This is a genomic window from Aquibacillus saliphilus (assembly GCF_020404745.1).
In the GTDB taxonomy this organism is placed as follows: domain Bacteria; phylum Bacillota; class Bacilli; order Bacillales; family Amphibacillaceae; genus Aquibacillus; species Aquibacillus saliphilus.
Genome location: NZ_JAIZAP010000015.1, coordinates 57,672 through 115,342 on the forward strand (window position 1 = coordinate 57,672; position 57,671 = coordinate 115,342).

Here is a 57,671-nt window from a genome sequence, read left to right on the forward strand (position 1 = left end):
TTTAGCTGGTACCGTATGGATGACGCTTTGTATTTTGGCCTTAGAATGGTCTGAATGGCGCACCAAATATCCTATCCGTCCATTTCGCGCCATCCAGCGATTCTTTATTCGCAGGTTTCGTGATAATTAATGATTAATTCTTAAGCAATCAGTTTGGCGGAATAGCCTTCACGTAGGAGTCTCTTCAACAGAACCTGAATTTTTCGCACAAAAAAACACAAGCAGCATCAGCCACTCATGTTTTCTTGAAGAAATAATCCTATTTAACAAAAAGCTCTAATAGTTCTTTTGCACTGTGCACTTCTTCATCTGGTACAAAATCAGCATTGTTCGGTACATTTCTTCTACGATGATTCATCCAGATTGCCTGCCATCCTACTTGTTTTGCTCCAACAACATCCTTTTCAAAAGAGTCGCCGACATAAACCGTTTTTGTTCCATTTAATCCCAGTTTATCATCAATAAAATCAAAAACTTCTCTTTTAGGTTTAGCATGACCGATGCTGCCAGAAATGAAGATGTTTTCTTTAGGTATCCATTTAGCAAGATCTAATTGCCTAATTTTCTTAGACTGGTGATCCTCCTCGCCATTAGTGAGAATTGCCAATTGATTCCCGTCTTGATAAAGCTTATCAAGTAGTTGCTTCACGTCATCAAACAACGTTATATTTTGCTGTTCAAAAACGTATACTTCATGAAACTTAACTGCCTTCTCGATATCAATCGGAATGCCAAAGTCTTCACAAGCAGCAATTATTCTCCCTGTCTGCCATTCAAATTGCGAGATTTCACCAGCTTCACTTTTGTCAAACAAAATCTCACTATATTTCCTACTAGTTCTATACAATTGATCAAGTTCTTCATCTGTTAACTGTTCATTAAACAGTTTCTTAAATGTAAGATGGAAGGATTGTGCTTGATCATATAACGTGTCATCTACATCAAAAATTATCGTATCCAATCGAATCTCCCCCTAACCTAACATTAATCATATCACTTTTTAATACTTTAGAGCATTCACCAGATTAAAATCTTTAGTACTTTTCAAATACGATATAGTTGTCTAAATTTTTAAAAAATAATGTTTTTCTTGTATAATAAAAGAAGGGTGTTAATTTCAAAAACGCATTTCGAAAGGAGCAGAAGGAATGAATCAAACGAACAGTTATATTGATTCCGTATTTAATAACCAGGATGATTTGTTAGAGGAAGTCCTTTCATCCATAAAAGAAAATGGAATGCCAACTATATCGGTATCTCCTTCTTCTGGAAAACTACTTACTATGCTTGTATCTATTTCAGGAGCTAAAAACGTCCTAGAAATCGGAGCACTTGGAGGCTATAGTGGAATTTTTCTTGCTAGAGGGTTTGGTAGTAAAGGAAAACTAACTTCTCTTGAGTTAGAAGAAAAGTATGCAAAATTAGCAGATAGCAATTTAGCTAAAGCTGGATTTGGTAGTCAAGTTAACTATATAACTGGGCCTGCCATAGGAAGTCTAGAAAAACTAGTTAGTGATAAAAAGCGATTTGATTTTTTCTTTATCGATGCTGACAAAGATAATTATGAAAATTACCTCACCTACTGTATTCAATTAGCCGAACAGGGAGCCCTTATCGTTACGGATAACGTTCTTGCGGGTGGTAGTGTAGTAGATCAAGAGGTTAAAACGAAACGTTATACAGAAGTTATGAAAAAATTCAATGAGACTGTGGCTAATCACCCACAACTAGACTCACTGCTCATTCCAATTGGCGATGGAATGACATTCTCCATTGTAAAAAAATAAAATCACTTCCTAAAGTAGATTTACTAACTGTTTAGAAACGATAGACAAATTTCATTTGGCAAACCGAGGAGTGAATATAATCCATTTGTTGTGATCAACATACCAGTTAACATTCCCACTCTAGGCCATTGAGAAATAAAACCAAAAGAACTACCGGGAGATCCCGACAGCTCTTTTGGTTTTTAAATTTAATTCTGTGAACCTTCGTAACTTATTAAGTTTGTAAAAATACGATATCCTCCAGGTACAAGACCTTGGATTTGACGGTACCATACTAAGTTAGTATAAATATATGATCCTTCACCATAATCAGTGACTAGGATACCACCATCAAATGTATCACCATCTAGATCAGTCATATTTACTATGGTTTCATAGTTATCAGCCCAATCCATTGGATAATACAAAGCTCTATCTTGTATCCAACCATTCCAATCAGTATCTGTGATTTCGTTTGGTTGATTTAATAAGGTATGCTCTGATTGAAGAATTTCATATTCTGAATTTTCATCCGTTACTCTCCATTCAATGGATGGTTGCCCAAGTGTCAAATCAAATGGAGCAGTCGTTTCTGGATTCCAATTATCCCAAGGTTTATGGTATTGCACTACAGCATTACCACCTTGTTCAACATACTCTAATAGTCTATCGTTATTTTCAAGTAAATCTGAACGAGATAGGTAAGCACGAATTCCTACCACAATTGTATCGTACTTGGAAAGGTCTTCCGTCGCAAAATCTTGAATTTTTGTTATATTCATACCGACCTCAGCTAAATTATCTGCAACGAAATCAAATCCTGATTCAACATAACCAACATTCAGGTCTTGATCAAACTGTAGATTAAAAGCCATCCCTTCTATACTAGAACTATTTAAATAATAGAATGTACCAATATGGTCATAGGATATTTCTTGAACACTAGTTGACATCTCCTTACCATCAATGGTAGCAGTTGGCGTTAGCTCAAATGCCTCATTATCAACAAGTTCATCAGGCGGAGTTACAGAAAAGGATACATCTTTTTCGGTTTCTTCATCATCGAATGAAATTGTCTTACTCTCTATACTAGCCCAACCTTCTGGGGTTTGAAGCGAGACATCAGTGGTTAAAGAAGACTGGGTGTAATTTGTCACTGTTACATCAACAGTGATCTCTTCTCTTTCTTGAGCCGTATTGATTGCTAATGATTCAGGATTCGCCTTTAAACTAACTTGAGGGAGAACCGCTGTTGTTTCATTAGTAAAAAAATCAACAGATGCCTTTTGTTTTCCTACCTCATACGTTACTTCTGTGGAAAGTACATCTTCATCATAAGGATTATAATACTCAGCATCTTCTGCAACAGTTACTTGAAATTCAATAGTGGCATGATCACCAGGTTTTAGGCTCTCTTGATTAAAATCACCTTCAACCGACCAGCTGTTAGGAACATTTAACTCTACCACTACATCGTCAATGGTTTCGCTACCGTTATTTACAACATCTACAAGTACACTAGTTTGTCCGCCTTGAGCTAAAACTCGATTTTCAACACTTGTCTTAACATCTAATTTAGAAGCGACCTTACTTACTTGCTTTAATTGATCCTCTTTCACTTCTAATCGATGTAGCAAATCGTTTCGATCAAGATCATCAAGTTTCACATTTTCAGTTTTGTTCAATGTTTTTCTTAGTTGTTTAAGAGCCTCGTGCGACTCGGTTAATACATTTTCAGATGTTGGGTATGCCTCAATAACATCATCTAATTCGTTTTGGAGCTTCTTAAGATCATTTTTAACACTATTACCAGACTTAGTTAATGTGTTAGCATACTCATTAAAATCATAACTAAGACCTTCAAATATCGAATCTTCCTGTTCAGGAATGTCACCAACCGACGACTGGATTAACTCCAAGTGTTCAATTCTCGATCCAGGTTCAATGTCATTACCCATTCCTTGGCTCTTATGAAGATATCTTGATTCTTCTCCCAATTGTGGATAAGTCATTCCGTACACTTCATCAAATTCTCCAATTTCAATTCCAATCGTAGCATCTTCAGTTGAAGCAGCAGGCAAATACAGTTTCTTAATTTGCCATGGTTGTATCCCTTCTTCTAAATGTTCAGGGAATATTTCCGGATTTGCGGCATCGTCAAATGCACGTTTGCTAAGTTGATTGATTGCACGATGATGTCCATGTTGGCTCTCAACATCTCTGAAAGACGGCATTACGATATCTGGCTGATACTCACGAATTTTTTTAATCAAACGTTCATAGGTAACTTCTTCTCCCCAAATGTTAAGAGTATCATCTGGTGATTTTGAAAAACCAAAATCGTAGATAGGATCACTAGTAATTTCACTCAAGTGAAAGACTTTAACTCCTGTTATTTCGGATGCCTCAATCATTTCACGTGAACGAATAATACCAAGTCCATCCCCGAGTTCCCCACCAATTTCATTTTGGCCACCTTCACCACGGTTCGCTATTATACTGGCTGTATTAACACCAAGCCCTCTTGATAAATAGGACAATAGATGACTACGTTCATCATCTGGGTGTGCTCCAGTATTTAAAAAACTTGTTATAGTACTTAAAGGCTTTACAGCACTCCAAAGTTGTTGATCATACTCTGATGCACTTTCTGTTTCTTCCCCAAAAGTTACAGCCGGAATAAAAAGCGGTATTGCTAGAACGGATGCTAAAAGTAATTTAAATCCCTTTTCACCTTTTTTAAACATGAACATTTCTCCCTTTTTAAATTTTAAACTCTGTCCATATGAAAACATTGAGTCAAAATTATAAGATTCTCACCTCCAATGTGTTTCGGACTGATAATATAATGGGAATCTTTCTGTGCAATTCTAGGTTGGTTAGTAATATTACCTAATCAACTATACATGTCTAGCTGACCTAATTTCATTTTATTCACAATAATCTGAATTTACAATCGTCGAAATAATGGATTATACATCCTTAATACCTCAAATAAGCAATATAAATTCTGTATGCTAGCATTTACTATTAGTTTATTACATATAGTCTATTTTTAGTTAAAAGGTAACGCTTTCATAGAATATAATTAAAATCCAATTCCCCTTTCGCAATTTAATGTTGATAAAATAGGTACATGTTCTTATCCTTTACCAATTTTGGAGATAAATGTGTCCAAAAAACTGAAATAACAGTTAAAATGAATCATTGTCTGCACACCAATTTTTTAAGATGCGATAAATAGTTGCCACTTCGAATTCAATTAAAAATCTGCTAGTAACAAGTAGAATTCGATTTCGAGAAAAAAGTCCAGCTGTAAAGAATGCTACAACAATGGCTATAGTAAACGAATAATCAAACATATGACTAAAAACAAATAAAGCAGACGCGATTGGATTTTCCTTAGAAAATCTAATCGCATCTGCCAAATAAATCGATTATATGGTTAAACTTATGTGCGCTTGACTAAAATCCTTATCTACATGCCTGAGTTACGCTTTCAGATAATCTGTTTGAGGAATAGATTCTAGCTCGTTTTATTCCTCTTTTTAATCATTCCTCTAACTACGTCAGGATTTGGTCCACCAGTAATTTTTCTTCTTTCTACAAATAATTTTGGATCGGTAATCGCTTGCCAATCCTCATTTTCCAGCTTAACATCACCCAACCACTGATTGACTGTCGTTACCGGAATTTCATACAATTCTTTCGATTCTGCATCTGTTCTCTTTGCTATAATGCTAGCTTTCCCATGCGCTTTTCTGAAAGAAACACCATAATCACGTGCTAGTACATCTGCAAGTTCAGTTATTGTAATCATATTCTCTCTTGCTTGTTGATAAGCTCGGCCCTTATTAAAGTCCATTGTAAGAATAACAGCGTGCATTATTCGTAACACTCTTATCGCCTTTTTGTATCCCTCAAATAAGTGGGGTTGTAAATCATCTTCGGTATCATTTATATCTCCATAAGGCGTGTTATGAATCATATGAACAACTGCCATTCCCTCTGCAGCAGCACTACTTGCGATAGCACGTGAATGCTCTATCGAAACGGGATTTCTTTTTTGAGGCATGATACTGCTAATCTGAACATATGCATCTGATACCTTAATTAAACCGACCTCTTTTGATGCCATGCGTAAAAATTCTTGAAGCCATCTACCCATATTCGTCATTAGACTTATCAGAGATTGAGCTGCTTCTATTAAGTAATCACCCGCACCAATTGCATCATAAGAATTTTCAACTAACCCGTCAAATTCCAACAGTTCTACCATTCGTTCCCGGTTAATAGGAAAACCGGTAGTCGTAATTGCAGCCGCTCCCATTGGAGATTGATTGACTGTTCGATATGCTTGTTTCAATCTTTCAATATCTCGAGCTAAATTATCATAGATTGCGACAAGGTAATGGCCAAATGTTGTTGGTTGAGCTGGTTGTGTATGTGTATGAGCAGGCATAATTGATTCAACATGCTGTTCCGCTTGACAAAGGATTGCTTCATTTAATTGTTCTGCATTAGCTATTGCTTTCAAAATATATTCTCTAATGACAATTCGATACATCGCTTCTCCCATATCATTTCTACTTTTTGCGATATGCATCTTCCCTGCTAATTCAGCACCAATACGATCCCCAATTTTTGATTCTACTAGAAAGAAAAAGTCTTCGTATTCAGCAGAATAATGTAATTCACTTTTATCTAGACCCTCTACTTGACTAACGCCTTCTAGAATTTTAGTACCTTCTTCGTGAGTAAGAATCCCTTGTTCAGTCAGCATCGTAGTGTGCGCTCTATGAATTTTGAACATTGCCTCAAATAAATGCTCTTTTTGATCATCGAATACTGGTTTCAATAGTTCATCGACATATGTTTTTCCGGGAAACTCTACTCCCTCCAATGCTTGAAAATGTTCCTTCATTTCATCCATTTAATAGGACCACCTCTTTGTTAGTAATGTTTACTTACTAACATTCTACATGGAAGCATTTACATTTGTAAAGAAGCATTCAAAAGATTCAAAATAATAAAAAATGATAGCGTTGACATGTTTGAATTTTCATAGTACTATGAAAATTAATTAATAAGTAAAGTTAACTTACATACTAACGAAAATTAATTTCCAAACAGAAGTGGAGTGAAGAACCATTACTACCCGCCGTGAAATTCAAGTTGATTTCAATTCAATCAAACACTCAAACAGAAAAAGGGTATTGCATTATATAAAAAAAAACCATGGCCATTCCCGTTCCGACATTGCAAAAGCATTACAAATAAGTAAACCCACCATATCTAACATTGTCGATGAACTTTTAGAGCAAGGTTGGGTTCAAGAAAAAGAAAGTGAACGAGCAAGTTCATCTGGTGGAAGAAAACCATACCATGTATATTTTAATCAAGATGCCTACTATATCATTGGAATCGATATAGGCGGAACTTCGATTGAAATAGCAGTTATGAATTTATTTGGCACTATTATAGACAAAACGGACTTAGATACACAAAAGCATATAGATCATAATATCGTTACTGTAATTGCCGCTACTGTTAATGAATTACTAGAGAAAATAGACATTGATAGTAGCAAAATCTATGGCATCGGTGTAGGAGTTCCGGGGATTACTGACGTTGAAAATGGAATTGTTGTTGACGCACCAAGTCTCCGTTGGAAAAACAAGCCTCTAAAAATGGAACTTGAAAGTCTTCTCCCCTGCCCTGTTTATATTGATAATGATGTAAACGTTGCGGCGCTCGGAGAACAGTGGAAAGGTACAGGCGAATTAAATAGAAACTTTTTAATGATAACACTTGGTACAGGGATTGGATGCGGACTTATCATTAATGGAGAACTTTATAGGGGTTCCTCTTACGCTGCAGGTGAGATTGGCTATATGATCACCGATAAAGAGACCGCTGAAAAGAGCTATGATCAAACATTTACTGGTTATGGTTTTTTAGATAGCCATGTTGGTGGTCCATCTATAACGAAAAGAATGTTGAATCACTTAGGAGAGAGCAACAATAATACAACAGATTTTTCAGCTAAAAGAATTTTTCAAATGGCAAATGAAGGTGATGAAGATGCACTTGAAATAATAAATGAGTCCCTCTCCCATCTAGCCTTTGCACTTATTAATGTAATTTCTATTATTAACCCGGGATTGATTGTGCTAGGTGGTGGAATTTCCAAATCTATGAACGCTTATTTATCCAAGTTAACTACTATCATAGAAAAACATCTACCTATACAAACGGAAGTTGTCATTACAAATGTAGAAGATGTTTCTTTACTAGGAGCAGGTTACCTGCTACTAAAAGAACATGAATCTATACTGAAAGTTTAATATTTTATTAAAGTGACTTCGGTCCTTTAAAATAAAAGGTAGGGGGTTATTAAATGGTTAGAAAGTGGCAATTAGCTTTATTAGGAGTTTTGTTGTTGGTATTACTGGCTGCATGTTCCGGTGATGAGGAGAATGCAGGCAGCGAAACAGAAGGTAGTGAAGAATCTGGTGATGAAGCGGTAGAAACAGAAGAAGAAAATGAAATCACCTTAGAATACTGGCAATATTCTTTTGATTCTAAAGTTAAGTTAATGGATGATTTAATTGCAGAATTTGAGGAAGCAAACCCTGGTATTAAAGTAAAACAAACGAACTTTCCTTACGATCAGTATAATGAACAGGTTGCTACACAAGTACCAGCAGGAAAAGGTCCAGATGTAATTAACCTATTCTATGGTTGGGTTCCAACTTATGTAGATGCAGGTTATTTACAACCATTACCGCAGGACGCTTTTCCACATGAGCAAATAGAAGACGAGTTCTTCCCATTAGTAGAAGCAACAAAAATGGATGGTGAGTATTGGACCATTCCAACAGCTGTGAGAACGCTTGCTTTATTTTACAATAAAGATCTTTTTGAAGAAGCAGGACTCGATCCAAATTCTCCTCCAGAGACTTGGGAAGAATTAGAGGACTATGCAGTACAGTTAACCAAAACAGATGGTGATCGTTTAGAGCAGTCAGGAATGGCATGGGAACCTGCACAACAGGGACACCAATGGCTTAGAGATGGACTGACCATTCAAGCTGGTGGTCAAGTACTAGGTGAAGATCGCAAAGAAGTAGTTTGGGGAGATGACCCCGCAGGATTGGAAGCATTTAAATACTGGTTAAGTTTCCCGACAGATCTTGGAACTTCTGAACAAGGGTTTTTCACTGATGATGTTACAGCATTTATTACAGGAAAAGCTGCTATGAATGTTGACGGCTCATTTCGAATCGGATCACTTCAAAGTGATGCACCTGATTTGAATTACGCAGTTGCACCCCTTCCAGGAAAAGAAGCTAAATCAACAAACTCTTCTTTCTGGACAAATGGAATTACAGATGGTGTTGAAGGGGAAAAATTAGAAGCTGCAACCAAGTTCCTAGAGTTTTTAACAACTAAAGACGTTATGGAGCAATGGATAGAGGCTACTGGAGAATTACCAGCTAAAGAGGAAGTTGCTATGCAGGACAAATATGTAGATGACGAAATATATGGCCCGTTTATTGAGTCATTACCTTTTGCAAATGCACACTTCTTTATTGATGAAGCAAAAGAGCGTGAACTTGTTGTCGACGCAGCTAACCGAGTACTAATGGAAGGCGCAGAACCCGAGGATGCATTCAATCAGCTAGTAGAATCTACACAGGAACTATATGATGAATATTGGAGCGATAAATAAGATAGTTGTTTTGGGGGATCAAAAGAAATGTTGATCCCCCTAATTAAAGGAGGTGCATTATGGAACAACAAAATTATTCATTAAAACAAGACCCAGAATACACACCAAGACCAAATAAAAAGTCAATTATAAAAAAATTTCGTGGTAGTCAAAAATTACAAAAATACTTATTTGTGTACAGTTGTCTATTGCTTCCTATTCTTTTTTACTTTGGGATTCGTATTATTCCAACTTTATTCACATTTAACGTAGGGTTTAGAGATTGGAACCTCTTATCTACTGGGGCCCAGCCTTTTGTAGGATTTGAAAACTACCTAACACTTTTTAAAGATGAAGTTTTTATAAAATCACTTCTGAATACGGGAGTCTATATCGTTTTGGGTGTAGTAGGCCAACTACTATTTGGGATAATTGTTGCACTACTTTTGCATAAAATTAACCGATTTGTAGGTCTATTTAGAGTTATTTACTTTATTCCATATGTAACTAGTATCGTAGCCATTAGTTGGGTATTTCAATGGATTCTAATGGGAAATGGCATTATCAATGACGTGCTTGTGAACTTAGGAATTCCACCCCAACCGTTTTTGAATTCTCCAGATCAAGCAATTTACGTAATAATCGCCGCTATGATTTGGCAAGCAATTGGTTTCCAGATGGTTTTATTTCTAGCAGGTTTAGAGAATATACCAGATATGCTTTATGAGGCTTCTGAAATAGATGGAGCAACACCTTGGCAAAAATTTTGGCATGTTACTTTTCCATTACTTAATCCAACGATTGTATTTTCTGCAGTAATTGGAACAATTACATTTATTCAGGTGTCTTTCACTCAAGTAATTAACATGAGTGTAGATGGATCTGGTGGACCTTTAAACTCAACACTTTCAGTTGTTGTGTATATCTATCAACTCGCATTCCAGCAGTTTGATATGGGACTTGCTTCAGCGGCTACAGTTATTCTATTTTTATTTATTATGGCTTTAACAATATTCCAAATGAAAGTTCTAACTAAGAAATTTGATTATTAGCAAAGGAGGCTGAAGAGAGATGAAAATTGGAAAAATATGGCCATACATACTCTTAATAATTGGGTCCGTTGTTATGATTTTCCCATTTGTTTGGATGCTATCTACTTCTTTTAAAGCTCCAATGGATATATTTAACCTGAGTATTTTCCCGGAATCACCAACCCTAGCTAATTATATTCAGATTATTGAAGAGAGTATGTTTATTAAATGGTTTTTAAATAGTATTATAATCGCTCTGATTACTACGATAAGTGTTTTATTCTTTGATACACTGGTTGGATATATTATAGCTAAGTTTTCATTTGTTGGTCGTACCGTTCTTTTTATACTGATATTAAGTACATTGATGGTGCCAACTGAAATGCTAATTATCCCATGGTATATGATGAGTTCTGATTTTGGCTGGGCAGATACATATTGGGGCGTTTTATTTCCAGGTCTTATGACTGGTTTTGGGGTATTTTTAATGAGACAGTTCATGGAAAAAATTCCAGAAGATTTGTTAAACGCAGCTCGAATTGATGGTATGAATGAGTATGCAATTTTCTTTAAAATAGCTGTCCCACAGGTTTGGCCAGCAATTTCAGCTTTAGGCATTTTCACATTCCTTAGTAACTGGAATGCGTTCTTGTGGCCACTAATTGTAATTGAATCAGCTAGTCTGAGAACACTTCCAGTTGGTTTATCGTTCTTCTCCTCAGGGGAAGCTGAATCAAAATGGCATTTAATTATGACAGGTGCAACGATCTCCGTCATACCTTTGATTTTAGTATTTATTCTTCTGCAACGACACATTATTAAAGGAATAACATTAACCGGAATGAAATAGCAAGATGTCTCAGAAAAAACATATCTCGAGTTTTTTTCTGAGACATCTTTTTTCGTAGGCGCACACATTAGCTGTCGAATTTCATTTGATTAAACTGCAGTCTATTGATAAGCGGTTCCCCAGAGGGATTGGCTATCCATGTTGGGATAGACCTCACCTAGTTAATTTGTTGGGTAAATAGGGAGGTCTATTTTTTATTGATGTTCAAAATAATCAGTGTGAGTAATCAATCAGTACTATTTTTATAGTCTTGGTTATTTAGGAACTGGACCCACAAATTCTCCAAATGCATACAACCAATAATATTTTTCTGAACGGTCTTGATTAAGAAACGGAATTGCAATTAAAATTTCATTAAGTGGTTCAGAAAATTCCACCTCTACCTCATTAACTCCGTTCCAATGATAGCCAATCTTCTTCAATTCCTTTTTCTTTTCTTTGAATTCATCACTACTCAATAGATTGGCAACGATTTTATTTTTTTCGGACCCGGTAATTTCACGAACCCCTTCCCCACAGCCACAATCATCACCTTCATGTGCACTAGCTACTGGCGAAAATAAAAATAGTGTACCGATGGTAGCTAATAATATAATTATTGAATTCTTTCTTAACATTATTTTCCCTCCTATTCACTTAAAATAACTTCTTTATATATATTTCGACGGTAACAGATATAATCCTTTATTAAATTACATTTTTGTAATTTTATTCCAGAATCTAGACCACTCTATCAGTCGGGAACTACGAATAGAATTAATATATTTTAATAATTATGAGTAATATCCAACCTCTACTTTAGCAAAACTAGTTATCCATATTTCGACTTGTAATAGGGTAATCAGTGAGTCTGAAAAGCGCTTTAGTTCCATTATATGTTTAACATCATTCTGCATGAGGAATGATATTGTTAAAACATTATGATACAATAGTATCTTTTAGTAGACCAATAAGTCTTTTGAATGGATAGGACGAGAAAGGAAGATGGAAATGGAAAATGAAAAAGAAACACTTACGCACAATGTAGAGGCAGGCGACAAAATTAATTTTAATGGTACTAATGGAAAAGTAGTCAAACTATTAGAAAACTCAATAATTGTTGAATATTTCAATAGTGAATTAGAAGATATAGATAGAACCGTTCTCACCCAAGATGAATACACAAAAAAATAAATTAGCAAAACAAAATCGAGTGTCAATTTAAACTGATACTCGATTTTGTTTATCCTAGTGTCGATATGTAACTTACTCCTCTATTGTATCGATTGAAAACCATTACGAATACAACTCTTTGACTCTTTTTTCTTCCTTTACAGGTGTTAGGATATACATATTCTGCACAGCCCTCACTTGTTTTACGGATGAATACTACCGCTTCGAAAGTTATTCAATTCGACTATTTATTAATTAGCGTACTTTCTTCCTCATAGCATTATTCATTTGTCCACTAATTTATGGTATAATTTAATAAAGATTAGAATAAGACTAAATAGACCACAGCTAGTAACTGTGGTCTATCGATAAGCGGTTCCCCAAGAGGGATCGGCTATCCGTTTTGCGAATAGACCTCTCCTAGTCACTTGTTGGGTAAATAGGGAGGTCTATTTTTTATTGATCAATGATAGGACCAATGCGAGTAATGCAATCAAGAAGGTGCCAAACCCAATTAACACCATAAAACTCTCATACATACCCATAGGCATCACCCCCTTTCGATGGGGTTTAGCCGACCTCTCCCTATAAGAACATTATCTTACTAGATTATATCATACATCCAATTAAATAAGAACAAACGTTCCTTTTAATGAAAAATACCAAGTACCGTGTCTGGACAATTCTCGATGAATGGTACCTGGTAGTAATAATTTAATTCTATATATTATGATCTTTACAATACGATTCAACGATTTCTTCAATTTGACTAGCTTCAGGGTATTTACCAGAAAATGTAAACTTCAATTCTTCTTTAAAGTCCCCCTGCTCATAAACATGAACCGCGCCATTTTGATTAATTACACTATATTCCGGTTCGAACCTGTATCCATTTCTATCAATTGCACCCAAGACCATCATCCTTTTTTCTTTTAGTAATTGCATCGCGCAGATTAATTATTCATCTTCTGCGCCTTTCTTACTTTTTAAAAAAGGTGATGAAATAATCGTTCTCTATCTTCGAAAAACTGCTTCATAATCGAATAATGCTGGGTATCTTCGAGTTTAGTCTCGTGCATTCCGTCATTTGTTAACTCAACTATTTTGGCATGTGGATATGCCATAAGGATTGGAGAATGAGTAGATATAATAAACTGAGAGCCTTGGTTTACTAGGTCATTGATTCTAGCCAACATGGATAATTGTCTCAAAGGTGATAGTGCTGCTTCGGGCTCATCCAGGATGTATAAACCATTTCCTTTGAAACGATCATTAAAGGCAGCAAAAAAAGATTCCCCATGTGATTGTTCATGAAGTGACTTCCCACCAAAGGAATCGATTATCTTACCTCCACCTGGCTCCTTATCCAAATCCTCAATATTAGTCGCAACATTATAAAAAGTTTCGGACCGAAAGAAAAAACTATCTTTTGCTCGGTGCACCCCTTTGACTAATGTTAAGTAATCGTCCAAATTGGAGTGAGAATCAAAATTCGAGAAATTAAAGTTTAGTGTGCCACCCTCAGGGTTAAACCCTAATGCCACGGCAATTCCCTCAAGCAACGTAGACTTCCCCATTCCATTTTCTCCTATAATATAGGTTACATTGGGGTGCAATGTCAGATCCCTAAACTGTCGAATGATAGCAAGAGATAATGGAAACGTATCATAGGAAAATATCCGATCCCTTTTTAGACAAACTTCCCTAATATATTGATTATCACGATTTAAAATCATTGATTTCCTCCTATATATTGGGATGGTACTGTCTACTACCACTTATCTCCCACAGCATTTTTTATATTTCTTTCCACTACCGCATGGGCATGGTTCATTTCTACCCACTTTTACGGTCTTATTAGGCTCGTCATGCTTATGCGAAGTTGCCTGCAAGGGGTTCAGATATTTTCTTTCCTGTTTAGCCAACTCATTTGGTGAATAGCCTTTAAGTCTCCATTGTCTCGTATTATTCATCAAATAAACGACACGGTCCATTAATGCTTGCGCCTGTTTTGAACCGCCAAGTTCAAATATATTACTTAAATTCTCTAAAATATGGTTAGGTTCGCTCCCATTTAAAATGTCAAATACACACTCTTCGACAATTTCATCTACGGCTTCCTTACTGATTTCAAAAGCTTGTGTAAGGTATTTAACCAACTGGAGGTAGCTTTTATTTTTTTCAATAAACTCAGGATCACCTGCTGCCAAGAGTTGCTGCTTGCTGAAAGGGTAAAAAGGTAGATCCTTTCTCCTTTCATGCTCCTCAATGACTGTTTCTGGATTTACTACAGCTTGATTGGAAAATCCATGCACATCAATTTGAAAGTGCTCCATATATTCATTCGAATTATGAATCACTCGGAAATACTCTCTTATATCTACTGCTTCTTTTGAGTATGCTTCAATCATATCTATTAACTGTGTGCTACTTAACGTACCATAATAGTATAACAGACCGTGTGATAGTTTTAGCCACTCGGAGTTCCTTTTTACAGTCGCTCTTACATTCAAATCATTTTTCATGGCTTTAATTGGAACAACAAGTTCATCAGGAACAGCTACTATTTTCTCACCCTGGTAGGTTCCAGTGTAAACCAGTCCAGTCATTCGAAAATAATCTATTTGGTCTAGACCCAATGAAGGGTTCATGATTTTCCCACCACTTTCGACTATTTTCAATAAAAATGTTAACCGTTCACTATCCCAAGTTTGATAAATAGCCCCTAAATGTTCAGGTATTTTTTCAAGTAGCACGCTAATTAAATCAGCTTTTTTCAAACCACTAACACCTTTTAAATCTAAATTTTTTCTAATAAGGTCTAATTCATATTTTGTGTACGTGCTCAACCTTTCTTCAAGCGAGATAGGGATCGTTATTTCACTCCATAACTTCTTATGCCGCTTCTCTGCTTGTTCTGTTATCCAGTCATTCCCGTTGTTAAGTTTTTCATTAATCATCTAATTCACCCTACTTTTTATCATTGGGATACGGGACCACATCAGTCCCTTGTCCCCCTATTTCAAGGAAACGCAAGAATATTTCAATATAAGTGAAATGCACTATAATTGTCGTCTATCCAAATTAAAGAAGTAACCGCCCATATTAATTCCATGGTAGAGGTTACTTCATTTTAATATAAACTTCACATGTAGACGGTCAGTAGTTAGGTACTGAGTTGTTCGCTTTACTTGGTTCCTTTTCCGATTATAAGTATAGATTTTAATTTTTTGCCTGTCAATAAAAGCAACAACGCTCAGCAATTGCATGCCCTTGGAATTCCATTATTTCATTTTTGCTCAAACCTCTTTGGATTCATTTTTAGTACAAAACAGTATCCATAACGATTACAACCGCCAAGCACCGCACCGTCTGATCCTATAATTCCTGTCTATTTTACCAATAAAAAAAAGGGTAACATGCATCCAAATCCAACTGTAGATAAGGCAGAACGAGAAAATTCCTAGCATGATAGAGATACTTGGTTCACCCGTAACCGATGGGCCTAAGACTGGAAAATCTAATAAATAGAGTAGGATCATCATTCCAAGCGCCAGACTAACTGCTCCTGTAATGGCAACGAGTAATCTTCTTTTTAATAACTTAAAACCAACACCCAGCCCCACACCTAAAAGTCCAGTAGTAAATAAAAAGACAACTACCTCCGTAGGCTGGATAATGACCAACAACAGAGTAGTTAATAGATAGGTAATAAACCCAATCCTAATTGATAATATCGTTGCTAGAACGATAGGACCAGTAGCTAGCATACTAAATAAATACCCTATTCCCGTAAACAAACCAGCTGCTTGAAAGAGAGCTGCTATCGCACCTAAAACACTACCAAGAACAAGCTTAATCGTGTTTGTATAGTGATCGGTTGTCACCCCATGCTCCGTGTGATAAAGTAAACCAACCATTCTCCCCAACATTCCAATCCCCCCTATGTCTATATTTAACACCGATCGAACAAAATTATGCCCAAAAGGTGCTTTTCTCGCTTCATTCGAGGTTATAGACACAAGATCAGAGCTGCTACAAACAACGATTTCTTCAGCAGACTTAAGAGTTGGTGATTGGATGGTGTGGCTTCCTGCTCCATCTCATGCACCACTCTCTGGAAAATCTATACTTCTTTAACCTGATATCCGTTTGCTTGTAAAGCTTTTTTAATCCATTCTCTTTCCATCGCAACTGGATCGAACTCAATAGAAAGAATATGGTCTTCTTGGTCAAAATCATGTTCCTCGATTCCAACAATGGTCCGAAGCGCATCATTTAGACTTCGCACACATGTATCGCAATCAGCATTGGTTATGTGGAGTTTTACAACTTCCGCGTCAGCAGCAACTTCTGGTTCTTTATCACCAAAAGCAAAACCCGTCACAATTAAAATGGTTAATACAATTAGTCCTCTCATTTTTTGTGCACCTCCATCAATAGTATGGTTATTATTTTCATTTTCAAAAAAACCATACATGAGATATGCTGTTCAGACCGATATGGTTTTTAAAAAACTACACGGGAAAATGCTGAAATTCCTTGCCAGTTTCCCCTTTCCCTAGTTGGTACTAATCATACAGTTCTAATCATATCCTTTTAAAAGATGACCATAAAAAGGAGTGTTTGTGATTTGAAAAAAGTTAAGGTGGGTTTACAGCCCATTGTAAGCAAAATAAATTTGCCCACTGTTTTGAAATCAACTATACTTCCAGGTGACTATACGGAAAGCTTAGTCATTGCAACCCAGGTTGGAGAGATTTATTACATAAGAAACGAAGAAATAAGGACTTTTTTAGATATTCGCTCACAAATCATAGAACTAGGGTCTAATGGTGGGTATGATGAGCGGGGTTTGTTAGGGCTAGCATTTCATCCGGATTTTTATTATAACGGGTTGTTTTATCTTCATTATTCAGCAGCTGACACACAAGGTCCAGGTGCTCTTTCTAATTCTTTCGAGCCTAACCCATGTGATCCAGGTACTTTAAACCTAAGCTGGAAAAATAGAGAAACTCAATATGATCATGTCAATACAGTAGAAGAATGGATGTTGCAATCAAATGGTCAACCTAGAAAGCGACGGACATTACTAAACGTAAGGAGGCCATTTTCGAATCATAATGGGGTGAATAGCTTGAACTTCTCACCTGAAACAGGAAAACTCGTTTTAACAACCGGAGATGGTGGATCAGGCTATGATCCGTTTAATTTAAGTCAGGATGATATGGAGATTGCTGGAAAAATAATTGAAATTGACGTAGTGATGCAAACATCTATCGATAATCCACCGATAGTCTCACGTTTTGATGAACTTCCCACACCTATCCAAGAAACTCTTACGGTAATGGCTAAAGGGGTTCGGAATATATCTGGCATTTCCTATCAACGATTTTATAATCAATATATAAAATATGCTGGAAATGTCGGACAGGATTTAGTAGAGTCTATTTTTTCATTCGTTGATTATACATCGATACCAGTCACTCAGCTTATTCAAGCCTCTTTAATGGGATCCGAACTTGACCAAGAAGGATTGGTTAACTTTGGCTGGCGGGCGTGGGAAGGTGCCTTTCTAACTTCGTTTATAAGTGACTGCTCTGACAATCAGTCATTGGACGAGAAAACAATTGCTTATTATAAAGAAGCAGTAAAAACTTCAGTAAAGCGAATTCAACCTTTAATTAGTTATTTTCATCAAGAGCCCCGCCCCGATAAGTTTGGCGGTACGGCACTTACAGGAGTCCAACCTTATATGGGGAATAAAATCCCGGATTTAACTGGAAGCGTTGTGTTTACCGATCTTGCTCGGAAGGGCGATTCTGAATCGCCGGCTAGAGGAGTTTTAGCTTATACTAGGGCAAGACTAGATGGTAAACTAAATGATTTTAGTGAGATTCACACTGATTATCCTTTTGGGTCTCAATCAGCTTATTATGTTAGTCTAGGAACAACTATTGATCAAACTAGACACTATTTAGGAGTTTATCGGTCTATGAAAGTTACGGATTATAACCTAGGAACTGTCTTTGAGATTGTTTAACGGGATATGGAAACAGGTCGGTTGTCCCATGCCTGTTTTTTCCATTATACATAAAAGAACCCTATAAAAGGGCCACTTTTTTAAGTGTCCATTCTATAGGGTACATTTTACAGATCATGGTAGTGGTTACTTCTTTTTAGAATGTAAACATCAAATGGTCTACCGTTCTTTATACGATTTGAAGCTGTAGGTACCATGTAGTCTTCACTACTAGGCACCTTTTTCTTATCAAATCACACACAGAAAGTAGGCACTAATAGAAATCTGTCCTCTTAACATTACCGGGACAAGGAACCTGCCCCTCTGTCCCATTTTAATAAACGTCTTTCCACTCATCGATATTGTCTGCGTCAAAACGGAATGGGTCGCCTAGCAATACTTCTGTTCCGTCTTCTGTTTCCGTCACTTCATAAGATCCAAGATCTCCCGCTTCGAATGTATCTCCTACTTCGCCAGTAATTTCTTCCGCAACTAGCATATTCGCAGTGTATCCTGCTAGATAACCTAATTCAATTGGATTCCAAAGGTACATCCAAGGACTTACTCCGTTCTCAATATACTCTGCCATTTCACTTGGTAACCCAAGCCCCGTGACTACTACTTCTCCTTGTAAACCTTTATCTGTAATTACCTTTGATGCAGCAGCAATCCCAACCGTTGTAGGTGCAATAATTCCTTTTAAATCAGGGTAAGATTGTAATAATGCTTCCGTTTCTGATACACTTTTATCTCTTAGGTCGTCACCATAGGCAACCTCAACTAACTCTATATTGTCGTAATCCGATTTTTCTAATTCCTTCTGCATCCATTCAATCCATAGATTTTGGTTTGATGCTTGTGATGTTGCACTTAAAACTGCAATTTGACCCTCATTATCAATCATTTCTGCAACTGCTTCAATTTGAATTCTACCAATTGCTTCTGGGTCTGCTTGGTTTACGTGAACCATTCTGCTATTGCCATTTACTGCTGAATCTGTGGAAAGAACTTTAATTCCCCTGTCTTTTGCTTTTGTTAAAACAGGCTCAAGACCATCATAATCATTACCAACAACCGTAATACTATCTACTTGTTGTGAAATTAGTTCTTCGATGATTTGAATTTGCCCCTCAACTGTTGGTTGTTCTGGCGCTCTGAGGATAGCTTCATCACCTGCTTCAGTTATCGCATCCTCAAATCCTTCCATTAATTTTTCACCGAATGGATTCCCTGTACTTTTGAAAATGATTGCATGTCTTTCACCTGCATCATCTCCACCACCGTCTGAATCACCGTTCCCTTCGTCCGATCCTGTTTCTTCCCCACCACACGCTACTAGAAGTGTAAGAAGTACGAGCATAAGAAAGCTTAATAAACTAAATTTTTTCATTCTGAATCCTCCCCTTTGTTATATATAATCAACAGCACAGAAAGCCCTTACAAACAATTAAATTCGTCTGACTCCCTATAAGCAGCTGTTATTACAGAAATAATTATGACGCTTTTTTTACCTTTTTCTTCGATTTTTTCTTCTGTAATTTACCTTTTACTCTTAGGTTTGTCACAGTAACGGATGCAATTAATAACACCCCGATGATAATTAACAACATTTGCGCTGGAATATTAATTAATCCTAACCCGTATTGTAGGTAGCCGATGACAAAAACGGCCAGGATTGCACCAAGCATCTTTCCTTTTCCTCCAGCAGTACTAATCCCACCTAAGGCAACCATTGCAATAACATCTAACTCATACATATTAGCAACATTCGGCCTGGTACTCCCCATCCTAGAAGTCAAAAATATTGCGGTAATCGCTGCCATTAAACCCGCTAATGTAAATACAATTAACTTAATTTTATCGACTTTAACGCCGGAAAATCTGCTAGCAGTAGGATTACTACCGATGGCATAGACCCTTCTGCCAAAGACTGTTTTTTGTAACAATAAAACAGCTCCAATCGCCATCACAACGAACAACACTAGGATAAAGGGTACGGAACCAATATATCCCCATCCAAAGAAAGAAAACCAAGTTGGAAATTCACCAGCTGATTGATCTTCAAGTATCATATAAGCAATGCCTCGATAGAGTATCATCGTAGAAAGTGTGACAATAACTGCTGATAGTTGGCGGTACTTTACCAGTAAAAATCCGTTAAAAAAACCACATAGTGCACCAACCAACAAACAGGCTCCAATTGCTAACACCATTGGTAATCCTGCATTATATAGACTTGCCATCACAACCGATGACAGGGCAACGGTTGATCCAACGGAAATATCAATTTCTCGCATGATCATAATCATCACCATAGGAAAGACAATAAATGCTTTATCCAAAAACGTCATCGTTGCATCTGAAATACTTAGATAGTTTAGAAAATACGGAGAAATAGAACTATTGATTAAAAATATGATGATAATCAATGCAACGAGCATCCATTCCCATTGTAGGAAAAATCGTTTCCAACTAAATTCCTGTGTATTGTTAATGGTTCTAGTACTCATTGTTAGATCACCCTCCTTAATCGGTTGTTCTTCTCAACCGTCTTTTTCACAATCGTATTAAATAGCACAGCTACAAGGATAATGGCACCTTCAATTCCCATTTGCCAAAAGGGAGATACATCAATTAATGGTAATCCATTGTCTAGTACCCCTAACAAAACGGCACCTAGTAATACCCCAGTTACTTTTCCAACTCCACCATTAATACTAACGCCTCCAAGGATACATGCTGCAATAACAGTAAGTTCGTATCCGCTAGCGGTATTTCCTTGGGCTGATGCAAATTTGGACACCCACAAAACACCCGCTAAGCCCGATAATCCACCCATCATCGTGTAGACGATCATGTAGATTTTATGGCTGTTTATCCCACTAATCTTAGCTGAATCGGGGTTACTACCTAATGCATAAATCTGTCTGCCGGTAATCGTGTTGTTAACAAAGTAATAGAAATATAGAAAGATGATAATCGCAATAATCACGAGTGTATTTATTCCAAGAAAGGAGCTAGTTGCGATATTTTTAAAAGAGGACGGCATTTGGTACGCACTTATCCATTCCCCTCCACCTACCCAAAAAGTCAATCCTCTAAAGGCATTCATTAAACCTAGCGATGCGATAATTGGAAGGATGCCTACCTTTGAAACTAAAAAACCTAAAACCACCCCACAAACAACACCAACCAGGATTCCTATTAAAATAGCTAGAAGTGGGTGCAGATCCGGATAAGCACTGACTGTTAATGCTGCGATCATTCCCGAGAGTGCCAGTGTTGCTCCAATGGATAAATCAATTCCTCTAGTAATCAGCACGAGCATCATTCCAAGCGCTAGGATACTTAAAATTGCTGTATTTTTAATTAAGTCTGTCAGATTTCCAAGCGTTAAGAAGGCTGGATTTAGGAACTGGATCACAATCGTTAATAACACGATAAATCCGAGCAATCCGAATTCCCTAAACTTAGAAATGGTTGCTAAATTCATTCGATTCTTTTCTGTCATCATCACACCTCTTCTCTTTAACCTACTTTAGAATTATTTACTTTCTTTGACATCGAAGCTTCAAGAATTGCCTCTTGGGTTGCATTTGATTTATCTAGAACTCTAGTAACTCTGCCTTCACACATAACGGCAATTCGGTCACTCAAACCAATTACCTCTGGCATCTCTGACGAAATCATAATGATGCCATATCCTGCCGCTGCGAGATCAACGATAATTTGGTAGATTGCTGACTTTGCACCAATATCTACACCCTTGGTAGGTTCATCAAAGATCAATACCTTCACATTAGTAGTTAGTAGCTTTGCAACAGCAACTTTCTGTTGATTTCCACCTGATAAAGAGCTAGCCGGATCAAATATACTTTTTGTTTTCACATCAACCTTCTCAGCTAATTCCTTCGCTATTTCTCTTTCCTTTTTTTCAGCTAGCCAGCCTTTTTTAGAAATACTAGTTAATGCTGATAACGAAATATTATGTGATATTTCCCACTGTAAAATTAAGCTTTGTGCTTGCCGATCCTCTGGTAAATATCCAATTCCTAACTGAATGGCATCTTCAGGTGTTTTGATTACTTGCTTCTTTCCTTCAAAATAAACAGTTCCTTCGTCATACGGTTCGATACCAAACAATGCTTGACATAATTCACTTCTTCCAGCACCAACTAGGCCTGTAATCCCTAAGATTTCGCCCCTTTTTAGGGAAAATGATATATCTTTAAATCTTCCAATTTGCCCCAAACTCTCTACACGAAGTACTTCTTCACCTAACTGATTCTGTTTTTCTGGAAAGAGCTGTTTAATTTCTCTTCCTACCATGGCAACGATTAATTGATCATGGGTAATCTTATCGACATCCCAACAGCCAATATACTGAGAGTCCCGCAAAACAGTCACCCTGTCCGCTAGGCGATACATATCTTCGAATCGATGCGAAATAAAAATAATCGCAACACCATCATCTCGTAACTGCTCTGTAATTTTATATAACTCTTCACTTTCCCTATGAGTTAGTGCAGCCGTTGGTTCATCCATAATTATAATCTTTGCATTAGAAGATAATGCTTTGGCTATTTCAACAATTTGTTGTTGAGCTACACTTAAAGAGCCCATTTCTGTTTTTGGATCCAAATCTGAACCAAGACTTTCTAACAAGGACTTTGCATCCGCATGCATCTGCTTCCAGTTAATTCTCCTTGTCCATTTACCTATTTTTTCATGTCCCATAAAAATATTTTCCGTAACACTTAAATCAGGATAGTTCGTCACGTGTTGATAAATTGCTGCGATTCCCATATACTGAGCTTCTTTTGGGTTATCAAATTCCACTTGCTCGCCATTCAAATATATTTCACCACTAGTTGGAGAATGCACTCCCGTGATTACCTTAATAAACGTCGACTTTCCTGCGCCATTTTCACCCATTAAGGCATGGATTTCTCCTGCTTTTAAATCAAAATGAACGTTATCTAGTGCTTTTACACCAGGAAACTCTTTTGTAATTCCTTCTAGCTTAAGAACATATTCAGACATGCTATTCACCCCTTCTGACGCGTACATATACGATAACCAAACGCAACCTTGATTACGCTTACATAAAATGATAATCGTTTTTAAAATTTTCGTATAGGAGACAATACTCAGTTTAGGGTGATAATTTTCTGATATATTTAATGAAACAAAAAAACTCCTTAAAAAAGGAGTCAGCTTTGTTCCATTATTAATTTATCTTTATATTGTGAAGGTGTTTCCCCATAGTACTTTTTAAACAACTTACTGAAGTACTTGGCATTGGTATATCCAACCATTTCTGAAACATCATAAATTTTTAAATCTTTGCTTGTTAAAAGATCCCTAGCCTTTTCTAGTCGAACTCTTGTTACAAAATCGAGAACAGTTTCCCCTGTTTGATTTTTAAAATATTCACAAAAGTAGGTCGGGTTCATATATACGTTATCAGCAATCTTTTGTATCGTTATATTTTTGTCAAGATGATTTACTATCCATTGTTTAGCAATATCAATCGGGTTATCCGTCATTTCTTTATTGTTAAGTTCAAGGATATTAAGAACTTTCTTCATCCATTCGTAAACTTTGTTTCTAAGTTCAAAAAGGTTAGCGGTTCTCGTTGTTAATCCTGACACCTCATTCATAAGAGACATTCCGTCGATTGCTTGGCTACGATTAATCATAAAGTTAATCACCTTAATACCAAACATGTGGATACTCTGTTCGATTTCCTTAGGTGATTCCAAAGATTCAATCATAGTCAATAAGCCTGCAATTTCGTGTTTTGTTTGTTTCTTTCTCTTATTATCTAAAGAGAAAACCACTCTTTCTATTTGATTTCCGATTTTTTTATTTACTGTGCCACTTTTATCCTCATTCCACTTTTTAACGGATTCGTCAGAAAAAACTTGATTTCCTCCATAAACTAAACGGAACTGGATATAAGTTAGTAGTTCCTCTTTGATGCTAGTTAACAAAGCGAGATCTTTAATTTTTCGACTAATGGCTACGGAACAAGTAAATGGAGTAAACTGTCTCATGTTCTTTTTTAGTTGATCTGCGAATTGAAAGCAATGATCGACAAATATCTCCCTATCCATTTCTTCGTCAGTATGGAATAGCACCCAAAAAGATAAATCTTCTCCAGGCCACCTCCAAGATTGCAGCGTTAGATCATTTTCCATCTCATCACAAATATTATCTATTGCAAAATTCCATATCCCCCAATCTTCTTTTTGGTAAGTCTTCAACTTATTCGATAGATTGTCCATGCTAAAGTAGAGTAATCGATACTGTCCACTTGGAAAATCCTTTGTCCACTCCAAGAGAGAAAGATCTATCTCTTGTTGCCAGGTTAGTTCGCTCAACTTTTGTAACTGCTTCACATAGCTTAACTGAGAAGCTTTTACTTCCATGTCCTTAATAAGTTTGAGGTCCTGCCACTGAGACACGATTTTCTTTTTTATTTCCATCAGTTGGTTCTTAAATTCTTCGCGATCAATTGGTTTGATTAGATAATCACTTGCACCCTCACGTATAGCTGTTTGTAAAAAGGTAAAGTCATCATAACCACTTATTACAACCGAATGAAAGTTTGTTACTTCTTTTAATTTATTTATTAACGTTAGACCGTCCATTCCAGGCATCTTTACATCAGTTATCAATAAATCAAACGAAAGTTCTTGAGTTTGACACGTCTCTAAACATTCTATCGCACTATTAAATCCCCCAACGATTTCCCATTCTTCACCAATAGAACGTACTAATTTTTCAACCCCACGTCTAAGTCTCGGTTCATCATCCACAACAATAGTCTTTATTTTTCTACGCACTCTCCTCACCCCCGGATATATTCGTAATTTCATGCCCTTTTATTACTGGTAATTTTACGATTACTTCCGTCCCCTTAATTTCCTCACTCGAAATGTCTAAGCCGAAAGATTCTCCAAAAGTCATTGCAATCCTTGCATGAACATTGATTAATCCAAAGCTCGAGTCTCTGCCAACCATTGCATCTTTAGTTAAAGACTCTTTTAATGCTGCTAAAGTATCTTTTTCGATTCCAGGGCCATTATCCTTTATCCGAATACAAAGCTTGTTTTCTGTTTCTTTATAGATAGAAATCTCTATTTTACATGTGTGAAGTTGTTCCATCCCATACTTAATCGAATTTTCAACAATTGGTTGTAGGATAAATTTAGGAGAATAATAGTTATTACTATCCATCTCTTCTTGTATGTCAAAATCTATTCGACCTTCAAACCTGAACTTTTGTACGGTTAAATAATCTTTTATATGTTTCAGTTCTTTAGAAATAGGAACTAACTTATCTTTATTATTCAGTGAATACCTTAGCATTCTACCTAATATAGTTACCATTTTTACAACTGTGTCTTTCTCCTCATCTTCCACCGCATATCCAATTGTTTCAAGGGTGTTGTACATAAAATGCGGGTTAATTTGAGATTGCAGTGCATATAACTCAGCATCCTTTTGGCGCAATTCAATTCGATAATTTTTCTTTATGAGTTGATCTATCTCTTGAATCATTGAATTAAAGCTCTTGGCTAACGTTCCAACTTCATCATTAGAATTAATTGGCAAATCGACGTTAAAATTTCCTTTTTCCACTTGATTCATCAGTTTCGTCAGTTTTTTCAATGGATTGGATACATTCCAAGCAAGAATAATCGAAATAATAACACTTAGTATGACAACGATAATGAATACAATAATGGTTCCATTTCGCGTCGCTGTTGTTTCTTTAGTCAGGTCACTTATTCCAATGCTATGAAATATTCTCCATTTAGTACTTGGTGATGTTTCCGTACTAATCAGTTGATTGTTATTTAAATTAGTCGTTCTAAAGCTGCCGTTTATTTTAGGATAATTGTCAAATTTCTCATCAAAACTGCCAACTAGTTCCGGATCTGTATGAAAAATGATGCGTCCCTGTTCATCGGTAATCCATATGTTTGAATTCTCTTCTTGTTTCAGACTATTTAAAGTCTTGTCAAACAAGGAAATATCTACAGCAATTAAAATTGCTCCTAAATTTTCTTGGTTCTCGTAATCTCTAAGTTGTCTGACAAATAGAATAAATGGAGGGTTTCCTTCAAATTGAAGGCTTGTTTGATTAGGAAGGGTAATGTTTGTTTGACCCTTTAAATCAAGATTTTGTCCGTAAGGTAGCGAATTCGAGTCTAAACCCAGTCCACGATAAGGAACTTTAGTGCTACTAAACATCCTATTCTTCGAATGGATAAACACACCTAGAATTTCTGAATATCCACCGTTGATGTAGGTTCTTGATAAATAACTATCTACTGAAAATTTATCTTTTAATAGATTGGATTTACTTTGGTAGGAGTCTTTTCTTAGTACTTCAATCACTTGTGATGAATTGTATAAAAAGTCAGGGAGTTGTTTAATTTCATTTAGCTGGTTATCTATATTTTGATTTGCTTGCTCTAATAATTTCGGTATGTATTCCCCTACTTGTTCTTCGATTGATTTTGTATATTGTGTATATAAGGTGTAGCCCAGCAATGATATCGGGATCACTGTCAGTATAATATAAGTAATCATCAGTTTCGTCATTAAATGAAAATTTCTCAGTTTACTTTTTCTAAAAATCATATTGATCAACATTTTCCTTATTGAAATCGATTGGTTCCCCCATAATAACCATGTCATCGATCATTCTAATTTTCCCTACTCCTGGGATATCTTGACCATCATATGGGTATGAACCTTCTATTATATTTTCACTAAGTGCAACAGTTAAATATCCTAACTTCTTTGGACTCCATAATGTGATCACTTGGGCTGCGCCACTTTTCAGATGGTTGTTCATTGGATTTGGTGGAGATAATCCAACTACGGCTATGTCACCAGATTCACCAGCTTCTTTTACCGCTTGTGCTGCTGCAGGTGGGCCAACCGATGAATTACCAATAATCCCTTGTAAATTTGGATAATCTTTAATTAATTGTTTAGCAATCAGATATGCTTTATTGGGGTCATCATCTGTTGCAGCAATTTTCACTAATTTCATATTAGGATAATATTCTTCTTGTTGTATTTTGATCCACTTTATCCACTCATTTAAATTAGAAGCAGAACTTGCTCCCGTCATAATGGCATATTCACCTTGTTCTTCTACATTCCAAGCAAGTGTATCCATTAAGTGCCTACCTAACGTTTCTGGCTCTACCATATTAATAAAAAATTCCCTGCCTTCGGGAAGTGTATCCGCATCCCACGAAATCACATGGATATTTTTTCTCTGTGCTTCTATTAAAATAGGGATCAGCGATTCTGGGTCATTAGCCGAAACTGCAATAACATCTACATCCACTTCTTTATTTTCCATTAAATCTTTAATAATTTTAATTTGTTGCTCTGAGTCAGCTACTGGAGGACCTGTATAGATTACCTCGACGCCAAAATCTTTTGCTGCTTCCATTGCCCCTTCCTCAACTGCGTTAAAATAGGGGATATTTACAAGTTTAGGTATAATGGCAATCGTATAATCTGAATCCTGTAGTCTTGTATCTTGTTGATTTGAAGGGTTATTCGTGTAAATTACTTCATATTCGCTGGTATTCGACATATCATCGCAACCGCTTACAAAAGGTATCAGAAAAAGAGAAACTAGAAAGAATTTATGAATCGTTTTTACCTCCCATTTGGAAACAGACATGCTTCATGTAATTAAGGTTATCACACACTTTTTGAAATGAACATATATATTATTTTAAATATTGAATTTTCTTACTATTATATATTTCCCTTGTCCAAATTTAAAAGTAATTGATAAAATATCAAAGTAAATAGAATACGGCATGGAGCTGAGAAACATCAGCTCCGTGCCGTTTAACTGCCGCTATTTTAATACTTCTAGGAGTAGTTTTATCTACTCGATATTCGGTATTCACTTAAACAGAAACAGCTTTGTCTAGTTAAGTCAATCATTCATAGGTATCGTCCATACATCAGCGATTGAAGGATCGTAGTTTCTACCTTCTTCATCCTCTTGGAAACGAACGGTAACTAAACCTTCTTCCGTCAAAGACAGATCCTCAACAATAAATTGGTATGTCACGGTACCTCCTGTTGAATAATGATTTTCACGACTATGGACCTTGACTCCATCCACGAAAACGTAATAATCCTTTATTTGTTCCTGGTCGTATGTTTCAATTGCTCGAATGATAAATGGTTTTCCTGGTTCTACTTCCATATCGAACTCAAAGAATCCATTTGCCTTACCGTTTGTTGTATAACGGCGTGTCAGTCCAGCCTCCTCAGATGCCTCAGATCCTTCTGAATAACTAATATTGTGCTCTGTTTCTGACTGCTCTTCTCCAACATCGACATGATCTGTATATGCCTCCGGAGGATTTACAATATGCAGTTTAATGCCTGCTGATTTACTGTCACCGATATGACCTTCATACGTTGCAACTAGCTGCACTTCGATATCCGTTTCTGATGCTTCAGTTGGTGAGGTTATTGTAAATGTAACTGCTTTATTCTCTTCAGAATCTAATTTATACGCCTTTGATGCTTCGTCTACTGTCCAGCCATCTGGCATGTTAATCTGGACATCACCTTCAGCTTCTGAAGCTCCATCATTCTGAATATTGACCGTGACATTTAGCTCACTATTAGGTTCAACCATATCCTTGTTAGTTTGTATATCAGTTATAACGATAGGAGATTCCACTGTAACGGAACTGCTAAACTCTATACTTGCAACACCGCTCTGTTTTTTATAGCTTCCAAGCCCCGTAATAGTGATTTCTTCGGTAGGTGCTTGATTTGCTGGTACAGTCACTTCAAATTCCGTAACAAATTTCTCATTTGGTTTTAGTACACCTTTTTTATCTGTACTAACCACCGATACGGACCAGTCTTCTGGAACATTCAAAGATTGGGAAACTTTGTTTATGTTTGCATGATGAGTATTTTCCATTTCTGCCTTCACTAGGAAGGTATCACCTGGCAACACTTTTTCCTCCAATATAGTTAGCTCGGCATCAACTCCAAGCACAGCATTACTGATAGAGGAAAGCTCATTTTTCACTTTAACAAGCATGCTATTTATCTCATCTGCTGTAGCTTCTCCAAGCTGTCCTGCATTTTCTTTTTTTTGAATCCAGTTTATCAAGCTATTAGTAGTAGAAAGACCTTGCTGAACTTGTTTAATTAATTTGGATTCATCATTAGATAAGAAAGCTTCTATTCCCTTTTTGGTTTGACTTTGAAGCTTTTCAAATTTTTCAGTTAAATGCTTCTGTTGATCAGTCTTCAAATCTCCCGCTTCTGCCATGCTATCGCTAAGTTCTTGTAAGTCTTCTGTCCATTGTGAAACTGCACCTAATTTTCCAAGAATAGGATAAACGCTGAAATCATACGTGCCTGATCCAACGATAAACACTGCATATCCATCCTGCATTTCTTTAAATTCAATCCCTTCTGAGGATTCGGCGAAGCCTCCTGCCTCTGTTACTGCCCATTTATTTTCAGCAGGGATATAAATGGTGGATGTTGTATTAGCTGGTACTTTAACAGAAAGATTAAAAATATCTTCATCCATTTTCCAATCACTAACAATTTTCCCGTAAACAGAATCATATTCCCCTTTTGCATTCGTAAGGTTTCCGCCTTGCTTGGGCTTGATAATAAAGCTTTTGTATCCAGGATTAGCTGGGTCTGGTTGAATACCCGCAATATTTTGATACATCCAGTCTCCAACAGCTCCATATGCATAGTGGTTAAACGAATTCATTCCTACATCTTGGAAGCTACCATCTGTTTTAATAGAGTCCCAACGCTCCCACATCGTCGTAGCACCATTTTTAATTTGATATCCCCACGATGGAAATGTATCGTTGTTTAATAAACGATAAGCTACATCAAGATAACCATTGTCTGCTAATACTGGGAGCAGGTCTCTTGTTCCTAAGAAACCAGTAGATAAATGCCAGTCTCTTGCCTCTATTAATTCTACCAACCGGTCCGCTGCAGCTTGTTGTTTGTCCTCTGGTAAGAGATCCATATAAAGCGCTAAAACATAGCCAGTCTGACTTTCTGTCTTTAACCGTCCATTTTCGTTTACATAAGCCTGATTAAATGCAGCCTTTACGTCTTCGAAAAGCTGCCCAAACTCTGCTGCATCCTCGTTTTCACCAATTTCTATTGCCATTTCAGAGAGGAGATTCGCACTATATGCAAAGTAGGCTGTACCAATTAAATCATTTGGAGTATGATCATTGATATTTAGCCAGTCTCCATATCCAGTATTTGGTCTAATGTATCCATTGCTATGGTTTTTTAAATAGTCAATCCATTTCACCATTGCATCATAATTTTCTTTTATGACACGAGTATCACCGTAACGCTGCCAAATTGTATAGGGAACAGTCACTCCCGCATCTCCCCAACCAGCACTACCTTCTCCACAACAAGCATCAGGAGCTACGTCTGGGAAAGCGCCATTTGGTGACTGTGCATCTCTTAGATCCGTTAACCATTTAGTTCCAAGGAATTTTGCTACATTCATGTTAAACGTTGATGCACCGATAAAAACATTAATATCACCCGTCCAACCGAGTCGTTCATCACGAGCGGGTGTATCTGTTGGAACACTTAAGAAATTGCCACGCTGCCCCCAAGTAATATTACTTTGTAGTTGATTAAGCATCTCACTTGAGGTTTCAAATTCCCCTGTTAAAGGAGCATCCGTATGCATCACTCTTCCTGTGATAGCATCTAGCGATGGCTCTTCTTGATACCCTGTTACCTCCACATATCGGAATCCATGGAAGGTAAAACGAGGTTCATAGATTTCTTCTCCCTCTCCTTTTAAAATATAACGATCTGTTGCCTCTGCAGTTCGTAAATTAGCTGTGTATGCCGAACCATCAGAATCAAGAACCTCCGCGTGTCGGATTTTTATTACATCCCCTTCATCACCTGAAACCTTTAACCGTACCGAACCCACCATATTTTGGCCTAGATCAAAAACATAAACACCAGGTGTTGGTTCCGTAACCTCAACAGCTTCTATTTCTTCTGTTACTTGAACAGTAGGTCCTGCTTGCGCTACGAGCTCTCCCCCGTAATTCTCTTTCACTGAAGCAGGAATCCAGTTGGAATCGTCATAATTAGATTCACTCCAACCGATTAATTCCTTTCGAGCATCATATGTCTCACCTGCAATAATGTCATTAGAAATGATAGGTCCTGTTGCGGCATTCCATGTGTCGTCTGTTTCAACAACTTCTACCGTTCCATCTGTGTATTCAATGACGAGTTGCGCTAAGAATGCTGGATTATCTCCATAATGATCCGCGCCAAACCAGGCAATTTTTCCTGTGTACCAGCCTTGTCCTAATATCGATCCAATGACGTTTTCTCCCTCTTGAAGCATATCCGTTACATCATACGTTTGATATTGAACCCGCTTATTGTAATCAGTCCATCCTGGAGCAAAATAATCTTTCCCGACTTTTTCTCCATTTAAATAAAGCTCATAAAGTCCTAGTGCAGTAGAATATACCCGTGCACTAGCAACGGATTTCGCTACTGGAAATTCTTTGCGTAGCTGTGGTGCATCATCATCATCACTATTTTGCCATGCATACTGATTCGTTACATGAAGTTTTCCATTATTAATTGTCCCACTGTTAAAAGTGAATTGTTCCACTCCTATGAATTCTTCCGACAATAGGATGTTTCCATCCTGATCGGTAAGTTTGATATTATCAAAAAGTGCTTCTTCTACACGGTCTTGTCTAAAACCAATATCCCCAAACCCAAAAGAGTTATCAGTTGTTGTGTCAACTAACTCTTCATTGATATATGTTTTAATTTCCCCGTTGTTAACAGAAATTTTTAATTTGTATTCGGTGTTTAGCTTTTCATCACTAGGAATAGCATGGGAAATGTCTATTTCCTTCAGAACAGCCGCATTACCGTTTAACCACCTATGGGGCCGGAGTTTTGTTTTCTCGTCTGTTGTGTTGATTTGCCACATATAATAGTTATTCTGATCCTCTGCACCAAAGATGATACCAGCTGCCTGGTTTAAAACAGAAAAATCAAGTTCCAGATTATATGCATCCATTGGTTCTGAAGATTCATCATTACGATATTCTATCCAATCCCCTTTCCAATCAGAGGACTTTAACAGTCCCATCTCCCACTTGGCAGGCGCACTCCAATTGGAACCGACCTCGTCTTCATCCCAAATTCGCACCTTCCAATAATAGGCTTTTTTCGATTCTAGCTCCTTCCCATCATAAGAAATATTTATAGATTGATCTGATTCTATCTTTCCACTATCCCATACATCACCATTCTCTTCTTCTAGCATTTCTAATGAAGAAGCAACAATAACTTGATACGCTGTCTGCATTTTCGCACGGCTACCAGACTCTAACTGCCAGGATAATTGTGGCTTACTAATATCTAGTCCGATTGGATCCTCCATATACTCTGTTGTTAAGTTGACTACATTTACTGAATCGGAGTCTTCATTTGCAAATCCAACCATTGGAAATGGTAATAACGAAAAAATAAGCATCGAAACTAAAAAAAGTCGGAATTTCTTTTTCATCTGAATTTTCTCCTCCTATATTTTCTTTTGGCTTTGGGGACATATAGCAATTATGTTGTACACTGAGGTGTATCGAAAATCACTAGATATAACCACCTCCTAGAGATTCTACTAATCTTTTTTTGGGGAATTTAAATTTCATCTACTAAAAATACCCTAAAAAGATAGCGCTTTCATCTATTATAGTGGAGAACGTCTTCACTAAATAAGGAGAGAACCCTCAGGTATGGGGGTGATTATTCAGGTATTTATCCTTGAAAACCGAATTATAGTAAATTACCTGCTTTTTCCATTACTTCAGATGATCTTGTGTCTGGTTAAAATCAACGCTTCTACTCTCTTCTCTTAATTTCTTTAAAAGCATCTATTTCTATGATAGCTGAGATTTTGACTCTTCTTACCAATTTGTTGTACGCCGCATTAGAAATCACCTCTTAACTAAGTTGAGGCGAATCTTTCCCAGTTTGGGGTGAATCTTTCCGAGTTTAGGGCGAATAAACGTGATGTTGGGGCGAATAATTGGAAACTTGAGGTGAATCCTCTCACTTTTCAGGCGAATCCACCAATTTTCAAGCAAAAAGAGCAACCTAAACTGGGTTTAAGATGATCTACACATTTGCAAATGAATTTCAACCAGGATATTTTTACCATGATTTGGTGATAATGGATAATGGTGACTACTTATATAAAACTCCTATGAGGAGAAGTTGAATTTTCAAAATTGGAGGGAAACGTATGTCAACAATGGATATTTTTAATGCAAAAGAAAATATAAGTGAATTTATAAATGAGCGTAACAAAGATGACTTAGAAGTAATCGTGGAAGAATTCAAACGCGGTCACTTTCCAAATGTCTTATCAAAAACAAAGGTGTTTCGAGCAAAACATGAAACGAATAAAAATTTGCTTAGGATTTTATCGCTACTTGATGCTACTTGTCATTCACAAATAGGTGAAGGTAAGCGAGCAGCAGATATTATCATGAACATGTACCAAGATTCGCATGAAAAATCGGTTGATGACTTAATTTTATATGGCAATTTAGCATTCATGTGTGACTATAAGCTTGCTCGAAGAATAATGTCAGTTGCAGTAAAACAATTAGAAAACGAGGACGCGCTTGACCAGATGAAAGCTGCTCGCGCTTATCTAGTACTCGGGGAAGCGGAAGAAAATCTAGAAAACTTCGTTCGAGCAATCAAATATTATAAAAGAGGATTAATCTATTTCCAAAAAGAAAAAGAACGAGACAGACAAATGATTCTTTTTCTACATTTTAAACTTGGTGCGCTCCTTTCCTTGAATAATGACACCCGTGAGGCGATTGATTATTTACAAAAAACAATTGAACTTGCAACTGAAGAAAGTAATATAGAAATAAAAATTAACAGCCTAGTAAGTATCGCGAAAATTTATGGAAGTAAAAATGAGTACGTGAAAGCTATTACTTACTTGAATGAGGTAATTCCAATGCTGGAGGGCTCAACTCTTGCCAATAAATTAGCACATGCTGAGGCTTATACAGAAATGGCTTATAATTATTTCGATCAATCGCTACATGATCAAGCAGTTCCTTACTATCAAAAGGCTATCGCCATTCATCTAAAGCTTCCTAACTATTCTGTGAGAGAGCTTGGAATGATATATATGCAATATGCCTATTGTTTGGAGCATAAAGAGCACCCAAATAAGTTGCTTGCAGGAAAAAATTATGAAAAGGCACTTGTTCAACTAGAAAAAACAAATGATCAGGAGTTATTAGAAAATGCCTTTGCAGCTATTATTGCTTTTTTTGAAAGTACCGATAATCAAAAGAAGAAACATTTCTATGAAAATAAATTTGTAGAACTGACGAATAAGCTAGCTCGCACCAACTAAGAATGTGGTTTAAAAAGGATATACACTAGAACCACCATCATAGAACAGGGCATTACAGAAGTCTTCGCTCCTGTAATGCCCTGTTCTTTTTACGTGACTATATTAATATGCGCCATATCCTCCAGAATAAGATGTTCCAACTATAATTAGAAGGATAAACAATACAACAATTAGCGCAAATCCTCCGCCATAACTGTATCCTGCACTCATCAATAAAGCCCCCTTTCAAACTGTTACATTCATAGCGTATGAAGAAACCGTTGAACTGGAAGGGCATATGTCCTGAGTCTCACTGATTTATCCTAATAATTTTGAGATCATCAGAAAGTGGGTCATTGCAAGAATAGTATAATACACGATCATTATTTAGATTTAACACTTCTTTATTCTCTACGTATGTTGTCTTCTAGTCTAAAATAATCAAAATCTACGAATCCACCAGTTGTATCTTCCGCAAAGTTAAATAAAGCAAACCGATACCCCATAAAATGATCTAGTTTATAGCACATTTGAAGAGTGTTTCCAATCTGTTTCCAGTTTTCCCCGTCAAGACTATAATAAAAATATGCCTTGTCTGTCTGATTCTTATAATCAAAATCAACCCTAAAATATACCCGGTCCGCTTCAAGTGGAATACGTTCGATTTCCTCTGCCAAACCAGTACTTGCATTTACCATTACAATCGATTTTGTACTTTCCTTCATTTTGACACCGACATATCCATAATCTTTTTGGAAGGCAGCAAAGCCAGCAACGTCGCCATCCTTCATGTTCGCTATCTCCATGGCGATTTGACCGGAACATTCTGGTCCGAACGTTCTTTGGGTAAGAGTATTTCTAGCTTCTTCAAGGTCTGCGCTAATTTTTCCATTTTTCAACCTTAAAAAGCCGGGACGCTCGGTTACAGACCAATAGTCATTGTCCGGGTTATGGTTCCATTGCCATACTAATCCTAGTGTATTGGTGTCATAATTAAATTCATCTGATTGAACAATGTGTTGCTTAGAAGTCTTGTTACTAACCGGGCAATGCATCTTGTTTGGAATCAGACCTCTATCACCAAATACTGGCCATCCGTCTTCCCATCTAACCTCGAGCAGGCAAGGAAGACGACCTACAGATCCGTTATCGCGAAACAACAACCCGTACCACTTGCCATCAACCGTATCAACGATTCCTCCCTGTGCCGTGCCAGTCGGGTCACTTACTGCAATCCTACCTTGATAATAACCATCAATCGATTCGGCACGATGTACGAGCTGCATGCGATGGCTATTTTTTGGCCACGTTATCGTGAACACATAATAGTAGCCATTGATTTTTTGGATGTGTGCGCCCTCAGCAGGAAGACCTACATCCTCTTTTTCACTCGCAACTAAACTAGCATCTGGAATAATAGTTTTGTTTAGTCCACCCTCTTTTATAGCTGTCGCATCTTCAGTTAGTTCAATAACTTTAATATCCCCACCATCATAAACCAAATATACACGTCCATCATCGTCAAATAGTAAAGACATGTCATGATAATAGCCATCTAAAGTGAAGCGCTTCCAATTTCCGTGTTCGATATTATCTGTTTGAAAGATATACGTCTTTCCGGTTGCAAGCGACCCTACCACCAGGTAAAAGAGGCCCTGATGGTAACGAAGAGAACTTGCCCAAGAACCTTTTCCATATTCGTTTTTTCCATTATTTAGCGTTTGTTCATTATCATCCGCAAGAACATCATAAACATAATTAACAATTTCCCAATCCAAGAGATCGTATGACTTCATAATTGGTACCCCAGGGTTCATATGCATCGTGGTACTAGACATATAGAATACTTCCCCGACTCGAATCACATCAGGATCGGGGACATCCACCGTAAGGATAGGGTTTTCGAAGGTACATTGATCACGCTTGTCCATCCATCTATTTCCATCTACGAATGAATTTTTACTCATGAGTTAAAATTCCTCTCTATCTAGATTAGTTCCGATATCGTGGAGAAAATGTAAAAAAACAGGTTAAAATGTGATTGAAATACTTTTTACTAATTGTCTCCAGTAAGCTTCTGGTACTCTTTATTAATTTCTGCCATTGTTTCTGAAAGCTGCGCTCCCCAATTATCGTCGACCGTATTGAAAACAACTTCACCATCGGTATCTAACATTCCATACCCTCTGTATGCTGCATCTTTATTTTTCATATTGAACTTATCAATTAATTTCAATTCTGGGTCCGATACGAATGGAAGACTTACCCCGTTCCATTCCTTTAAACTATTGTATAATTCTAATTGTTGCTCTGGGCTGTCGCCACTAATAATATAAGCATTAACATTTAAGTCCTCTAAAAGATCTAAATTTTCATGCAACTGAACCAGTTGCTCCTGACAATGACCTCAGGTGTAAGTTGTAATGAAAAAGAAAAGAGCAGGTTTGTCTTGAGGGAATGTAACTTCTTGTTTATCTTGATTTAATAGAGTCATCGGTTCATCCAGTTTAGTGGAACCACAACCTGCAAGGATAACTGCAAAAATCAGTAAAAGTAAGAGTGATTTAAAATTCATCATTAATTCCTTTCTCTACTCTAGAAACTAGAATTGTTTTATTAATTTATACCATTTTTGTAATGGCGACACAATTAAATGGTATTATTTTAGTATAGATATAGTACTTTTCCTGAACTCCTATTACTCACCCAATCATTTCACACATCAACCGTTCTAAAAAAATATCACACTTCTCCTTTATAAAAAATGGTCCGCGCCGAAGCGAGAACCCTTCTTTGTCAATGACTTATCACATGTCTTCTCGTGAAAACAATCAGCAATAGAGCAACGAGCATTTCAGCAAGTGGAAGCGCAAGCCAGACACCAACAATGCCAATCAATTTTGGTAGCACCCACAACAGAGGCAATAGAAAAACAAAGCTTCGCAACAGGATGATGATCGTCGATGAACGAATTTCACCGATCGATTGAAAGTAGGTCATGTAGACGAAATTGAAACCAATAAACAGATAACCGGTAAAAAACAGTCGAATTCCCTGAATGGCAAGCTTGCGAACTTCTTCCGACTCTAAACCAAACAGCGAGACGAGCGAAGGAGCAGCAAACAAGCCAGTGGTAAGGAGAATTCCTCCTAGCGTGAATGAGACCTTCTCACCGATTCGAACACTCTCTTTGATGCGCGTTTTTTCCTTTGCGCCATGATAGTAGCTGATCATCGGCTGAAGGGCCAACTCAATTCCGAAGAACGATAGGAACATGAAGCCATGCAAATAGTTAACGACTGCGAAAGCTGCGACTCCTTGTGTGCCAAGCAAGCCTACAATCGCTAAGTTATAGCCCGCGATTAAAACAAGAGCTCCCGCTTCAGCAAGAAAACTTGGAAATCCAATTGCGAAAATACTTCTAAGCGTCCGCCATGACCATTGAAACGAAAGCTTGCGCAAGTTCGTTTGCTTTTTGAAGAAATGGAGCAATAGCACCAGCAAACCGACTAAACTTGCAAGGACAGTGGCAAGTGCCGCGCCAAAGACGCCTAGCTCCAGGATAAAAATCATATAATAATTCAAGCCGATATTGACAGTTGCAGTTACGCCGAGGGCGATCATAGAAAGTAACGGGCTGCCGTCATTACGGACGAAGATGCTAAGCAGTTGTTCTACAGCAATCACCCACCCGAGTAGGAACAAAATCGTCAAATAGTCGACAGTATAGGAAAGGGTATCTACATTTGCTCCAAGCATTTTCGCAATCACCTCTACATTAAAGTAGCCGGTGAATCCGATCACGAATAAAACTGCGAGTAAACTAGTAACAGCCAGCGAAAATACACTTCTCGCCTTACCTGAATCATCCCCTCCGATATGCATGGAATACATTGTCCCACCGCCGACCCCAATCCACAGCGCAATCGAGAAAATCAGCGAGAATACCGGCATGGCAAGATTCACACCAGCAAGACCCTCTGACCCGACCCCGTTACCGATAAACACTCCATCGATTAGGATATTCACCGACATCAGCATCATCCCTAATAACGATGGGAAAAAATATTGGAAAAACACTTTTTTAACTGGTTGATGTTTTAAGCTTTCATGTGTCATCTGTCATTCCTCCTGCAAATTGTGACAAAAGAAATTATAAACCTTAAAGTTACTTGAAGGTCAATCTATTTTTTTACCGGAATCTGAATCCAGGTCACATACCCTGCTTCGTCTTGGATAACGGATTCATCCAGCATTGTTATTTCGAAATATAATTATTACCCGTTCCAATGATATGTAATTAACAAATTCTTCATCCTAACCTTTGTTCTACACCTTGCCCATTTTTGAACAAATAATAACACAGGCTCATTTAAAACCTGTGTTACTTTGAATACTTGTTGTTATGATTTTAACATTATATTCCTTTCATGTACTACAAAAGAAAATGCGTTCCTCTTTCACCGGAATCCGCTGTTAAGCGTGATATTTCACAGATCAGTAGTTGCCAAGTAAGGCGGCATTTCTAGCTACTTCTTACAAAGCTCCTGCTGCGGTTATCTTACGGTGAATCAATAAGGTTTTATCCCCAAACCTTCAGATAATTTTTCCCTTTTTGTAATTGAGCGATTGGTCCGAGTGTACTTTTTTCTGACCTTTTTTCTCCTAATAAATCCGTATCCAGATTTAGTTCTGTTCCATCAGGATTTTCAAACTCCACATCAACAAGTCGTACTCTACCTAATGTTTCAGTTGTTTGAATTTCTCCAAGTATGCTCTCAAAGTCTTCCGGAAGTTCAACAGAGAGATACACTTCATTTCCTTCTTCTACTATGTTTATTTCGGGATTAAACTTCTCTTGAACCAATTTTTCATTCTCTCTTTCGAACGAGCTTGCCCCATTAAAGTAAGCATTATGGTTAATAGAAACATGCTGAGGCACATGATGGAATCTTTCATGGTCACCAGGTTCTTCATTTACGGTATCGATATATTCCTCGATTGATGCCGTGTAACCATCGTAATGTGCAGTACCAACACCTTCTAGACTGTCATCACCAATGAAGATATTATTGTAATAGCGATCATCTCCACCATATACCGGGGCAAATCCTGTTACCTCTGTGCTATGTGGCTCATGATATGGTGTAGGACGATCAAGCATTTTCCGATGAACCATTTTTCCGCGAATTAAATTGTTTACATAGGCCCCGCCTTGCGCATGATTATCTAAAGCATAGTCTGCAGTTAAAATGTTGTGATCGACTAAACAAGGACCACTACTAACTTCTACAAACAAGTCACGATTATTTCGGTAGAATAGATTACTACTCACTCTGGTTCCTTGTAACTGCCAGTCCAACCAAGTTCCGAGCGAACAATCATGAATACGGTTATGGTGTATGTGCACATCAATTGGTGCGTGCAACTTAATACCCGCTATTTCATGTCCGTAAAACTCTCGCTTTAATCCAATATTATAAATATGATTAGTATATATTTCACTAAATACACAGCCTAAATGACCTACAATACCGTTTTGACCACAATCATAGATCGTGTTGTTTCGGATAATATGTGAACCAATCTTTTCTTTACTCCACCCAACTTTTCGGGCCGAGAAGACAGATTCTAACTGGTATTGATAGCCGGGCTTATCTTTTCGTATCGTACGATAGTTATTTCCAGTTGAAGCTTCTTTACCAATACTAATTCCACTACACTTTGAGTCATGGATGACATTATCTTCAATGATCCAACCCTTACTCCAATGAGGACCTAATAATCCAGGCTGATCAGCTGTCGGCGGAGTCCATGGCGTTGCTGCTTGAGCCATCTCAAAACCTTTGACAGTAATATAATCAATACCAGTCACTTCTGGATAAAAACAAGCTCTTCGTACATTAATTTCAGTTAACTCATTGTTAGGATTAAATTCATGAAAATTAGCAAAAATCGTTGTATTATGATCGTCCACTTCTGCAAACCAGACATATTTAGTTTGCTCTGGGTTATTTACAGGAACAATCGTTTTGGTCCAGTGATCTAACACTTCCGTTTGTACACTAGGATTTAGCACTTGTTCTAAGTTTTCTGCCTCATAAAAAGACATGCCATTCAGATAAACATCCCCTAGATGTCTTCCTGGATTATAAACAACCCAGTCTCCGAAAATCTCTTCCATGTAGGGATTATAATCACCGAAAAATTCATTAGGTAAAACTGCTTTCCATACAGTCCCTTCGACTTGTTCCCAATCTAGAATTTGCTCGGAGCCTTTTATTACGACGTTTTCTCCTTGTGCTGCTTGATAAGTAATTCTTCTTGTATTACTTAACCCTGGATGTTTAGGTTTCACCCATTCCCGGTATTCTCCTTCATGTACTACAACGCTATCTCCTGCCATAGCAACAGATGCTGCCTTATTTATTGTTAAGAATGGATTCTGTTTCGTTCCCTCTCCAAAATCTGAACCATTTTTCGCTACATGATATTCAAAAGTCATCATACTTCCTCCTTGATATCAACTCTGCCCTAATTATCTAATAAAAGAAAATTTATTTCTATTCAAAATATAGTATAATTTAAGACAATATTCGTGTTTAGGATTGGAGGAGAAACTTTTGGTTTTTTTTGAGCATCACGGAGTTGAGGAAAAAGAATCCTTTCAACATTTCACGCTAGTGAATAGCAATTTCCCTTTACATTTTCATCGAGCTTATGAACTCATCATCGTAAGTGAAGGAGAATTATTAGTAACCATTGATCAAAAAGAGTATTCGTTGACTAAAAATGATGTCGCTTTTATTTTTAATAACCAAATGCATGAATTTAAATCGATTGATCATTCCAAGAGTACCATCGTTATTTTTTCACCTGAATTAATAGGACATTTTTTTATGAATTATAAAGGATATATCCCAGGAAATAATGTTTTTCAACTCAAACATTTACCCGACCTAAATGCACTACACTCAATCTATAGTCAGAAAAGTTTTCTCTATGATATTTGCAGTACTTTAGTCGATCATACCGAATTCATTCCGGTCGAGCATTCAACAAAAACAAAAGTGCTACATAAAATTCTACTGTTTGTTGATAAAAATTATATTTATGAATGCTCATTAAAAGTTGTCGCACAAGAATTGCAATACGATTATGCCTATTTATCAAAGCTCTTTATCCAAATGACGAACATGAGCTTCACCGAATACCTTAATTATTATCGAATTTCACAGGCATGTTATCTGTTAAAAAATAGTCAACAATCCATTTACGAGATAACCATAAACTGCGGTTATACTAATTTGCGCTCGTTCAATCGTAATTTCAAGAAAATCACCAACCATTCACCTAAAAGATACAGAGAGTTACCATAGGACAAAAAATCGGAAAATGGGATAGATAGCACCACGTATTAAAAAACTGCTATTTATCACAGGTAAGATGTATGAATCCTATTGGACGAGGTTAACTTAACTATGAGTCAACAAGGAGGCTTTTCTATGGATAGTACACATGATTTTGTAGAGGAATTTAATAGAAACAAAAAGAAACAAGAAAAAAATAAGAAAAGGCAAGGAAATGGCCGTCCAAGCAATAAGTTGCCTAGTAAGAAGCACAACGATAGTAATAGTTAACTTACAATCAAGAATCAAAAGGGTGATTTGATTTTCAATCGAATCACCCTTTTGGGACAGGGGGTCAGTGATCTACTACCCGAATAATGGACACCGATAAAAAGGGACAATTATTCGGGTTTTCTATGTACCAAAATTGAAAACCCGTTTAAAAAATATTTATTATGGGCGGAGGAAAATTATTAAGATGGACAAGAAAGTTTTTTCTAAAACACAAATCAATGAACTTGAGAAGCACTACAATATAGTTCGTGTTCCAAAGCATTCGATTACTTACCATTCAGAATTAAAAATCAAAGCAGTACAAGACAATTTGAACGGGAAAGCCCCTACTATGATCTTTATTGATAGTTTGACCTTAAAATGATAGGTAAAGATTATCCGAGGAAAAGAATATATAATTGGCGTAAAATTTACGAGAAAGATGGAGAATTAGTATTACAAACAGATTATAATAATCATAGATATCAATGGGGTTTGAAAAAAATGACCCCGGTTAATACCGGGATCATTTACTAGTAACAACATAGCGTCCCATCATTACATTGTCCATATTTAAGGTAGCAGTTCACCTGTCCCTCTGTCCCACATCTTATTTTTGTACACAATGTGTTCTCTATTAAATTTGGTCGGGCTATCTAATCCGGTTACTGCTGCCATAGTGAATAAACCTTCTCTTAATGCCACTAGGTAATTACATGTTCGATACTTTTTCTCCTCGACAATGAGTGCCTTTTGTAATTTCGGATCTGTTGTGGCAACACCGACAGGACAATTATTCGTATGACAAACCTGCGACATAATACAACCTACAGTCATCATAAATCCTCTGGCTATGTTAACTAAGTCAGCACCGAGGGCGAGAGCCATTGCTATTTTATCGGGAGTAAGAAGCTTCCCAGATGCAATAATGTGTGTCTTATCACGAATCTGATATTTTTCCAATAGATCGTTTACTAAAGGGATAGCGGCAAATGCAGGCAGACCTACAGAAGACGCTAGTTCATAATACGATGCACCTGTTCCACCCTCCCCTCCATCAACAGTTATAAAGTCTGGGTAAACTTGTTTTTCTTTTATCACCTTGACTAACTGCTCTACTTCTTTTTCGTTACCAACGACTATTTTAATTCCAACAGGCTTTCCGCCAACATCCCGTAATTGATCAACAAAATCTAGCAAACCCTCGGTGTCAGAGAACTCGCGAAACCGGTTAGGACTATTAATTGTCTTCCCTTGTTCGACGTCACGGATTTCTGCTATTTCCTTAGTCACCTTATCTCCATCTACATGTCCGCCCCGTGTTTTCGCACCCTGTGCTAACTTTAGCTCGAATGCTTTGATTTGTTCGATGTCACTTTTCTTTTTAAAATCATCCCAGGAAAACTCCCCATCTTTTGTTCTAACACCAAATAGGCCTGGACTAATTTGCATTATGATGTCTACATTTCCTTTTAGATGGTGTGGGGAGACACTCCCTTCTCCTGTATTCATCCATGTGCCACCAGCCATTCCAAGTCCTTGAGATAACGCAGTAATTGCTCTATCTCCTAAGGATCCGTAGCTGATAGCAGACTGCCCAATTAATCCTTTTAAGGCAAAAGGCTTCTTTGCTGTTTCCTTTCCAAGCACAATGACATGTTCATCCGAAAGATAATAAGGGTTTATTTCCTCTTCTATCCGATGTTCTTTCCTGGCAAATAACTTTTCATTATCAATCTTATATAATTTAGTCTTAATTTTTGGTTCCTGGTCAACCTGCATTTCCTCTCTCTGTTTAGGAAACATATGATTAACCATATAAAACCCACCTTGGTTAAAGTCTTTTTCCGATCCATAGCCAAGCATTCTCGAGTTGTACTTTCCAGCTTTGTTTACAAATTCGAACTCTTTTCGATTAAAAGGTTTTCCTTCATTGTCATTATTATAAAGATACTGCCGCAACTCCGGACCTGCTTTTTCCAACACATACCTTACTTTCCCAAGTACTGGATAGTTTCGAAGGACGGAATGTTCCAGTTGATTGTTATCATGAAAATAGATTCTAAATACGATAACTAGCGGTAGAATAACCATAATTAAGAGAATCGGTAGTAATGCAAGTAATAAACCGTTTGTCATTTCTCTCTCCCCCACTCTTTAAAATAAGTAAGGCTTATACACAAAAATTACGATACATACCCAGATTAAATCGACAAAATGCCAATAGTAATGGAATATCCTTTGTTTTTCAACATATAACGAGAAAGGAATATTCGCCATTAATTGATAGAATAAGAGAATCATCCATATCGTTCCGAACAGAACATGAGCTGCATGTAAACCTACTAGTACATAAAAAGATGATAAAAATACGTTTGTCGTTAATGTATAACCCTCATTTATATATGTGAAAAATTCACGAATTTCTATTCCAACAAATCCTAATCCTAATAGAAACGTAATTACTAAACCCAACACAATCAATCTTGGACTCTTATTAGAGAGTCCTTTTTCCGAAATCAGTAATGTAGCACTACTCAACACTAAAACAAACGATGATATAATCACAGATTTGGCTTCAAAAACATCGGTTGGGCTTGGTGTAGATTGCTCAGATGTGAAAACAAAGTATGTTGCAAACAGAGTAGCAAACATGACACTCTCCACTATTAAATAGATAAAAAAACCCAACCGTTTGTCGTTATAATGCTCACTACTTTTTTCATTACTCATGTTTAACCCTCTTTTCCACATACTCGTTGCGACTCGTTAATGATCTAATTGGGAAGATGGATAACACAGCCAATCCAGTTATAATCATCAACCAAACCCATTGATAGATAAAGCTGATACTCATCGCAAACAATAATCCTGATAAGATTACTGGCTGAATCGTTTTTATCGAAACTGGAGCTGGTCTTGTATCATTTGCTTCTGACAGATCCTCGTTTTCAAGCTTTGCATACCAATAAGCATCTAGTTCACTTACATAAGGCATTTTCTTAAATGGCTGTTCTGGTGACGGGGAAGAAACCGTCCACTCTAAAGTTCTGCCATCCCATGGGTCATTCCCTACGTTTGGTGAGTGCTTATGGGTTTTGTATAAATTTAACGCTAAAAATAACATACTACTACCCATTAGAAAAGCACCAATCGTACTAATTAAGTTGAACTCAAATAAACCCTCGCCCAATTGATAGGTATACACTCGACGTGGCATACCTTGCAGACCGGCAAAATGCATTGGCAAAAAGGTCATATGGAAACCAATGATGAATATCCAGAAATGCCATTTCCCTAACTTTTCATTTAGTTGTTTGCCAGTCATTTTTGGATACCAATAGTAAATGCCCGCAAACACGCCCAAAATTGTAGCTCCAATGATCACATAGTGCAAGTGTGCAACAACAAAATAAGTGTCGTGAAATTGGAAATCCGCTGGTGCAGCAGATAACATGACTCCAGTCACCCCACCCATGACAAAGGTAGGAATAAATCCGAGGGCAAACAACATCGGGGTTGTAAATGAAATAACGCCACCCTTCATCGTAAATAGCCAATTAAATATTTTAATACCTGTTGGAACAGCAATAAGCATCGTCGTAATGGCGAAAAATGTATTTGCTAAGGGCCCGAGTCCGACGGTAAACATATGGTGTGACCAAACCATAAACCCCATAAAACCAATCAATGCTAAAGAAAGGACCATCGCCGGATAACCAAAAATTCTCTTCCTAGAAAATGTAGAAATAACTTCTGAAAATATCCCGAAAGCTGGTAAGGCAATAATATAAACCTCTGGATGACCAAAAATCCAGAATAAGTGTTGCCAGTAGATTGGTGAACCGACACCACCATGGAAAAATCCAGTACCAAACATGCGATCAAACATCAGCAAAAATAACGCAATCGATAACACAGGAAAGGCCACGAGGATCAAAAAAGATGTAATCAATGTCGACCAAGAAAATAACGGCATTATTGTCAGCTTCATCCCTGGGGCCCTGTGCCGAAAAATAGTGACAATCATGTTAATTGCAGTAAAGATTGTACCTAATCCCGAGATTTGAATCCCAAAAATGTAATAATCATTTCCAGCACTAGGGGTATATGTATCCGTTGATAGTGGAGCATATGCCGTCCACCCGGCATTTGGGGCACTGTTCATAAAAAATGAAAGATTAAATACTAACGCACCAGCCAAAAACATCCAAAAGCTTACCGCATTTAAATAAGGAAAAGCAAGATCACGCGCACCAATTTGTAGGGGTACCACAACATTCATCAGACCAATTAATAAAGGCATCGCCACAAAGAAAATCATTACTGTCCCATGTGTAGAAAAAAGTTCGTTATATTTGTCGTTTTGAAACACCCAAAAATCATTCTCGGGTACAGCAAGCTGTGTTCTAATTAAAAGTGCGTCGATCCCACCTCTAATAAAAAATAACACACCAAATAAGATGTACATTGTACCAATCTTCCGATGATTGGTTGTTATCATATACTCCCGAACCAAAGGCCATTTCTTTTTTTTAGAGATCCAAAACAAAACAATAGGAGCTAAAATAATAGTTAAAATCCACGCAGAGATAATATCCGACGGCACAGTTACATGACTTCCCCAAAAATCAAAAATCATATCTCGGGCCCTCCCTTCTATCTTTAATCATTCATTCTAGTACCCATTCAGCATACTTATTTTGCGTAATCACCTTAGTTTCAAATGTCATATTGGTATGATTTACACCACAAAACTCAGCACATTTCCCTAAAAAAGTCCCAACCTGATCTGCCTTGAACTCTAAAATGATTTCTTTACCTGGTAGGACATCCTGCTTGCCACTAAGTTCGGGCACCCAAAAAGAGTGAATAACATCATCAGATTTCAAATGCAAGACAATCTCCTTATCCTTAGGAAGGATCAATTGATTTTCTGAGGTTTTGCCATTCTGATATTGAAAAGACCAGCTATACTGCCTGGCTGTCACATTGATATGTAGCGCACTCGTATTTTCAAGAGATGTTTCTGCTAACTCTGGCGAAGATTCCATCGTTATAGCAACAGTAGGGACCGCAAGAATAACTAGCAGTAACATTGAAAGTGTCGTCCAAGTGATTTCAAGTTTTTTGTTACCCTTCACATCTCTTGGAATATCATTTTTATTCATTTCCGTCTGTTTGTACTTACTGACAAAACGAACAAATAAGAAAAATACTACTGATAACACTATCATCATTAGGCCAAAACTAAACCAAATCAAAAAGGTCTGGTCACTAGCACGTTCACTATTAGGATTTAATGCTCTTAATTGGCAACCACTCAATAATGGTAAAAATATGAGTAACAATGAAACTAGTTTTTTCATAAAACACACAGCCTTTTCCAACTTTTCTATCCTTACGTCTAACATATGTAACTCTTAATCATTAACCTCATTTTCAGAATTTCAAACATGGTTTGTCACTAAATGCATCAGAAGAATGAGAGAGTAAATTCACATACCATCAACTGTGCAATACAAAAGATGAGAACAGCTTAAACCACATAGTGATTTAAGCTGCCAAATTATTCATATTTTTCTCCTCGTTTACGGATTTAATAGTAAAAAAATCACCTAATACGAACCCTATTTAAGTCTTTTTAATCCTTTTTTAATTGGTGATAAATCCAATTTTCCATTTTCAAAAAAATTTTTTACTAAATATTCACTGTACTTTATTGCTTGTTGATAGGCGATTTTTCCTGGTAACGGAGCTTGATTTTCAATAACGGCATCAATAATAACTGGCTTATTAAGATTTATCGCTTGTTGAAACGCACTTTCCAACTCTGCTCTAGTTTGAACGCGAAAACCTAATCCACCACAAGCCTTTGCAAATTCCGCAAAATTGATTCCCTCTAAATCCGTTTCATATTCTAAGTGTCCCATCTCCTGTTGTTCGTATTTAATCATACTAATCTCACTATTATTTAAGACAACAACAACGATTGGGAGATTATATTTAACAGCTGTAACAAAATCGTGCATCACCATCGAGAACCCGCCATCTCCACAGACAGCAATCACTTGTTTTTCAGGTTTTGCTATTTTAGCCGCAATCGCTCCTGGTAGTCCACATCCCATCGTAGCAAGCCAACTGGAGATAATGAAATGTTGGTTAGTGATTGGAAAGTATCGTGCCATCCAAACAGTGACATTACCAACATCCACAGACAAAATCGCATCATCATCGACTATTTTAGTAAGATCTGATACTACCTGTGGAGCAATTAGCCTATCACTCTCTTGATTGACAATATCACTCAATTCCTCTCTCCAATCTTTCATCGCTTCCTGATATTTTTCAAGAAATGAGCGATTCTCTTTCCAAACGAGATTGTGATTGAGCCAAGAAAGTGTTTTTTTAGCATCTCCTACTAGACCAATATCAACTGGATATCTTTTTCCAATTGATTTGGTATCCACATCCATTTGTATCGTTTTAATATTATCTGGTAAAAATTCTCGATACGGAAAAGATGTGCCGACCAAGAGTAATAGATCGGCCTCATGCATAGCCTGATAGGCTGGTTTTGTCCCAATTTGACCTAAATTCCCTAGACAGTTTGGATGATCATCTGGTATAACTCCTTTGCCTGGCAGTGAAATAACAGTTGGAGCAGAAATATTTCTTATAAAATCATCTAATTCTTCTCGGGCTTGTAATGCTCCTTTACCCGCAAGAACGATTGGCTTTTCTGCATTCTCAATCAATGTCAACGCTTCATGTAAATCTATTTCATCAGGTAATAGAGATGATTTAGGTATCACAGGAGATGTTAAATCTAATCTATTCTTCTGTTTACGGGCAATGATATCATCTGGTATGACCAGCACAGCTACTCCTTTTCGGTCATAAGCCGTTTTGATCGCTTGATTCAGCAGATCAGGGAGCTGTTCTTCTGTTTCTATACGCTGATTAAAGACAGCTACATCATCAAACATTCTTTCGAGGTTTACCTCTTGAAAGGCGTCTGTGCCGATTTGGTTACTACTTATTTGCCCAACAAGCGCTAATACGGGAGCACCATCAGATTTAGCATCGTATAAACCATTCATTAGATGGATAGCACCCGGACCTGCAATCGACAAGCAAACCCCTAATTTACCGGTTAATTTAGCATAAGCGGAAGCTGCTAGTGCACCCACTTCCTCATGACGTACTTGAATGAATTTGATTGTATCTTGCTCTTTCCTAAGGTCATCCATCAATTCATTAATTGAATCACCAGGTAAACCATAAATATGGTCAATGTCCCATTGTTTCAATTGTTCAACAAAAGCTTCTCCTGCACGAGATGCAAACAAACAAAAAACCTCCTTGTTTTAACTATGTTCTTTTATTTTTTACATACCCTAATCGATTAATGAACAATCATTCTAGATTTGTAATTTCTCAATTACTTTTTCAGCCATTCGATGAGATAATAAGTCTCGTTGATACTTGGCATCGGATATGAAAAGAGGGTCAGTACCACCAATGGACGTTTGTCCTTGCATGGTAACTGACCCCTTTTTTCGTGGATTTCTAAATTGTCTATTTCCATTACATATGGTTATTAATAAAGAAACAGTGGTCACCCATTGTGCTAGATTGGTACTGATTTGAAAATCTGCAATTATTGTTGGAATTGCAACGATTCGAAGCGTCTGATTCAAAACAGTCACAAATGCAGTTGCAATTAAAATTGCAACAATATATAGCGATTATATGTCACTGTTTTTGATGGTGACATCTGTCCCCTCTTTCAAATCTTATTGTTTTTTTCATACGAAAAGTCTTTGCACTTTGTTCCGATTTATTAAAACATTTCGTTCGATTCACGATACGAATTAATACGTCACGTCCATTCTACTACTCTCACAAACATCGACTATAATCCTCAACTTTTCCCACTGTTGTTCTTCTGGTAATAGATTGCCGCGATGTATAGAGGCATAGCCACATTGTGGACTGATACATAATTGGTTTAGAAATGAAAACTAATTCCATCTGGTCGAACCATCTGATATTCTACAGTATTCTGATAAAGACTTCCTTTTTTAAAACTAAGTGAGACTTATCACAAAAAGGACGCCAAAAAACGTATATAATAATAGTGCTTGATCTATCAGGCTCAAGCACTTAAGGAAGCGTTTTACGATACAAAATCCATGAGGTGAAAAAAGTGATTAAAGCACATTTAGATTTAAAACTAACTAATACGATAAAAGATATATTACTACGAATTCAACACGGGGAGACCGAACAAAATATCCAAGAAGATTTTGATCAGCACGTTCATCACTTGAACACTTTAGACATTCTGCTAATTTTGCAAGAGTTAAAGAACGGTGCCAATGGAATTACGATTAAAGAAGTTAAGAAATTCATTGACATATATTTTTCGCTATACGGTCATTCGCTTCAAGACATACCTGTTCCTAATTCGCATCATCTCAGTCACCCTATCCAAATTTTCAAAAGTGAGAACCAGATATTTGAGAGTCTATTAACTCGAATAGATCGACTTATAAAAGGGATTGAAATAGATTCACAGCAACCGACAGGGCAACTTTTAGAAGAAATGAAACAATTCGGGCAATTTTACAACCATTACAATCGCAAAGAAAAACTCTTCTTTCCGATATTAGAGCGTTATGACATTTATCCCCTGACAAGAACAATGTGGGCAGATGATGATCGCATCCGCACGTTATATAAAGGTGCCCAAAGAATGATGGAGAAAATACCGGAGATCGATTTTCAATACGTCAAGGAAGCTTATCATGATATGGAAAAGGCATGTCGAGACATGATATTACAAGAAGAAAACATTCTATTACCTATCGCGCAGTCCATGTTCACGGAACAAGACTGGTTAGCCATTACAATGGAAAGTAAAGCATTTGGGTATGCAATCGATGTACCACCAGAAGAAGATTGGATTCCTGAATGCGCGTTTTCTCCAGAAGATGCAGAGGATAAAATCGATAGTGCCGATTCAAAACATTTGCGATTTGGTGGAGGTTACTTAACCATTAAAGAAGCCAACCATATACTAAACAACTTGCCATTAGAAATAACGTTCATTGATGAAAATGGCATCTTCAAATACTTCAATGAACTAGTAGAATCAGCCGAGATGATGTTTATACGCACGCCAACTTCGATTGGTCGAAATGTAGCAAACTGCCACCCTCCAAAGAGTTTAAAAAAAGTCATGCAGGTCATCCGTGACTTAAAGTCCAAGAAGCGATCATCAGAAACGATGTGGTTCAAAAAGAAGGATCAATACATTCATATTACGTATAAAGGTTTATTCACTGAAAATGGCGAATACTTAGGAATTTTAGAATATGTTCAAGATATTCAGCCATTTCTAGACTTACCCCGGGATGTGAAAAGAGAATTAAGTTAAGCGGTCAGGAAAAAACAACAGGCACTACTGTGAACAGTTGTCCATGAGTAGTGCCTGTCATTAAGATTTGGGTTCGTTGGATAAAAGCGAAAATTCGACTTTGGAGCTTTAGCAACGTACCTGAACCTTTGACATAAGATTTACCACTACAATTTCCTGTGATATTATAAAAAAGTATATACTTTAAAAACAGAAATGCCATTAAAATATGTTTGATTTTCAATATGACCTGTCTTCTGACGAACAGTTCAGATTAACTTTTGTATTACGTAGAACAAGGAAACTATGAATTAGAATAATCCTCAACGTATATTTCAAGTGATTCTATTTTTGCTTCTTTTAAATTTATTTATTTCAATTAATTTATAGACTTGATTGGCTGTTCCTCTCTTGTCAGTCTTTTTAATTCCTACATTCTTAAAAATCAGATTCTTATATCGAGCGTCAATCCAATTTTCCTCAAATTCATTTCTAGCCTTTACAATAACATTATCACCATCAATTTCCGGCTAATCATGTTTCGAAAATGATTACGGCTACAAGAATTTACCATCTCTGCCATGTTTTTCACCATCTGTTGCCACGGAATTTACCACCTGATATCAATGTATTTACCAAATAATAGGATAAGGATGTGGAAGTGAAAAAAACTAATCCCTTATTTTCAAAGGAATTAGGCTTCTAACCTTCCGCAATTTCGCTCGGTTGAGAAAAGTATTTTCTATTGAATAGTATCGTTGTACTGTGCAGCAAATACATCTGCTGTTTTCTCGTCTTGCTTATTCAACAACTAAGCTCTATAAAAGACACGTTATGAGATAAACTCTCCCTATTTCTAGTATTCATAAAGACAGAATATCTTATAACCCCTCCTCTGCTAGAAAAACATGTACCTCCAGCTTTTGTAATTCCGTTCACTCCTTTTATAACAATACTAAAATATCTTTCCTATCACGACCGATTGCACGGAAAAGTTCTGTGTTAAGGTTATCAGTAGTAAAATCTGTTATCCATTTCCTTTTTTTGAAATTGTCTAAAATTGCCTTGTTAACATTGTTTACTTCGAATGTAGGTCTTTTTCTTTCAAATAAGCTTAGAAAATCTTTCATTTGAAGAGTTCTAAGGCATTTTACTACTTCTTTATCGTTCATATCAGGTAAATACTGAGCAAACAGTTCCTTTTTAGTTTCCATCTCGAGTTGATCTGCCAAAAACAGTTCTGAAAGTAATTCAAAAGGTACGAAATAACCTTCAGATATTATTTCTTCAATATGCTGGATTGAGATAGTTCTTATAGCTCCCAAAATAGTTTTACTTCTTTCATTAGTATAGCTATTAAGCAAAAATGGAATATCTTCTACATTGAAATTGTGTTCTAAAATGTGTAATTTCACTGGTTCCGAGTAATCCTTTTCCTTTAACGTTATTATATCGGATGAGAATTCAAGCAGACTGGTTTTATAATTATCCTCTACATTTTCGTCTAATACTGAGAGTAATTCATCCATATCAAAGTTATCATCGTTAATTACCTTTTCCGTGTATTGACGAATATTATGTTTAATGAAAAACAATAACAAACTGCTAAAATTTTCTCGCGTAAATATAAGGTTCTCCTCTGTCATGCGCATAGTATCGATTTTTATTAGGATTTTCATTTTATCCTTTTCAATCTCCGTATTAGAAAATGATTTATAATATATGTCAAAAGTTCTTAGTATGGATTCGTATCTTTCATTAGTTAGTTCGTTATTATTTACTAATGCCTTAAAGAATTTTGAGGAGGATTCTTCCCCAAATTTATTATCAATTGAATACGTTTTGAATTCTAATAGATGATCAGATTCGTTTATAAAATCAATCAAACAAGAATCTAATTCATGATGGAAGAAATAATTTAAAATATTATGCTCGGAATATTCAACTACCAGTTCTTTTAATAACAAGGCCCATATATCAATATCTTTGACACTATCGATACGCTTAATGTTTGTCTCTAAATAGCCTATATACGTATTTTTATTTTTTGTATCAACCTCACAGTGATTGATTATTGACAATGCAACAGATTCTTCGTCTGTTATACGCTCATCACAGTTCTCCAAAACCTCTTTAATATAATGATTAAAATTGCTATTCACATATTGCGCTAAAGGTTCATCCTGCTTAGAAATAACTAAAGTGTAATTTTTATTTTTGAAATCATCGTTTTTAACCAATCCATAAACTCTTTCTAGCATTAAACAAGTAAGGTTAAAAGTCAGTTTGTACAAATTGTCTTTATATACTTCTTGGAACAATCTAGTGTTTGCTTCTTCAAAATTAATCCACTCAAATTTAACTCCAAGTAAAGTAAAACCAGCAATCAACTTTTCAATATCTGGTGTTTCAATATCAAGAAAATCATCGCTATCGGATATAAAATCAGTTAGACAATTGCTCTCATTTAAATTTTCAATTTCTGCTTCTGGAGAATAATACAAACTATATAAAGAGTATTGTTTTTTCTGGTCGTAGTTAAAATCCCCCTCATCTTGTATGCTTTGAAAAATACTTGGCCACATATGATTTATCTCTTTTATAAATAATTCCATTTCTGTTTCTTTCCTAAGCTCTAAAAAACCACCAATAAATTGAAAGTTTTTTGTGTCCTTTAACTGCTGAAGGAAACTACTTAAATACTTAGCGTTATTCGACTTTGTGAATAACAAGTGGTTCAATAAATCAAAATTAAGGATTTCTGAATGATTAAAATGACCAAGTTTCAATCTAGAAATTACCTTTTTCGGATCATTAAGTAAATATGAATAATCTTTCGGTATTTGATCTGTAACACTTAGTAAAAAGTTCTTATCGATTCGACTTAGGCTATTTTCGTAGAAATATGTCATATAATCTGAATAGTTCTCATCGATGTATCCATACCGTACTAAATATTTAATCAAAGGAAAATAATTACTTCCTTTAATTTCTTTAAATGTATTTTCTTCACCAATTTCATTTGTGTACGTAACGCTAAAAATTGTATCGATATTATCTTTGTTAATAAATTCCTTTAACTTACTATTTTGTAAAGTGCTCTTTTGTTTTATTAACTCTTGTAATCTTGATTTCAGTTTTTCAATTTGATCGCTACTTTTTCTTTCAATGGCTTCCTTACGCTTATTATATCTTGGATTTCGTTCTAACTTCTCCAACTCAGATGTTATGTTTAGAGTTGTTACTTGACCATGTATATTTCGAGTACGTATATTAGTAGGGTTATCTTTCATTTCTTTAATTAATTGTGTTTGGGTATTGAATTCAGAGATATTTTTGTTACCCACAGAAATTATTTGAGGACTAAACGTAAAATATATAGCATCCAGCTCATTAATAGACTCAAGTATTTCATCTTCTGTTAAATGAAGCTTCTTTCTTATTGCATCAATTTTATGATCAATTCTTTCCACTTCTTGCTCGATGAGTAAAGTTTTGTATTCAAATAATGTAAACATAAAGCCCATTCTAAGGTGCAGCTCACTAAAATCTTTTGGGAAAATATTTTTATAAACAATAATACCTAAAAGTTTATTAATGTCTAGTTGTATTAATGTTGAATTAGACGGTTCTTTGTTTTCCTGCTCTGTTTGTGGTTCACCATCCTTAAAAAAGATTCGATTATGGTAAATAAGGAATTCGTTATAAATATTTTTCAATATTCTCATGTCATCAATATATAATGATAGTTCGTTAAGAAAATTCTCATCGAATAAGTAGAAAATCTTCCCTTCTTTAAAATGATCAATTAATTGGTCATATGAATTAGAGCCATCAATAACTGGAACTATGGGAAGAATGAAGTCAAAAAACTTTGTCCGATCTTTTGAAGTGAAAATATCATCCCTTAATAGATAAAAGAAACGAATGGGCTGTTTTTTATCTTCAGCTTTTTTATTATTAACAAGTGTATTAATTTCCCTTAACTTCTCAAATATCTCATTCGCATTAAATCTATCCATATCTTCGAAAACAATTACATCTGCGTTAGAATGATCAAAAAGGTATAATACCTCATTAAGATATTTATCAAAAAAAGAATCATCCTTTTCTTCAAATATCTCAATCTCATTCCCTTGTAATTTAAGTCTTTTTAAAATATTATTATTCTTTTGAAGTATGATTATAAAATATGTTGATATTCCGAGGATTATAAAACAAGCTAAACCACTAAATAGCAACGTGATATTACTTGTCGTCCACATTAATGTATTTTTTAGCCATTTCACTTCTAATGTAGGGACAAAGGCAGACCACTTATTAAAAGAGTGTATATAATAAACAAGGATTAAAAATATGGTAAAAATTATAGTGCTAAAAATAATCTTTTTAGGTTCAGTTTTTTGTTTCACTTTAAATTTAGTCTGAGGTATTTTTTTATGTTTAATCTGATGAATAAGCTGGTTGAGAATTTTCCCTTCTAAGATAGCTTTATCAGTTGAAGACTTATTAGAAGATGTTTCTGGAGTTTCATCTCCTTCAACCGAAGAGTTTTCCGGATTTGTTTCAGGAAAGTGTGCAAGTGAAATATGTAAAAATCTTTTTTCAGAAGATTTGATTTTGTAAGACTCTATTATACTGCTTTTTCCCGCGCTGTATGGACCAGATATTGCAACATTCTTAATCTCATTATTTTCAAAGACGAAATTAAGGGCATCATCATACATTTTTAATTTAGCATTATTAATTGGGGTTAGTTTTTGGAAATTATATTTTTTTTTATCTTTTTCCTCCTGGTTCACGTATAAACCTCCATACAATTTATTATTAATCTGTATTGCTACATCCTATTTATATTAATAGAATATCAAATTCCAACAATAATTGCTTAATTTTGTTGGAATAGAATGAATTAACGAAGATATAAATGAACTAACAAGTGAAAGGAATGTTGTTTCAATGTGAAGATACTCTCTTGGAATTATATGGGGTAAAGTAAGCATCCCTTCATGGCAATTGGCGCAAATCTAAATAAAATCATTCCTGTATTGAGTAGCCCTCTTTTGAAAACCTACTACTGAAAACTCAAACCTTTTTACTTCAAGTACATTCTTTCATAGAAATTATTTGTTGCGCAGTAAGAGTCTACTGCACATCAAATAAGTATGTTGCACAATATAATATTTAATGACAATTATTGAATTAAATATCTTTTATTCTACTTACGGTTTCTTTAGATGGTTTTTTACTTAGCCAACTATATAATTAAACTAATTTTAAAAATAAAAAGAACTTAAGAAAAGCCCTTAATAGATTCAAAGTTAGTTATTTTATTAATTATTTACTTACTATTAATGCATATCATTGCAGTAGTTAATGACTTTCCATTTGTATGGAAAAATTAATATTAGACATCACATCGTTCGACTATCTATTTCCATTATAATTATATTTTCAATCCTTATTTAAAGCGTAAGGACAGTTCTTCCGCTTCCTTCGCAACTATGGATGCACTTGATACCGTGACATGATAGCATTTCCAATAGTTGATAGGTTCTTAGCAAAATCATCAACACTTGTTTCTAA

General features: G+C 36.3%; 43 protein-coding genes and 1 pseudogene (2 of these 44 cut by a window edge). 13 read left to right on the forward strand and 31 right to left on the reverse strand.

Annotated features, from left to right (window positions below; genetic code table 11):
- Nucleotides 1–130, forward strand: partial view of a phosphatase PAP2 family protein gene (locus LD272_RS15000; protein WP_226037435.1) — the 3' end only. The gene continues 596 nt to the left of window position 1, outside the view; only the last 130 of its 726 coding nucleotides appear in the window; its start codon lies beyond the left edge, outside the window; its stop codon occupies nt 128–130.
- Nucleotides 131–259: 129 nt separating this feature from the next.
- On the opposite strand, the gene LD272_RS15005 is transcribed toward LD272_RS15000, so the two are convergent.
- Nucleotides 260–961: an HAD family hydrolase gene (locus tag LD272_RS15005; RefSeq protein WP_226037436.1), complete on the reverse strand. Its 702-nt coding sequence runs from the start codon at nt 959–961 to the stop codon at nt 260–262.
- 187 nt (nt 962–1,148) lie between these two features.
- Between LD272_RS15005 and LD272_RS15010 the strand changes: the two genes are divergently transcribed.
- Nucleotides 1,149–1,787: an O-methyltransferase gene (locus tag LD272_RS15010; RefSeq protein ID WP_226037437.1), complete on the forward strand. Its 639-nt coding sequence runs from the start codon at nt 1,149–1,151 to the stop codon at nt 1,785–1,787.
- A gap of 188 nt (nt 1,788–1,975) precedes the next feature.
- Here LD272_RS15010 and LD272_RS15015 read toward each other — a convergent pair whose 3' ends face one another.
- Both LD272_RS15015 and argH read right to left on the reverse strand, forming a co-directional pair.
- Nucleotides 1,976–4,513 (reverse strand): PIG-L family deacetylase, encoded by a 2,538-nt coding sequence (locus LD272_RS15015; RefSeq protein WP_226037438.1) that lies wholly within the window; start codon nt 4,511–4,513, stop codon nt 1,976–1,978.
- Nucleotides 4,514–5,292: 779 nt separating this feature from the next.
- A complete protein-coding gene (gene argH, locus LD272_RS15020; protein WP_226037439.1) occupies nt 5,293–6,699 on the reverse strand; it encodes an argininosuccinate lyase in 1,407 nt (468 codons plus the stop codon).
- 256 nt (nt 6,700–6,955) lie between these two features.
- On the opposite strand from argH, the gene LD272_RS15025 reads away from it, so the two are divergent.
- Genes LD272_RS15025 through LD272_RS15040 form a run of 4 tightly spaced genes read left to right on the forward strand, consistent with a single transcriptional unit; the run spans nt 6,956 to nt 11,361 of the window.
- Nucleotides 6,956–8,113 (forward strand): ROK family transcriptional regulator, encoded by a 1,158-nt coding sequence (locus LD272_RS15025; protein ID WP_369413991.1) that lies wholly within the window; start codon nt 6,956–6,958, stop codon nt 8,111–8,113.
- Nucleotides 8,114–8,166: 53 nt separating this feature from the next.
- The gene (locus LD272_RS15030; protein WP_226037441.1) at nt 8,167–9,501 is read left to right on the forward strand and encodes a sugar ABC transporter substrate-binding protein; all 1,335 of its coding nucleotides are present in this window, start codon (nt 8,167–8,169) and stop codon (nt 9,499–9,501) included.
- Nucleotides 9,502–9,560: 59 nt separating this feature from the next.
- Nucleotides 9,561–10,532: a carbohydrate ABC transporter permease gene (locus LD272_RS15035; RefSeq protein ID WP_226037442.1), complete on the forward strand. Its 972-nt coding sequence runs from the start codon at nt 9,561–9,563 to the stop codon at nt 10,530–10,532.
- Nucleotides 10,533–10,551: 19 nt separating this feature from the next.
- Complete coding sequence (locus LD272_RS15040) at nt 10,552–11,361, forward strand: carbohydrate ABC transporter permease (protein ID WP_226037443.1); 810 nt, start codon at nt 10,552–10,554, stop codon at nt 11,359–11,361.
- 254 nt (nt 11,362–11,615) lie between these two features.
- Here the strand turns inward: LD272_RS15040 and LD272_RS15045 are convergent, their stop codons facing one another.
- A complete protein-coding gene (locus LD272_RS15045; protein WP_226037444.1) occupies nt 11,616–11,978 on the reverse strand; it encodes a hypothetical protein in 363 nt (120 codons plus the stop codon).
- Nucleotides 11,979–12,351: 373 nt separating this feature from the next.
- Between LD272_RS15045 and LD272_RS15050 the strand changes: the two genes are divergently transcribed.
- A complete protein-coding gene (locus tag LD272_RS15050) occupies nt 12,352–12,534 on the forward strand; it encodes a hypothetical protein (RefSeq protein ID WP_226037445.1) in 183 nt (60 codons plus the stop codon).
- Nucleotides 12,535–12,962: 428 nt separating this feature from the next.
- Here the strand turns inward: LD272_RS15050 and LD272_RS15055 are convergent, their stop codons facing one another.
- From LD272_RS15055 to LD272_RS15080, 6 genes are all read right to left on the reverse strand, one after another.
- Nucleotides 12,963–13,058: a putative holin-like toxin gene (locus LD272_RS15055; protein WP_226037446.1), complete on the reverse strand. Its 96-nt coding sequence runs from the start codon at nt 13,056–13,058 to the stop codon at nt 12,963–12,965.
- A gap of 175 nt (nt 13,059–13,233) precedes the next feature.
- Nucleotides 13,234–13,425, reverse strand: coding sequence for a YbxH family protein (locus LD272_RS15060; protein ID WP_226037447.1), 192 nt, complete (start codon nt 13,423–13,425; stop codon nt 13,234–13,236).
- A gap of 74 nt (nt 13,426–13,499) precedes the next feature.
- Nucleotides 13,500–14,249, reverse strand: a complete 750-nt coding sequence (locus tag LD272_RS15065; RefSeq protein ID WP_226037448.1) for an AAA family ATPase — start codon at nt 14,247–14,249, stop codon at nt 13,500–13,502.
- Nucleotides 14,250–14,291: 42 nt separating this feature from the next.
- Nucleotides 14,292–15,473 carry an SEC-C metal-binding domain-containing protein gene (locus tag LD272_RS15070; RefSeq protein ID WP_226037449.1) on the reverse strand — a complete coding sequence of 394 codons (1,182 nt, stop codon included), beginning with the start codon at nt 15,471–15,473 and terminating at the stop codon, nt 14,292–14,294.
- A gap of 387 nt (nt 15,474–15,860) precedes the next feature.
- The gene (locus tag LD272_RS15075; RefSeq protein WP_226037450.1) at nt 15,861–16,445 is read right to left on the reverse strand and encodes a hypothetical protein; all 585 of its coding nucleotides are present in this window, start codon (nt 16,443–16,445) and stop codon (nt 15,861–15,863) included.
- 194 nt (nt 16,446–16,639) lie between these two features.
- Complete coding sequence (locus tag LD272_RS15080; protein ID WP_226037451.1) at nt 16,640–16,933, reverse strand: heavy-metal-associated domain-containing protein; 294 nt, start codon at nt 16,931–16,933, stop codon at nt 16,640–16,642.
- A gap of 213 nt (nt 16,934–17,146) precedes the next feature.
- Here LD272_RS15080 and LD272_RS15085 point away from each other — a divergent pair, with 213 nt between their 5' ends.
- Nucleotides 17,147–18,556 carry a PQQ-dependent sugar dehydrogenase gene (locus tag LD272_RS15085; protein ID WP_226037452.1) on the forward strand — a complete coding sequence of 470 codons (1,410 nt, stop codon included), beginning with the start codon at nt 17,147–17,149 and terminating at the stop codon, nt 18,554–18,556.
- A 313-nt stretch (nt 18,557–18,869) separates the two neighbouring features.
- Here the strand turns inward: LD272_RS15085 and rhaS are convergent, their stop codons facing one another.
- From rhaS to LD272_RS15125, 8 genes are all read right to left on the reverse strand, one after another.
- Nucleotides 18,870–19,925, reverse strand: a complete 1,056-nt coding sequence (rhaS, locus tag LD272_RS15090; protein WP_226037453.1) for a rhamnose ABC transporter substrate-binding protein — start codon at nt 19,923–19,925, stop codon at nt 18,870–18,872.
- A 103-nt stretch (nt 19,926–20,028) separates the two neighbouring features.
- A complete protein-coding gene (locus LD272_RS15095; protein WP_226037454.1) occupies nt 20,029–21,045 on the reverse strand; it encodes an ABC transporter permease in 1,017 nt (338 codons plus the stop codon).
- Nucleotides 21,046–21,047: 2 nt separating this feature from the next.
- Nucleotides 21,048–22,046: an ABC transporter permease gene (locus LD272_RS15100; protein WP_226037455.1), complete on the reverse strand. Its 999-nt coding sequence runs from the start codon at nt 22,044–22,046 to the stop codon at nt 21,048–21,050.
- A gap of 17 nt (nt 22,047–22,063) precedes the next feature.
- Nucleotides 22,064–23,578 (reverse strand): sugar ABC transporter ATP-binding protein, encoded by a 1,515-nt coding sequence (locus tag LD272_RS15105; protein ID WP_226037456.1) that lies wholly within the window; start codon nt 23,576–23,578, stop codon nt 22,064–22,066.
- Between the two features lie 170 nt (nt 23,579–23,748).
- Nucleotides 23,749–25,386 carry a response regulator transcription factor gene (locus LD272_RS15110; RefSeq protein ID WP_226037457.1) on the reverse strand — a complete coding sequence of 546 codons (1,638 nt, stop codon included), beginning with the start codon at nt 25,384–25,386 and terminating at the stop codon, nt 23,749–23,751.
- On the reverse strand, nt 25,379–27,154 hold the full coding sequence (locus LD272_RS15115; protein ID WP_226037458.1) for a cache domain-containing sensor histidine kinase: 1,776 nt from the start codon (nt 27,152–27,154) through the stop codon (nt 25,379–25,381). Before LD272_RS15115 ends, LD272_RS15110 begins: the two co-directional genes overlap by 8 nt.
- Nucleotides 27,155–27,182: 28 nt before the next feature.
- Complete coding sequence (locus LD272_RS15120; RefSeq protein ID WP_226037459.1) at nt 27,183–28,169, reverse strand: autoinducer 2 ABC transporter substrate-binding protein; 987 nt, start codon at nt 28,167–28,169, stop codon at nt 27,183–27,185.
- 354 nt (nt 28,170–28,523) lie between these two features.
- Nucleotides 28,524–33,182 (reverse strand): family 78 glycoside hydrolase catalytic domain, encoded by a 4,659-nt coding sequence (locus LD272_RS15125; RefSeq protein WP_226037460.1) that lies wholly within the window; start codon nt 33,180–33,182, stop codon nt 28,524–28,526.
- A gap of 735 nt (nt 33,183–33,917) precedes the next feature.
- Between LD272_RS15125 and LD272_RS15130 the strand changes: the two genes are divergently transcribed.
- Nucleotides 33,918–35,060 (forward strand): tetratricopeptide repeat protein, encoded by a 1,143-nt coding sequence (locus tag LD272_RS15130; RefSeq protein ID WP_226037461.1) that lies wholly within the window; start codon nt 33,918–33,920, stop codon nt 35,058–35,060.
- A 102-nt stretch (nt 35,061–35,162) separates the two neighbouring features.
- On the opposite strand, the gene LD272_RS15135 is transcribed toward LD272_RS15130, so the two are convergent.
- From LD272_RS15135 to LD272_RS15160, 6 genes and pseudogenes are all read right to left on the reverse strand, one after another.
- The gene (locus tag LD272_RS15135) at nt 35,163–35,270 is read right to left on the reverse strand and encodes a YjcZ family sporulation protein (protein WP_226037462.1); all 108 of its coding nucleotides are present in this window, start codon (nt 35,268–35,270) and stop codon (nt 35,163–35,165) included.
- 173 nt (nt 35,271–35,443) lie between these two features.
- Nucleotides 35,444–37,006, reverse strand: coding sequence for a glycoside hydrolase family 43 protein (locus LD272_RS15140; RefSeq protein WP_226037463.1), 1,563 nt, complete (start codon nt 37,004–37,006; stop codon nt 35,444–35,446).
- Between the two features lie 89 nt (nt 37,007–37,095).
- Nucleotides 37,096–37,431, reverse strand: a pseudogene (locus tag LD272_RS15145) (redoxin domain-containing protein); the annotation flags it as partial.
- 15 nt (nt 37,432–37,446) lie between these two features.
- Nucleotides 37,447–37,617, reverse strand: a complete 171-nt coding sequence (locus LD272_RS15150) for a hypothetical protein (protein ID WP_226037464.1) — start codon at nt 37,615–37,617, stop codon at nt 37,447–37,449.
- Between the two features lie 218 nt (nt 37,618–37,835).
- A complete protein-coding gene (locus LD272_RS15155; RefSeq protein ID WP_226037465.1) occupies nt 37,836–39,158 on the reverse strand; it encodes an MATE family efflux transporter in 1,323 nt (440 codons plus the stop codon).
- Nucleotides 39,159–39,621: 463 nt separating this feature from the next.
- Entirely contained in the window at nt 39,622–41,544 is a 1,923-nt protein-coding gene (locus LD272_RS15160; protein ID WP_226037466.1) for a right-handed parallel beta-helix repeat-containing protein, read from the reverse strand.
- 118 nt (nt 41,545–41,662) lie between these two features.
- Between LD272_RS15160 and LD272_RS15165 the strand changes: the two genes are divergently transcribed.
- The 3 genes from LD272_RS15165 to LD272_RS15175 all read left to right on the forward strand — a co-directional run bounded on the left by LD272_RS15165 (nt 41,663) and on the right by LD272_RS15175 (nt 43,046).
- Complete coding sequence (locus LD272_RS15165; protein ID WP_226037467.1) at nt 41,663–42,418, forward strand: helix-turn-helix transcriptional regulator; 756 nt, start codon at nt 41,663–41,665, stop codon at nt 42,416–42,418.
- Nucleotides 42,419–42,544: 126 nt separating this feature from the next.
- Nucleotides 42,545–42,679, forward strand: a complete 135-nt coding sequence (locus tag LD272_RS15170; protein ID WP_226037468.1) for a DUF4023 family protein — start codon at nt 42,545–42,547, stop codon at nt 42,677–42,679.
- Nucleotides 42,680–42,866: 187 nt separating this feature from the next.
- A complete protein-coding gene (locus LD272_RS15175; protein WP_226037469.1) occupies nt 42,867–43,046 on the forward strand; it encodes a hypothetical protein in 180 nt (59 codons plus the stop codon).
- A 188-nt stretch (nt 43,047–43,234) separates the two neighbouring features.
- Here the strand turns inward: LD272_RS15175 and LD272_RS15180 are convergent, their stop codons facing one another.
- From LD272_RS15180 to LD272_RS15200, 5 genes are all read right to left on the reverse strand, one after another.
- Nucleotides 43,235–44,800, reverse strand: coding sequence for an FMN-binding glutamate synthase family protein (locus LD272_RS15180; RefSeq protein ID WP_226037470.1), 1,566 nt, complete (start codon nt 44,798–44,800; stop codon nt 43,235–43,237).
- Nucleotides 44,801–44,818: 18 nt separating this feature from the next.
- Nucleotides 44,819–45,394 carry a cytochrome c oxidase subunit 3 gene (locus LD272_RS15185; protein ID WP_226037471.1) on the reverse strand — a complete coding sequence of 192 codons (576 nt, stop codon included), beginning with the start codon at nt 45,392–45,394 and terminating at the stop codon, nt 44,819–44,821.
- Nucleotides 45,387–47,303, reverse strand: a complete 1,917-nt coding sequence (gene ctaD, locus LD272_RS15190) for a cytochrome c oxidase subunit I (protein ID WP_226037472.1) — start codon at nt 47,301–47,303, stop codon at nt 45,387–45,389. Before ctaD ends, LD272_RS15185 begins: the two co-directional genes overlap by 8 nt.
- Nucleotides 47,304–47,334: 31 nt before the next feature.
- Nucleotides 47,335–48,030: a cytochrome c oxidase subunit II gene (gene coxB, locus LD272_RS15195; protein WP_226037473.1), complete on the reverse strand. Its 696-nt coding sequence runs from the start codon at nt 48,028–48,030 to the stop codon at nt 47,335–47,337.
- Between the two features lie 261 nt (nt 48,031–48,291).
- Nucleotides 48,292–50,013 carry a pyruvate oxidase gene (locus LD272_RS15200; RefSeq protein ID WP_226037474.1) on the reverse strand — a complete coding sequence of 574 codons (1,722 nt, stop codon included), beginning with the start codon at nt 50,011–50,013 and terminating at the stop codon, nt 48,292–48,294.
- An 860-nt stretch (nt 50,014–50,873) separates the two neighbouring features.
- Here LD272_RS15200 and LD272_RS21665 point away from each other — a divergent pair.
- Entirely contained in the window at nt 50,874–52,106 is a 1,233-nt protein-coding gene (locus LD272_RS21665; protein WP_226037475.1) for a DUF438 domain-containing protein, read from the forward strand.
- A 923-nt stretch (nt 52,107–53,029) separates the two neighbouring features.
- Here the strand turns inward: LD272_RS21665 and LD272_RS15210 are convergent.
- Both LD272_RS15210 and LD272_RS15215 read right to left on the reverse strand, forming a co-directional pair.
- A complete protein-coding gene (locus tag LD272_RS15210) occupies nt 53,030–56,887 on the reverse strand; it encodes a YobI family P-loop NTPase (RefSeq protein WP_226037476.1) in 3,858 nt (1,285 codons plus the stop codon).
- A 700-nt stretch (nt 56,888–57,587) separates the two neighbouring features.
- On the reverse strand, nt 57,588–57,671 hold the 3' end of the coding sequence (locus tag LD272_RS15215) for a TetR/AcrR family transcriptional regulator (protein WP_226037477.1). Its footprint extends 480 nt past the window's final position; the window shows 84 of its 564 coding nt (coding positions 481–564); its start codon lies beyond the right edge, outside the window; it ends in the stop codon at nt 57,588–57,590.

What these genes read in the sequence shown, in the direction of transcription:
- LD272_RS15010 (WP_226037437.1), top strand. Translation starts at nt 1,149, where the DNA reads ATGAATCAAACGAACAGTTATATTGATTCCGTATTTAATAACCAGGAT.
- LD272_RS15015 (WP_226037438.1), bottom strand. Translation starts at nt 4,513, where the DNA reads ATGTTTAAAAAAGGTGAAAAGGGATTTAAATTACTTTTAGCATCCGTT.
- argH (WP_226037439.1), bottom strand. Translation starts at nt 6,699, where the DNA reads ATGGATGAAATGAAGGAACATTTTCAAGCATTGGAGGGAGTAGAGTTT.
- LD272_RS15030 (WP_226037441.1), top strand. Translation starts at nt 8,167, where the DNA reads ATGGTTAGAAAGTGGCAATTAGCTTTATTAGGAGTTTTGTTGTTGGTA.
- LD272_RS15035 (WP_226037442.1), top strand. Translation starts at nt 9,561, where the DNA reads ATGGAACAACAAAATTATTCATTAAAACAAGACCCAGAATACACACCA.
- LD272_RS15040 (WP_226037443.1), top strand. Translation starts at nt 10,552, where the DNA reads ATGAAAATTGGAAAAATATGGCCATACATACTCTTAATAATTGGGTCC.
- LD272_RS15045 (WP_226037444.1), bottom strand. Translation starts at nt 11,978, where the DNA reads ATGTTAAGAAAGAATTCAATAATTATATTATTAGCTACCATCGGTACA.
- LD272_RS15050 (WP_226037445.1), top strand. Translation starts at nt 12,352, where the DNA reads ATGGAAAATGAAAAAGAAACACTTACGCACAATGTAGAGGCAGGCGAC.
- LD272_RS15055 (WP_226037446.1), bottom strand. Translation starts at nt 13,058, where the DNA reads ATGGGTATGTATGAGAGTTTTATGGTGTTAATTGGGTTTGGCACCTTC.
- LD272_RS15065 (WP_226037448.1), bottom strand. Translation starts at nt 14,249, where the DNA reads ATGATTTTAAATCGTGATAATCAATATATTAGGGAAGTTTGTCTAAAA.
- LD272_RS15070 (WP_226037449.1), bottom strand. Translation starts at nt 15,473, where the DNA reads ATGATTAATGAAAAACTTAACAACGGGAATGACTGGATAACAGAACAA.
- LD272_RS15075 (WP_226037450.1), bottom strand. Translation starts at nt 16,445, where the DNA reads ATGTTGGGGAGAATGGTTGGTTTACTTTATCACACGGAGCATGGGGTG.
- LD272_RS15080 (WP_226037451.1), bottom strand. Translation starts at nt 16,933, where the DNA reads ATGAGAGGACTAATTGTATTAACCATTTTAATTGTGACGGGTTTTGCT.
- rhaS (WP_226037453.1), bottom strand. Translation starts at nt 19,925, where the DNA reads ATGAAAAAATTTAGTTTATTAAGCTTTCTTATGCTCGTACTTCTTACA.
- LD272_RS15095 (WP_226037454.1), bottom strand. Translation starts at nt 21,045, where the DNA reads ATGAGTACTAGAACCATTAACAATACACAGGAATTTAGTTGGAAACGA.
- LD272_RS15100 (WP_226037455.1), bottom strand. Translation starts at nt 22,046, where the DNA reads ATGACAGAAAAGAATCGAATGAATTTAGCAACCATTTCTAAGTTTAGG.
- LD272_RS15105 (WP_226037456.1), bottom strand. Translation starts at nt 23,578, where the DNA reads ATGTCTGAATATGTTCTTAAGCTAGAAGGAATTACAAAAGAGTTTCCT.
- LD272_RS15115 (WP_226037458.1), bottom strand. Translation starts at nt 27,154, where the DNA reads ATGACGAAACTGATGATTACTTATATTATACTGACAGTGATCCCGATA.
- LD272_RS15120 (WP_226037459.1), bottom strand. Translation starts at nt 28,169, where the DNA reads ATGTCGAATACCAGCGAATATGAAGTAATTTACACGAATAACCCTTCA.
- LD272_RS15125 (WP_226037460.1), bottom strand. Translation starts at nt 33,182, where the DNA reads ATGAAAAAGAAATTCCGACTTTTTTTAGTTTCGATGCTTATTTTTTCG.
- LD272_RS15130 (WP_226037461.1), top strand. Translation starts at nt 33,918, where the DNA reads ATGTCAACAATGGATATTTTTAATGCAAAAGAAAATATAAGTGAATTT.
- LD272_RS15135 (WP_226037462.1), bottom strand. Translation starts at nt 35,270, where the DNA reads ATGAGTGCAGGATACAGTTATGGCGGAGGATTTGCGCTAATTGTTGTA.
- LD272_RS15140 (WP_226037463.1), bottom strand. Translation starts at nt 37,006, where the DNA reads ATGAGTAAAAATTCATTCGTAGATGGAAATAGATGGATGGACAAGCGT.
- LD272_RS15150 (WP_226037464.1), bottom strand. Translation starts at nt 37,617, where the DNA reads ATGATGAATTTTAAATCACTCTTACTTTTACTGATTTTTGCAGTTATC.
- LD272_RS15155 (WP_226037465.1), bottom strand. Translation starts at nt 39,158, where the DNA reads ATGACACATGAAAGCTTAAAACATCAACCAGTTAAAAAAGTGTTTTTC.
- LD272_RS15160 (WP_226037466.1), bottom strand. Translation starts at nt 41,544, where the DNA reads ATGACTTTTGAATATCATGTAGCGAAAAATGGTTCAGATTTTGGAGAG.
- LD272_RS15170 (WP_226037468.1), top strand. Translation starts at nt 42,545, where the DNA reads ATGGATAGTACACATGATTTTGTAGAGGAATTTAATAGAAACAAAAAG.
- LD272_RS15175 (WP_226037469.1), top strand. Translation starts at nt 42,867, where the DNA reads ATGGACAAGAAAGTTTTTTCTAAAACACAAATCAATGAACTTGAGAAG.
- LD272_RS15180 (WP_226037470.1), bottom strand. Translation starts at nt 44,800, where the DNA reads ATGACAAACGGTTTATTACTTGCATTACTACCGATTCTCTTAATTATG.
- LD272_RS15185 (WP_226037471.1), bottom strand. Translation starts at nt 45,394, where the DNA reads ATGAGTAATGAAAAAAGTAGTGAGCATTATAACGACAAACGGTTGGGT.
- ctaD (WP_226037472.1), bottom strand. Translation starts at nt 47,303, where the DNA reads ATGATTTTTGATTTTTGGGGAAGTCATGTAACTGTGCCGTCGGATATT.
- coxB (WP_226037473.1), bottom strand. Translation starts at nt 48,030, where the DNA reads ATGAAAAAACTAGTTTCATTGTTACTCATATTTTTACCATTATTGAGT.